The organism is Rhodococcus sp. P3_B8, from assembly GCF_056402775.1.
Genome location: NZ_JBFUGT010000017.1, coordinates 1 through 56,954, shown reverse-complemented (window position 1 = coordinate 56,954; position 56,954 = coordinate 1). Strand labels below are relative to the sequence as shown.

The 56,954-nt window shown below is 68.9% G+C and carries 50 protein-coding genes (1 of these 50 running past the window's edge); 20 read left to right on the top strand and 30 right to left on the bottom strand.

Annotated elements, in window-relative coordinates; translation table 11 throughout:
- A protein-coding gene (locus tag AC1D1G_RS09805) for an SDR family NAD(P)-dependent oxidoreductase (protein WP_477951872.1) crosses the window boundary here: on the bottom strand, positions 1-7,090 show its 5' portion. 3,491 nt of this gene lie to the left of the window's left edge; only the first 7,090 of its 10,581 coding nucleotides appear in the window; its start codon is at positions 7,088-7,090; its stop codon lies off the left edge, out of view.
- Between the two features lie 349 nt (positions 7,091-7,439).
- Between AC1D1G_RS09805 and AC1D1G_RS09800 the strand changes: the two genes are divergently transcribed.
- On the top strand, positions 7,440-8,228 hold the full coding sequence (locus AC1D1G_RS09800; RefSeq protein WP_280782984.1) for a putative protein N(5)-glutamine methyltransferase: 789 nt from the start codon (positions 7,440-7,442) through the stop codon (positions 8,226-8,228).
- 28 nt (positions 8,229-8,256) lie between these two features.
- Here AC1D1G_RS09800 and AC1D1G_RS09795 read toward each other — a convergent pair whose 3' ends face one another.
- Positions 8,257-8,943, bottom strand: coding sequence for a helix-turn-helix transcriptional regulator (locus tag AC1D1G_RS09795; protein WP_280782983.1), 687 nt, complete (start codon positions 8,941-8,943; stop codon positions 8,257-8,259).
- 85 nt (positions 8,944-9,028) lie between these two features.
- Between AC1D1G_RS09795 and AC1D1G_RS09790 the strand changes: the two genes are divergently transcribed.
- The 3 genes from AC1D1G_RS09790 (at position 9,029) to ggt (ending at position 13,164) form a co-directional block, all read left to right on the top strand.
- On the top strand, positions 9,029-9,466 hold the full coding sequence (locus tag AC1D1G_RS09790; protein WP_477951870.1) for a hypothetical protein: 438 nt from the start codon (positions 9,029-9,031) through the stop codon (positions 9,464-9,466).
- Positions 9,467-9,590: 124 nt separating this feature from the next.
- Complete coding sequence (locus tag AC1D1G_RS09785) at positions 9,591-11,156, top strand: FUSC family protein (protein ID WP_477951868.1); 1,566 nt, start codon at positions 9,591-9,593, stop codon at positions 11,154-11,156.
- Positions 11,157-11,193: 37 nt separating this feature from the next.
- Positions 11,194-13,164, top strand: a complete 1,971-nt coding sequence (gene ggt, locus AC1D1G_RS09780; protein WP_477951867.1) for a gamma-glutamyltransferase — start codon at positions 11,194-11,196, stop codon at positions 13,162-13,164.
- Positions 13,165-13,183: 19 nt separating this feature from the next.
- Here the strand turns inward: ggt and AC1D1G_RS09775 are convergent, their stop codons facing one another.
- Positions 13,184-14,194 carry an LLM class flavin-dependent oxidoreductase gene (locus tag AC1D1G_RS09775; protein WP_283332760.1) on the bottom strand — a complete coding sequence of 337 codons (1,011 nt, stop codon included), beginning with the start codon at positions 14,192-14,194 and terminating at the stop codon, positions 13,184-13,186.
- A gap of 111 nt (positions 14,195-14,305) precedes the next feature.
- Between AC1D1G_RS09775 and AC1D1G_RS09770 the strand changes: the two genes are divergently transcribed.
- Both AC1D1G_RS09770 and AC1D1G_RS09765 read left to right on the top strand, forming a co-directional pair.
- Positions 14,306-14,497 (top strand): hypothetical protein, encoded by a 192-nt coding sequence (locus AC1D1G_RS09770; RefSeq protein ID WP_009477291.1) that lies wholly within the window; start codon positions 14,306-14,308, stop codon positions 14,495-14,497.
- A 15-nt stretch (positions 14,498-14,512) separates the two neighbouring features.
- Positions 14,513-16,897 carry a glutamate--cysteine ligase gene (locus AC1D1G_RS09765; RefSeq protein WP_477951865.1) on the top strand — a complete coding sequence of 795 codons (2,385 nt, stop codon included), beginning with the start codon at positions 14,513-14,515 and terminating at the stop codon, positions 16,895-16,897.
- An 8-nt stretch (positions 16,898-16,905) separates the two neighbouring features.
- Here the strand turns inward: AC1D1G_RS09765 and AC1D1G_RS09760 are convergent, their stop codons facing one another.
- A complete protein-coding gene (locus AC1D1G_RS09760) occupies positions 16,906-17,922 on the bottom strand; it encodes an iron-siderophore ABC transporter substrate-binding protein (RefSeq protein ID WP_477951864.1) in 1,017 nt (338 codons plus the stop codon).
- 458 nt (positions 17,923-18,380) lie between these two features.
- Here AC1D1G_RS09760 and AC1D1G_RS09755 point away from each other — a divergent pair, with 458 nt between their 5' ends.
- Positions 18,381-18,680 carry a DUF4193 domain-containing protein gene (locus AC1D1G_RS09755; protein WP_280782976.1) on the top strand — a complete coding sequence of 100 codons (300 nt, stop codon included), beginning with the start codon at positions 18,381-18,383 and terminating at the stop codon, positions 18,678-18,680.
- A gap of 9 nt (positions 18,681-18,689) precedes the next feature.
- Positions 18,690-19,124 carry an SRPBCC family protein gene (locus AC1D1G_RS09750; protein WP_283332765.1) on the top strand — a complete coding sequence of 145 codons (435 nt, stop codon included), beginning with the start codon at positions 18,690-18,692 and terminating at the stop codon, positions 19,122-19,124.
- A 65-nt stretch (positions 19,125-19,189) separates the two neighbouring features.
- On the opposite strand, the gene AC1D1G_RS09745 is transcribed toward AC1D1G_RS09750, so the two are convergent.
- Complete coding sequence (locus tag AC1D1G_RS09745; protein ID WP_477951862.1) at positions 19,190-21,013, bottom strand: NAD(P)-binding domain-containing protein; 1,824 nt, start codon at positions 21,011-21,013, stop codon at positions 19,190-19,192.
- Positions 21,014-21,236: 223 nt separating this feature from the next.
- Here AC1D1G_RS09745 and AC1D1G_RS09740 point away from each other — a divergent pair, with 223 nt between their 5' ends.
- The 4 genes from AC1D1G_RS09740 to AC1D1G_RS09725 are packed head-to-tail and all read left to right on the top strand — an operon-like array spanning position 21,237 to position 24,018.
- Complete coding sequence (locus tag AC1D1G_RS09740; protein WP_280782971.1) at positions 21,237-21,677, top strand: YciI family protein; 441 nt, start codon at positions 21,237-21,239, stop codon at positions 21,675-21,677.
- 5 nt (positions 21,678-21,682) lie between these two features.
- The gene (locus AC1D1G_RS09735) at positions 21,683-22,942 is read left to right on the top strand and encodes an RNA polymerase sigma factor (protein ID WP_477951861.1); all 1,260 of its coding nucleotides are present in this window, start codon (positions 21,683-21,685) and stop codon (positions 22,940-22,942) included.
- Between the two features lie 57 nt (positions 22,943-22,999).
- A complete protein-coding gene (locus tag AC1D1G_RS09730) occupies positions 23,000-23,329 on the top strand; it encodes an ArsR/SmtB family transcription factor (protein ID WP_005248604.1) in 330 nt (109 codons plus the stop codon).
- Positions 23,329-24,018 carry a cation diffusion facilitator family transporter gene (locus AC1D1G_RS09725; RefSeq protein ID WP_477951860.1) on the top strand — a complete coding sequence of 230 codons (690 nt, stop codon included), beginning with the start codon at positions 23,329-23,331 and terminating at the stop codon, positions 24,016-24,018. The genes AC1D1G_RS09730 and AC1D1G_RS09725 overlap by 1 nt, the downstream gene beginning before the upstream one ends.
- Here AC1D1G_RS09725 and AC1D1G_RS09720 read toward each other — a convergent pair.
- The 3 genes from AC1D1G_RS09720 to AC1D1G_RS09710 are packed head-to-tail and all read right to left on the bottom strand — an operon-like array spanning position 23,985 to position 27,258.
- Positions 23,985-25,016: a crotonase/enoyl-CoA hydratase family protein gene (locus AC1D1G_RS09720; RefSeq protein WP_280782968.1), complete on the bottom strand. Its 1,032-nt coding sequence runs from the start codon at positions 25,014-25,016 to the stop codon at positions 23,985-23,987. The two genes, AC1D1G_RS09725 and AC1D1G_RS09720, sit on opposite strands and share 34 nt — an antisense overlap.
- Positions 25,013-26,650, bottom strand: coding sequence for an acyl-CoA dehydrogenase family protein (locus AC1D1G_RS09715; RefSeq protein ID WP_418341066.1), 1,638 nt, complete (start codon positions 26,648-26,650; stop codon positions 25,013-25,015). Before AC1D1G_RS09715 ends, AC1D1G_RS09720 begins: the two co-directional genes overlap by 4 nt.
- Positions 26,647-27,258: a TetR/AcrR family transcriptional regulator gene (locus AC1D1G_RS09710; protein ID WP_009477303.1), complete on the bottom strand. Its 612-nt coding sequence runs from the start codon at positions 27,256-27,258 to the stop codon at positions 26,647-26,649. The genes AC1D1G_RS09715 and AC1D1G_RS09710 overlap by 4 nt, the downstream gene beginning before the upstream one ends.
- Positions 27,259-27,337: 79 nt before the next feature.
- Between AC1D1G_RS09710 and AC1D1G_RS09705 the strand changes: the two genes are divergently transcribed.
- Both AC1D1G_RS09705 and AC1D1G_RS09700 read left to right on the top strand, forming a co-directional pair.
- Positions 27,338-28,123 (top strand): crotonase/enoyl-CoA hydratase family protein, encoded by a 786-nt coding sequence (locus AC1D1G_RS09705; protein WP_477951858.1) that lies wholly within the window; start codon positions 27,338-27,340, stop codon positions 28,121-28,123.
- A 52-nt stretch (positions 28,124-28,175) separates the two neighbouring features.
- On the top strand, positions 28,176-29,075 hold the full coding sequence (locus tag AC1D1G_RS09700) for a phosphatase PAP2 family protein (RefSeq protein ID WP_477951856.1): 900 nt from the start codon (positions 28,176-28,178) through the stop codon (positions 29,073-29,075).
- Here AC1D1G_RS09700 and AC1D1G_RS09695 read toward each other — a convergent pair.
- Genes AC1D1G_RS09695 through AC1D1G_RS09680 form a run of 4 tightly spaced genes read right to left on the bottom strand, consistent with a single transcriptional unit; the run spans position 29,044 to position 33,198 of the window.
- On the bottom strand, positions 29,044-30,201 hold the full coding sequence (locus AC1D1G_RS09695) for an alpha/beta fold hydrolase (RefSeq protein WP_477951855.1): 1,158 nt from the start codon (positions 30,199-30,201) through the stop codon (positions 29,044-29,046). The genes AC1D1G_RS09700 and AC1D1G_RS09695 overlap by 32 nt on opposite strands.
- A gap of 49 nt (positions 30,202-30,250) precedes the next feature.
- Positions 30,251-31,201 carry an oxidoreductase gene (locus tag AC1D1G_RS09690; RefSeq protein ID WP_477951853.1) on the bottom strand — a complete coding sequence of 317 codons (951 nt, stop codon included), beginning with the start codon at positions 31,199-31,201 and terminating at the stop codon, positions 30,251-30,253.
- Between the two features lie 27 nt (positions 31,202-31,228).
- A complete protein-coding gene (locus AC1D1G_RS09685) occupies positions 31,229-32,296 on the bottom strand; it encodes a PDR/VanB family oxidoreductase (RefSeq protein WP_477951852.1) in 1,068 nt (355 codons plus the stop codon).
- Complete coding sequence (locus AC1D1G_RS09680) at positions 32,296-33,198, bottom strand: metal-dependent hydrolase (protein WP_283332777.1); 903 nt, start codon at positions 33,196-33,198, stop codon at positions 32,296-32,298. The genes AC1D1G_RS09685 and AC1D1G_RS09680 overlap by 1 nt, the downstream gene beginning before the upstream one ends.
- Before the next feature lie 219 nt (positions 33,199-33,417).
- Here AC1D1G_RS09680 and AC1D1G_RS09675 point away from each other — a divergent pair, with 219 nt between their 5' ends.
- Positions 33,418-34,107, top strand: a complete 690-nt coding sequence (locus AC1D1G_RS09675) for a TetR/AcrR family transcriptional regulator (protein ID WP_280782959.1) — start codon at positions 33,418-33,420, stop codon at positions 34,105-34,107.
- A 7-nt stretch (positions 34,108-34,114) separates the two neighbouring features.
- On the opposite strand, the gene AC1D1G_RS09670 is transcribed toward AC1D1G_RS09675, so the two are convergent.
- From AC1D1G_RS09670 to AC1D1G_RS09655, 4 genes are read right to left on the bottom strand one after another with little or no spacing between them, the layout of a single operon-like run.
- Positions 34,115-34,789, bottom strand: a complete 675-nt coding sequence (locus AC1D1G_RS09670; protein ID WP_477951851.1) for a TIGR04282 family arsenosugar biosynthesis glycosyltransferase — start codon at positions 34,787-34,789, stop codon at positions 34,115-34,117.
- The gene (locus tag AC1D1G_RS09665) at positions 34,786-35,442 is read right to left on the bottom strand and encodes a glycosyltransferase family 2 protein (RefSeq protein ID WP_477951876.1); all 657 of its coding nucleotides are present in this window, start codon (positions 35,440-35,442) and stop codon (positions 34,786-34,788) included. Before AC1D1G_RS09665 ends, AC1D1G_RS09670 begins: the two co-directional genes overlap by 4 nt.
- A gap of 10 nt (positions 35,443-35,452) precedes the next feature.
- On the bottom strand, positions 35,453-36,520 hold the full coding sequence (locus tag AC1D1G_RS09660) for an NAD-dependent epimerase/dehydratase family protein (RefSeq protein ID WP_477951849.1): 1,068 nt from the start codon (positions 36,518-36,520) through the stop codon (positions 35,453-35,455).
- Positions 36,517-37,323, bottom strand: coding sequence for an S-methyl-5'-thioadenosine phosphorylase (locus AC1D1G_RS09655; protein ID WP_477951848.1), 807 nt, complete (start codon positions 37,321-37,323; stop codon positions 36,517-36,519). Before AC1D1G_RS09655 ends, AC1D1G_RS09660 begins: the two co-directional genes overlap by 4 nt.
- 20 nt (positions 37,324-37,343) lie before the next feature.
- Between AC1D1G_RS09655 and AC1D1G_RS09650 the strand changes: the two genes are divergently transcribed.
- Positions 37,344-38,756, top strand: a complete 1,413-nt coding sequence (locus AC1D1G_RS09650) for a hypothetical protein (protein WP_477951847.1) — start codon at positions 37,344-37,346, stop codon at positions 38,754-38,756.
- A gap of 38 nt (positions 38,757-38,794) precedes the next feature.
- Here AC1D1G_RS09650 and AC1D1G_RS09645 read toward each other — a convergent pair whose 3' ends face one another.
- The 6 genes from AC1D1G_RS09645 to AC1D1G_RS09620 all read right to left on the bottom strand — a co-directional run bounded on the left by AC1D1G_RS09645 (position 38,795) and on the right by AC1D1G_RS09620 (position 44,981).
- On the bottom strand, positions 38,795-39,463 hold the full coding sequence (locus AC1D1G_RS09645) for a hypothetical protein (protein ID WP_477951846.1): 669 nt from the start codon (positions 39,461-39,463) through the stop codon (positions 38,795-38,797).
- Between the two features lie 86 nt (positions 39,464-39,549).
- The gene (locus AC1D1G_RS09640) at positions 39,550-40,209 is read right to left on the bottom strand and encodes a methyltransferase domain-containing protein (RefSeq protein WP_477951845.1); all 660 of its coding nucleotides are present in this window, start codon (positions 40,207-40,209) and stop codon (positions 39,550-39,552) included.
- Complete coding sequence (locus AC1D1G_RS09635; protein WP_477951844.1) at positions 40,206-40,718, bottom strand: hypothetical protein; 513 nt, start codon at positions 40,716-40,718, stop codon at positions 40,206-40,208. The genes AC1D1G_RS09640 and AC1D1G_RS09635 overlap by 4 nt, the downstream gene beginning before the upstream one ends.
- Position 40,719: 1 nt before the next feature.
- A complete protein-coding gene (locus AC1D1G_RS09630; protein WP_477951843.1) occupies positions 40,720-41,970 on the bottom strand; it encodes a molybdopterin-dependent oxidoreductase in 1,251 nt (416 codons plus the stop codon).
- Positions 41,971-42,086: 116 nt separating this feature from the next.
- Positions 42,087-43,295, bottom strand: a complete 1,209-nt coding sequence (locus tag AC1D1G_RS09625) for a low temperature requirement protein A (protein WP_477951842.1) — start codon at positions 43,293-43,295, stop codon at positions 42,087-42,089.
- A gap of 39 nt (positions 43,296-43,334) precedes the next feature.
- Complete coding sequence (locus tag AC1D1G_RS09620) at positions 43,335-44,981, bottom strand: MFS transporter (RefSeq protein ID WP_477951841.1); 1,647 nt, start codon at positions 44,979-44,981, stop codon at positions 43,335-43,337.
- A gap of 264 nt (positions 44,982-45,245) precedes the next feature.
- Between AC1D1G_RS09620 and AC1D1G_RS09615 the strand changes: the two genes are divergently transcribed.
- Both AC1D1G_RS09615 and AC1D1G_RS09610 read left to right on the top strand, forming a co-directional pair.
- Positions 45,246-45,695 carry a DUF6325 family protein gene (locus AC1D1G_RS09615; protein WP_283332789.1) on the top strand — a complete coding sequence of 150 codons (450 nt, stop codon included), beginning with the start codon at positions 45,246-45,248 and terminating at the stop codon, positions 45,693-45,695.
- A gap of 16 nt (positions 45,696-45,711) precedes the next feature.
- Positions 45,712-46,041, top strand: a complete 330-nt coding sequence (locus AC1D1G_RS09610; RefSeq protein ID WP_317570831.1) for an SHOCT domain-containing protein — start codon at positions 45,712-45,714, stop codon at positions 46,039-46,041.
- Positions 46,042-46,059: 18 nt separating this feature from the next.
- On the opposite strand, the gene AC1D1G_RS09605 is transcribed toward AC1D1G_RS09610, so the two are convergent.
- The 3 genes from AC1D1G_RS09605 to AC1D1G_RS09595 are packed head-to-tail and all read right to left on the bottom strand — an operon-like array spanning position 46,060 to position 49,273.
- Positions 46,060-46,890, bottom strand: coding sequence for an SDR family NAD(P)-dependent oxidoreductase (locus AC1D1G_RS09605; protein ID WP_283332791.1), 831 nt, complete (start codon positions 46,888-46,890; stop codon positions 46,060-46,062).
- Positions 46,887-47,816, bottom strand: coding sequence for an alpha/beta hydrolase (locus AC1D1G_RS09600; RefSeq protein ID WP_283353933.1), 930 nt, complete (start codon positions 47,814-47,816; stop codon positions 46,887-46,889). The genes AC1D1G_RS09605 and AC1D1G_RS09600 overlap by 4 nt, the downstream gene beginning before the upstream one ends.
- Positions 47,813-49,273 (bottom strand): flavin-containing monooxygenase, encoded by a 1,461-nt coding sequence (locus tag AC1D1G_RS09595; protein WP_283332795.1) that lies wholly within the window; start codon positions 49,271-49,273, stop codon positions 47,813-47,815. Before AC1D1G_RS09595 ends, AC1D1G_RS09600 begins: the two co-directional genes overlap by 4 nt.
- 192 nt (positions 49,274-49,465) lie before the next feature.
- Here AC1D1G_RS09595 and AC1D1G_RS09590 point away from each other — a divergent pair, with 192 nt between their 5' ends.
- Entirely contained in the window at positions 49,466-50,422 is a 957-nt protein-coding gene (locus tag AC1D1G_RS09590; protein ID WP_283332855.1) for an AraC family transcriptional regulator, read from the top strand.
- A gap of 56 nt (positions 50,423-50,478) precedes the next feature.
- Here the strand turns inward: AC1D1G_RS09590 and AC1D1G_RS09585 are convergent, their stop codons facing one another.
- From AC1D1G_RS09585 to AC1D1G_RS09570, 4 genes are read right to left on the bottom strand one after another with little or no spacing between them, the layout of a single operon-like run.
- Entirely contained in the window at positions 50,479-51,366 is an 888-nt protein-coding gene (locus AC1D1G_RS09585) for a carbohydrate ABC transporter permease (protein WP_005562109.1), read from the bottom strand.
- Positions 51,367-51,369: 3 nt separating this feature from the next.
- On the bottom strand, positions 51,370-52,407 hold the full coding sequence (locus tag AC1D1G_RS09580; RefSeq protein WP_477951839.1) for a carbohydrate ABC transporter permease: 1,038 nt from the start codon (positions 52,405-52,407) through the stop codon (positions 51,370-51,372).
- A 12-nt stretch (positions 52,408-52,419) separates the two neighbouring features.
- Entirely contained in the window at positions 52,420-53,685 is a 1,266-nt protein-coding gene (locus AC1D1G_RS09575; protein ID WP_477951837.1) for an ABC transporter substrate-binding protein, read from the bottom strand.
- Entirely contained in the window at positions 53,682-55,367 is a 1,686-nt protein-coding gene (locus tag AC1D1G_RS09570; protein WP_477951836.1) for a glycoside hydrolase family 13 protein, read from the bottom strand. The genes AC1D1G_RS09575 and AC1D1G_RS09570 overlap by 4 nt, the downstream gene beginning before the upstream one ends.
- A 183-nt stretch (positions 55,368-55,550) precedes the next feature.
- Between AC1D1G_RS09570 and AC1D1G_RS09565 the strand changes: the two genes are divergently transcribed.
- A complete protein-coding gene (locus AC1D1G_RS09565) occupies positions 55,551-56,567 on the top strand; it encodes a LacI family DNA-binding transcriptional regulator (RefSeq protein WP_477951834.1) in 1,017 nt (338 codons plus the stop codon).
- A 2-nt stretch (positions 56,568-56,569) separates the two neighbouring features.
- Here the strand turns inward: AC1D1G_RS09565 and AC1D1G_RS09560 are convergent.
- A partial coding sequence (locus tag AC1D1G_RS09560; protein ID WP_477951832.1) for a TOBE domain-containing protein occupies positions 56,570-56,954 on the bottom strand: 385 nt, incomplete at its 5' end.

Genomic DNA, 56,954 nt, shown 5'->3' with positions numbered 1-56,954 from the left:
CCTCGACGGCGAACAGTGCCGGCTGGGTGTACTCGGTGCTGTCGAGCTTCGCACCGCCACCGTCGGAATCGTCCCAGATGACTTGCCGTACCGGGGTTTCCACGTGTTCGTCGAGTGCGGAGCAGACCTCGTCCAGTGCCCGCGCGAACACCGGGTAGGCCTCGTAGAGGCCGCGGCCCATCCCGATGCGTTGCGCACCCTGGCCGGTGAACATGAAGGCTGTCTTGCCGCGGGCGCTCGTGCCGGTGACGACGTTGCCGCYGGGGCGCCCCGTGACGATGCGGGCGAGGCCGTCGCGGAGGTCGGCGAATGTTTCGCCGATCACCGCGGCGCGGTGGGTGAAACCGGATCGGGTGGTGGCCAGTGAGTAGGCGAGGTCGGCCGGATCCGGGAGTTCGGACTCGTCCGTGTCGAGGAACTCCGCCAGCCGGGTGGCCTGCGCCCGCAGCGCGTCCCCGGTCTTTCCGGAGATCACCCAGACCAGCGGCGACGTCGACGGAGAGACCTCCGGCGCCGTGTCCTCGGGCGGCTGTTCGAGGATCATGTGCGAGTTGGTGCCGCTGATACCGAACGACGAGACGGCCGCCCGCCGGGGCCGTCCGGTCTCCGGCCAGGCAACCGATTCGGCGAGCAGCGAGACCTCGCCCGCGGTCCAGTCGACGTGCCGGGTGGGGACGTCGCCGTGCAGGCTCGGGGGCAGGATCCCGTGCCGCATCGCCATCACCATCTTGATCACGCCTGCGACGCCCGCCGCCGCCTGGGAGTGGCCGATGTTCGACTTGACGGAACCGAGCCACAGCGGCCGGCCCTCCCGGCCCTGCCCGTACGCGGCGAGCAGCGCCTGCGCCTCGATCGGGTCGCCGAGCGTGGTGCCGGTGCCGTGCGCCTCCACGGCGTCGATGTCTGTGGGGCCGAGCGAGGCGTCGGCCAGCGCCTGGCGGATGACCCGTTCCTGGGACGGCCCGTTCGGGGCGGTCAATCCGTTGGAGGCCCCGTCCTGGTTGACCGCCGATCCGCGGATGATCGCCAGCACCCGGTGGCCGTTGCGCCGGGCGTCGCTGAGCCGCTCCAGCACCACCATTCCCGCGCCCTCGCTGAGCCCGGTGCCGTCGGCGCGGTCGGAGAACGGCTTGCAGCGTCCGTCCGAGGCGAGCCCGCGCTGGCGGCTGAACTCGATCAGCACACCGGGTGTGGCCATCACCGTCGCCCCGCCGGCCAGCGCCAGCGCGCATTCCCCGTCGCGGAGTGCCCGCGCCGCCAGATGCATGGCCACCAGCGACGACGAGCAGGCCGTGTCCACGGTGACCGCGGGACCGGTGAAGCCGAGGGAGTAGGAGATCCGGCCGGACGCGACGCTGTTGCTCGTCCCGGTCATCAGATAGCCCTCGGCGTCGACGTTGCGCTGAGTCATCAGATGGAAGCCGTAGTCGCCGCCCATCAGCCCGACGTACACGCCGGTGTCGGTGAGGCCGGGCGCGGTCGGCCGGATTCCGGCCTGTTCCAAGGCTTCCCAGGCGCTCTCGAGGAGCAGTCGGTGCTGCGGGTCCATCGCGATCGCCTCGCGCGGGCTGATCCCGAAGAACGCGGCGTCGAATTCGTCTGCGTCGTAGAGGAACCCGCCCTCCTTCATGTACGTGGTGCCGGCCCGGTTCGGGTCGGGGTCGTACACCTCGTCGAGATTCCAGCCCCGGTTGTGGGGGTACGCGCCCACGGCGTTGCGGCCGTCGTGGACGAGCCGCCACAGGTCCTCCGGGCAGTACACCTTGCCCGGGTAACGGCAGGCCATTCCCACGATCACGATCGGGTCGTCGTCCCTGCGGGCACGTGTCGGCCCGGCCGGCTGCGGAGCCGCATCGTCCCCGAGCAGGCGCGCCACCAGTTCCTGGGTCAGCGCGTCCGCGGTGGGGTGGTCGAACACCACCGTCGCGGCCAGTCGCACACCGGTGGCGGTCGCCAGTTGATTGCGCAGTTGCACGGCAGTCAGCGAGTCGAAACCGAGTTGTTTGAAGGCACGTTCCGGGTCGATCGCCTCCTTGCCTTCGTGACCCAGCACAGCCGCCACGTGGGTGGTGACGATGTCGAGCACCCGGTTGTGCCGCTCCCCGGGGTCCAGCGCCCGCAACTCCTCGGCCAGGCCGGTCGGGGAATCGGCCGCCGCGGCACGGCGACGACGGACGCCGAGCACCCGGCGCAGGATCGGCGGCAGCGACTCGCCCTCGGATCGAGAGGCCCTCGTCGAGAGCCGTATCGGCACGATCAACGGACGGTTCACGGCGAGGGCAGCGTCGAACAGGGCCAGACCCGATTCCGGGCTGATGGTGTCGATGCCGCTGCGCTGCAACCGGTCGAGGTCGGCCGCATTCAGATGGGACGTCATGCCGCTGGGCCGGTCCCACAGTCCCCAAGCCATCGACGTCGCGGGCAGCCCGCGGGCACGGCGGTGCTGCGCGAGTGCGTCGAGGAAGACATTCGCCGCCGCATAGTTCGCCTGGCCTGCGCCGCCGAGCACACCCGCCGCGGAGGAGAACAGCACGAACGCCGACACGTCGCGGTCCCGGGTGAGTTCGTGCAGATGCCAGGCACCGTCCACCTTGGGACGAAGGACGGCGTGCAACTGGTCCTCGGTCAGGGTGGCGGCGGTGGCGTCCTCGAGCACCCCGGCGGCGTGGATCACGCCGGACAGGTCGGGAATGCCGGCAAGGAGAGCGGCCACCGCGGCGCGGTCGGCCACGTCGCAGGCGACAGCGCTGACCTCCGCCTCCGACTCGGCGAACTCGGCACGCAGTTCGGCCGCACTCTCGGTATCGAGTGCGTGCCGGCCGGTCAGCACCAGACGGCGCACCCCGTGCCGCGCGACGAGGTGGCGGGCGATCAGTCTGCCGATAGTTCCCGTGCCGCCGGTGATCAGGACCGTGCCGTCCGGGCCGAAGCGTGCGGGTCCCGGTTCGGGTGCCGACGCGGCGGGCGTCACCGCGGCGAGCATGGGCGCCAGCAGTACACCGTCCCGGATGGCCAGCTGAGGCTCGTTGCAGGCCAGGGCCATGGCGATCAGCGAAGGGTCACCGGCGTGTACGTCCAGGTCCACCAGCGTGATGCGGTCCGGGTGCTCGTTCTGCACCGCGCCGATCAGTCCCCACGCGGGGGCGGCTGACACGTCGTCGACCGGATCGTCGTCGCGGACCGCCACCGCGAGCCTCGTCGTGACCAGCAACCGGGTCTCGGCCAGGCGATCCTCGCGGAGCCAGGACTGGACCGCCCGCAACGTCGCCTCCGCGGCGGTGTGTGCTCGAGTCGGCGTGTCCGGTTCGTCGCCCGGTTCGCGGTCGAGCCACAGCACGCGACCTTCCGGATCGCCGCCGGCAAGCGCCTCCTCGAGCGGCATCAGGTCTGCCGGAGCCGTGCTGGACGCACCCACCGGCATCCATTCCACGCGGTAGAGGCTGTCTCGGACCCCGGCGGCGGGCACACCCGACTCCCCGAGCGGCCGCAGTGCCAGCGATTCGGCGGTCAGCACCGGTCCGCCTGCCGCGTCGTACGCGGAGACCCGGTAGCGCTCGGGTCCGGTCGTGGTGACGTGCACGCGCAGGGCGGTGGCGCCCACGGCGTGCAGCTGCACCTTGTCCCAGGCGAACGGCAGCCGGACACCGGTGTCCGCGGCCCCGAGCGCAATCACGTGCAGCGCCGCGTCGAGCACCGCCGGGTGGATTCCGTATCCCGCGACCGCAGCAGCAGGGTCCTCTCCGCTCAGCCGCACCTCGCCGAACAGGTCGTCGCCTCGCCGCCACGCCGCGCGGAGGCCGCGGAAGGCCGGGCCGTATTCGTAGCCGGCCTCGTCGAGCACGTCGTACAGACCCCGGACGTCGATCGGCGTGGCATCGGCGGGCGGCCATTGCTGTTCGGGGGAATCGGCGGTGTCGACGGCGGCCGTGAGCGTTCCGGTGGCGTGCCGGGTCCACGGGGTGTCCTGCGCGGCATCGGCAGGCCGGGAGTGCACCGACACCGTGGATCGGCCCGATTCACCGTCGGCGAGCACGCTCACCTGCAATGCCGCCTCACCCTCGGCGGGAATCACCAGGGGTGCTTCGATGGCGAGTTCTTCGAGCCTGCCGCACCCCACGCGGTTCCCCGCGTGCAGGGCGAGCTCCACGAAAGCCGTGCCCGGCAGAATGACGGTGCCGCTGACACCGTGGTCGCTCAGCCACGGAAGGCGTTGTGGCGACAGCAGACCCGTGAATACCGCGCCCCGGCCGTCACCGAGCTCGACCGACGCGGCGAGCATCGGATGCCCCCCGGTTTCCATACCGGTCGACGCGAAATCTCCCTGCGGAACCGGACTTTCCAGCCAGTAGCGGCGGTGCTGGAAAGCGTACGTGGGTAGGTCCACCCACTGCTGCCGATCGTCGTGCCGCGCCCAGCTCACCTGATCCCACTCGACGTGCAGTCCGTACACCTGTGCCTCGGCGAGTGCGGCGGTGAACTGGCGCAGGCCCGCGCGGTCGCGCCGGATGGTCCCGATGGCGCGGCCGGCGACGCCCGCCGCGTCGAGGGTTTCCTGCAAGGGCACGGTGAGGACGGGGTGGCTGCACGACTCGACGAACAGTCGATACCCGTCCGCGGCCAGCGATCTCGTCGCCTGCTCGAAGCGGACCGTCCGTCGCAGGTTCCGGTACCAGTAGTCCGCGTCCAGTGCGGTGCCGTCCAGCACACCACCGGTCACCGACGAGTAGAACGGAATTCGCGACCGGCGGGGAGTGATGGACGCGAGGACATCGAGAATGGGTTCCCGCAGGACGGAGACGTCCGCGCAATGCGACGCGTATTCCACGGCGATCCGCCTGGCCTGGACGCCGTCGCCCTGCAACTGGCCGACCAGGAGGTCGAGGGCGTCGACGGGTCCGGAGATCACCGTCGCGGACGGCCCGTTCATCGCCGCGACCTCGACGGCGCCGGCCCAGGGCTGAATCTTCTCCCGCACGATGTCCGCCGGCAGTGCCACCGAGGCCATCCCGCCGCCACGCCGGGCCGACGCGCCGATCACCCTGCTGCGCGCGGCCACGACGAGCGCCGCATCCGAAAGACTCAGCGCGCCCGCGACATACGCGGCCGCGATCTCGCCCTGCGAATGTCCGACGACGGCCGCCGGTTCGACACCGTGGGAACGCCACAATGCCGCGAGACCGACCATCATCGCGAACAGCGCCGGTTGCACCACGTCGACCCGGTCCAGAGCCACGGGATCACGGTCGCGCAGCACGTCCAGCAACGAGAAGTTGGTGTACGGGGCCAGCGCGTCGGCGCACTCCCGCACGGCGTCGGCGAACACCGGCGACGTGTCCAGGAGTTCGGTGGCCATGCCCACCCACTGCGAACCCTGGCCGGGGAAGACGAACACCGGCCGGTCGCCGGCTTCCAACGCCACGCCGGTGACGACGTCGGCGCTGGGCGCGCCTCGGCTGAGCGCGTCGAGGCCGTTCAGCAGGCCCTGCGGCCGCGCGCCGATCACGGCGGCGCGGTGGTCGAACGTGGCACGCGAACCCAGCAGTGCGCCTGCCACGGCGGCGGGCGTCAGGCCCGGGTGCTCGGTGACGTAGTCGCGCAACCGCTCGGCCTGGGCGCGCAGCGCGAGCTCGGTGTGGCCCGAGACGAACCAGGCCACGACTTCGTCCGGGGGAGAGACTGATTCAGACGCCGTGGGCTCGACCGGTGGGGATTCCTCCAGGACGACATGCGCGTTGGTGCCGCTGATGCCGAACGACGAGACCGCCGCCCGCCGGGGCCGATCGGACGCCGGCCACTCCCGGTTCTCGGTGAGCAACGACACCGAACCGGCGGACCAGTCGACGTGCGGGGTCGGCCGGTCGACGTGCAGAGTCTGCGGCAGGACGCCGTGCCGCATCGCCATGATCATCTTGATCACCCCGGCGACGCCGGCGGCCGCCTGGGTGTGCCCGAGGTTCGACTTCACCGAGCCGAGCCACAGCGGCCGGTCGGCGGGGCGGTCGCGTCCGTAACCGGCCAGCAGGGCGGACGCCTCGATCGGATCGCCCAGCTTCGTGCCGGTGCCGTGCGCCTCGACCACGTCGACGTCGCCCGGGCCGAGTCCCGCATTGGCCAGCGCCTGCGCGATCACCCGCTCCTGAGCCTGCCGGTTGGGGGCGGTCAGGCCGTTGCTGGCGCCGTCCTGGTTCACGGCGCTGCCGCGGATGACGGCCAGTATCCGGCGACCCTTGCGCTCTGCGTCGGACAGGCGTTCCAACGCGACCATCCCCGCGCCCTCGCCCCACGCCGTGCCGTCCGCGGCGGCAGAGAATGCCTTGCACCGGCCGTCCCGGGCCAGCCCACGCTGGCGGCTGAACTCCACGAACACCGCGGGGGTCGCCATCACGGTCGCCCCACCCGCCAGCGCCAACTCGCACTCGCCGCTGCGCAGCGCCTGCATGGCGAGGTGAATGGACACCAGCGACGACGAACACGCGGTGTCCACCGTGATCGCGGGCCCGTTCAGGCCGAAGCTGTAGGCCACGCGGCCGGACGCGACGCTCATGGCGTTGCCGGTGATGAAGTACCCCTCGAGGTCTTCGGGCGGCATGCCGCCCGCCCGTGCCGCGTAGTCGATGCCGGACAGCCCCGTGAAGACGCCGACCTGGTGGCCGTGCATCGACCGCGGATCGATGCCGGCATGCTCGAACGTCTCCCAGCTCGTCTCCAGCAGAAGCCGCTGCTGCGGGTCCATCGCCAGCGCCTCGCGCGGCGAGATGCCGAAGACCTCGGGGTCGAACCCCGCCGGATCGTCGAGGAAGCTGCCCTGCACCGTGTATGTCTTGCCGGCCTGCTCGGCCGTCGGATCGTAGAGGTCCGCCAGGCCCCAGCCCCGGTCCTCAGGGAACCCGGCGACGGTGTCGGTGCCGGACTCCACCAACTGCCACAGGTCCTGCGGCGATCGCACCCCGCCGGGGAACCGGCAGCCCATCCCGATGACGGCGATCGGTTCGCGGCTCACACCCTCGACCTCGCGCAGCTTTTCCCGCGCTTGGTAGAGCTCCGCGGTCACTCGCTTCAGATAGTCGAGGAGCTTCGCCTGATCGGCCATATCGGGGTCCTATCCGAGATCCGCCATACATAGCGCGGAAACCTCGATTGTATCCGCCACCACCATGCGGAGGCAGCGGTCCGAGCATCACCATCGATCGATCTACCTGGTCAATTCGGGCAGGTCACATGGGATACCCGCCGCTGCTCCGGTCCACACCACTTCCGGTTATTCGGATGCCCGGCGACCGCGGATGAAGGTAGTGTGGCGACTCCGAGCAGGATCCGTATCGAGGAGGTGAGACCTGTGTCCGTTCGTTCAGGTCGGGTGCTCTCACTCCGCGACCGCGCGGTCGTACCGACATAAGGTGACCGGGAGAGCGCCCATCGGCATTCCGGAAGGCTCTCCCATGTCAGTGTCTCTCTCACCGTCCCTCGAATTCGTTCTCGTCACGAGGCTTCGCGCCGCCGGCTGTGTGTTCGCCGAGGACGAGGCCCGTTTGATCGTCTCCGCGGCCCGGACGTCCGACGAACTCGCGTCGATGCTGGACCGCCGCGTCGCAGGCGTCCCTCTCGAACACGTCCTCGGCTGGGCCGAGTTCTGCGGGCTCCGGATCGCGGTCGATCCGCGGGTGTTCGTGCCGCGTCGTCGCACCGCGTTCCTCGTCGAGCAGGCCGCCGCCCTCGCGGGCGCGCACGCTGTCGTGGTCGACCTGTGCTGCGGTTCGGGCGCGGTGGGTGCGGCGCTCGCCGAGACGGGCGACGGCATCGAGTTGTACGCGGTGGACATCGACGCCGCCGCCGTCCGCTGCGCGCGACGCAACGTCCCGGACCCCGGCCGGGTGTTCGAGGGCGACCTGTACGAGCCGTTGCCCACCACGCTGCGGGGAGGCATCGACGTCCTGGTGGCCAACGCCCCGTACGTGCCCACCGACGCGATCCGGTTGATGCCGCCGGAGGCCCGGTTCCACGAGCCGCGGGTCTCGCTCGACGGCGGCGCGGACGGACTCGACATCCAGCGGCGGGTGACCCTCGGGGCGCGCGACTGGCTCGCGCCGGGCGGTCATCTATTGATCGAGACCAGTGCGGGTCAGGCCCCGCTCACCGCGGAGGCGTTCGCGGACGCCGGGTTGATCACCCGGATCGAGACATCGGAGGAGATGGACGCCACCGTCGTCGTCGGCGCCAACCCCAGGTGAGTGCCGAAGCGTCCCGGGGCACGCTTTGTCACTCACGTGCGGGGGGCTGCTCACTTTCGATCCGGACGCAGCAGTACCCCTCGGCGGGTGCCAGTATGGCGCGCCGATCCTCGCATCCCGCGCCGTCGAGCAGTCCGGAGAGCAGTGCGAGGTTCATTCCGCACACCATGTCGGTGTGCTGCCGGGCGAGCGTGTGGAACGGGCAGTTGACCAGGACGAGGGTGCCGTCGCTGCGGCGCGGTTCGTAACCGCACGTCGCGAGCGCCGCGAGCAGATCGTCGTCCGTGCAGCCCGTGTCGGCGCCGAGGCCGCGCCCGAAGTCGTGGGCACGCGCGGAGAGGGCCGCCCGCGGTGATGCGCCGGTGGAATCCGCGTCCTCGATCGCCCGGGCGAGCAACTCGCCGGCGAGCGCGTACGCCCGCTCGGGCAGGTGTACCGAGAACTCACGGTCGGATCGTCGGTAGAGCTTGGCGGGCCGCCCCGCGCCCGGACCCGCCCGCCCCCCGCGCCGCGCGAACTCGACGGCCAGCAGCCCCTCGTCGGCCAGCTTCTCGAGATGGAACGCGGACGTCGAGCGGGCGAGTCCCAGCGCCTCGGCGACGTCGTCGCGGCTGACCGGGGTCGTCTGCGTGCGCACGTGGTCGTACACCCGCCTGCGCACCGGCTCGTCGAGCGAGGAGACGGCCGAGACGTCCGAGCGTGGAGTGTCGTCCATGGACCCATTGTAAAACCGAGAATCGTTGACTTAATTGCGCCGCGAATTCTATAGTCAAGATACATAGTTTTTAGAAGGAGTCGTCATGGCTACCAACACACCCCACGAGGTCAGCCACGGTTCGCACACCCTGGCCGACCCCGGCTATCAGGCCTTTCTCGTGCTGCGCACGGTCTTCACCGTGGCGCCCATCCTGTTCGGGCTGGACAAGTTCACGAACTGGCTCACCGACTGGCCGGCCTACCTCGCGCCATGGATCGACGGCATCCTGCCGGGGACCGCGCAGCAGGGCATGTACGCCGTCGGCGTGATCGAAGTGATCGCAGGAATCCTCGTCGCCGTGGCGCCGCGGATCGGCGCTTGGGTCGTCGCGGCCTGGCTGGCCGGAATCATCGTCAACCTGGTCACGCTGTCCGGGTACTACGACGTCGCACTGCGCGACTTCGGGTTGCTCGCCGGTGCCGTCGCTCTCGGCCTGCTCGCCGCGGAGTACGGGCGCCGCCTCCACCGCCCCCACGCCTGATCGGCACCGCGCAACCACGTGAGATGCACCTCATCGACTGTTTCGAGTGACTCGACCGCTCGTAGTCTGTGTGGTCGTGTCGGTAGGAGCGCAGGATCAGGGAACCGGGTCTCGGGATCACGGTGTGCCGATCCCTGCGCCGGCCCCGGCACGGTCGTTGCTTCTGGGGGTGCCCAAGCAGGGTCGGCGCTGGCCGGGCGTGGTCCGCGCCGGGGTGGCGGTGTGTCTGCCCGCGCTGGCGGGGGTCGCGCTCGGACACTCTGCGGTCGCCGCGACGGCGACTTTGGGAGCTTTCGCCGTCGTCTACGGCGAGGGCAGGGCGTACCGGGTGCGGTGGCGGGTGGTCTCGATCGCCGCCGCCGTGATGGTGCTGCTGGCCGGTGTCGGCGCCGCGGTCGGCGCGTTCGTTCACGACGCGACCGCGGCGGGCGGTTCCGCGCTGTGGGGGATGGCGCTCGTCCTCGCGATGACCGTCGTGGTGGCCGTCTGCGCCTTCGTCGTCGACGGGCTGCGGCTCGGAGCGCCCGGTGCCTTTCTTCCGCTGCTCACGGTGGAGATCTCGTCCGCGCTGCCCGCCCTCGGTGTCTCCGTGGCGGAGGTGACGTCCTGGGCGGCGGCCGGTGCGGTGTCGGCGTTGCTCGTGTCGATGTCGGGGCTGCTCGCGCGTCCACGCACCCCCGAGCGGGCCGCGGTCGCGACCGCGGTCGCCGCGGTCGACGCCGCACTCTCCGGCACGCCCGCACCGAATGCCCGCCGGGACGCGGTGCGGGCGCTGCACGCCGCCTGGCAGTGCCTCCACGACGCCGCCCTCGTCGGCCGTGATCATCCACTGACCCGCACGTTGCGTGCGGCTCACCTGCGGTGCGCGGCCACGGTGCATGGCCTCGACGCGGACCACGCCTCCGACGAAGACGACCTGCGGCCGCAGGTACCGCTGCCCCGGCCGTCGATCCGCTACCGGCTCGCGCGGGCGGCCCATCTCCGGGGCCGGTCCTGGACGATCGTCGCACGACTGCTGGTCGCGTGCCCCGCGGCCGGTCTCCTGGCGCTGGGTCTCGGTGTCGCCCGTCCCGACTGGGCCGTGATCACCGCGGCGATGATCCTGCACCAGGGTCCCGACCGGGTGCTGGGGACGTACCGCGGGCTGCACCGGTTCTTCGGAACGGTGCTCGGACTCGCTCTGCTCGCCGCGCTCGCGACCCTCGACCTGTCGGCGGCCGCTCTGGTCCTCGTCGTCGCGCTCCTGATGGCGGGGACGGAAGCCTTCCTCGTCCGCAACTACGGCCTGGCGATGGTGTTCATCACCCCGCTCGCGTTGGTTCTCGGCGGTCTCGGAACGCACGTGGACCTCGTCGCGGTCACCCGGGACCGGCTTCTCGAGACCGTTCTCGGCGTGGCGGTGGCGCTCCTTGTGCTGTGGACCGTGCTTCCGGGCTCGTACCGGCGGATCCTGCGCGACGCGGACGACCAGGTGGCCGGGACGATCGGGCGGCTCGGCGATGCGCGGGAACCGGATGCCGTCGCGGAACTCTGCCGGGATCTCGAGTTCGATCTGCATGCGTCCACCACCGCCGCGATCACCGCCGCCCACACCGACCCGGCGTGGACCCGCGACCGGTGGCCCGAGCACCACCACCTCCATGAGCTCGGCTACCGAATTCTCACCCGGCACTTCGGACCTCGTCTTTAGCCGGTCGGCACCGGATCCCCGCTGTTAGGGTTCGGTGATGGGTCCTGTGACGGGAATCGGAACGGCAATTCGGGCCTCGTTGGCCGCGGCTCTCTGCGTCGGCATGCTGGCCGCGTGCGCGTCGGACGAGGAACCGCAGAGCGATCCGGCGGCCACGTGTGCGGACGTTCCCAACGGCACCCCGATCGCCAAGGCGCCGCCGCCCCCGGGCCCGGCGCCGACCACCCAGAACCTCGCGACCAACCCCGAGATCGCCACGGTGTACCGCTCCGGGATGGTGCCGGTGAACACCGCGTCGTACGCGGTCTCCACCGCCAATCCCGTGTCGACGCAGGCCGCCTGCGAGGTGTTGCGGGACGGGGGCACGGCCGCCGACGCGCTGATCGTGGCCCAGACCGTTCTCGGGCTCGTCGAACCGCAGTCCTCCGGAATCGGGGGCGGGGCGTTCCTGCTCTATTACGACGCCGGGCAGAAGAGCGTCGAGGCGTACGACGGGCGTGAGGTCGCGCCGATGGCGGCGACGGAGAATTACCTCCGCTGGATCAGCGACACCGACCGCACCGAACCCAAACCCGATGCCCGGGCGAGCGGGCGGTCCATCGGTGTTCCCGGGGTGGTGCGGATGCTCGAGCTGGCGCACCGCGAACACGGCCGGGACGAGTGGCGGGAACTGTTCGACCCGGCCATCTCGCTCGCGGACCAGGGACTCGAGATCAGCCCCCGGATGGCCGGGCAGATCGCCGAGTCCGCACCCGATCTGGCGCTCGACGAGCCGTCGAAGGCATACTTCCTCAACCCGGACGGCAGCCCCAAACCGGCGGGCACGAAGCTGACGAACCCGGCCATGGCCAAGACGCTCGGTGCGATCGCGGCGGGCGGTGCCGACGCCTTCTACACCGGGGCCATCGCCCAGGGCATCGTCGATGCGACGGCGACGGCGTCGGGCGGGCGCACCCCCGGACAGATGACTCTCGACGACCTCGCGAACTACCAGTCGAAGAAACGGACGGCGCTGTGCACGCCGTATCGGGACCACGAGATCTGCGGCATGCCCAACCCGTCGTCCGGCGGCACCGCGGTCGCGGCGTCGCTCGGCATCCTGGAGAACTTCGACCTGTCGGAGTACGGGCCCACGAACCTCGACGACAACGGCGGAAAGCCGACGGCGGAGGCCGTGCATCTCATCTCCGAGGCGGAGCGACTGGCGTACGCCGACCGGGACAAGTACGTCGCGGACTCCGATTTCGTTCCGCTGCCGGGCAATTCCCTCGACACACTGCTGAACGAGGACTACCTGAAGCAGCGGGCCGGCCTCATCGACCCCGGCAAGAGCATGGGCACCGCGCAACCCGGAGACTTCGGTCCGGTCCCGCTCGGTGTGCAGCCGCAGGACAAGGAACACGGCACCAGCCACATCTCGATCGCCGACCGGTACGGCAACGTCGCGTCGATGACGACGACGGTGGAATCGGCATTCGGCTCGTTCCACATGACGGACGGCTTCGTGCTCAACAATCAGCTCACCGACTTCTCGGCCCAGCCCGTCGGACCGGACGGGACGCCGCTCGCCAACCGCGTCGAACCGGGTAAACGACCCCGCAGTTCGATGGCGCCGACGCTCGTCTTCGACCGCGGCAGCGACGGTTCGCTGGGGGACGTCCAGTACGTGACGGGGTCGCCGGGCGGTTCGGTGATCATCCAGTTCGTCGTGAAAACGCTGGTGGGAATGCTGGATTGGGGTCTGAACCCGCAGCAGGCGGTGTCGGCGGTCGACTTCGGGGCCGCCAACACCCCGGTCACCGGCGTCGGTGGGGAGCATCCGAACATCAATGCGGCCAACGACGGCGCCGACGACCCGTTGATCGTGCAGTTGCGGGCGATGGGTCACCAGGTGTCGGTCGCGCCGCAGTCCAGTGGGCTCAGTGCGCTGCAGCGCCAGGACTCGGGGTGGGTCGGCGGCGCGGACCCACGACGGGAGGGCGCGGTGATGGGTGACGGTACGGGTTAACGCACCGCCACCGCAGGAATCACGCCTGCTCGACGAGCGGGGCCACCTTGGTGCCGAGCAGTTCGATCGCGCGCATCACCTTGTCGTGGGGCAGCGGCCCGACGCTGGGGTGCAGCATGAACCGTTCGATGCCCAGGGTGTCGCGCATGCCGACGATCTTCTCGGCCACCTGCTCGGGGTTGCCGAGCACGAGCGAACCGCCGGGTCCGCGCAGACCGTCGAATGCCTGCGGGTTCATCGGTGCCCACCCGCGTTCGCGTCCGAGGCCGGTCATGGCCGCGGCGTACGACGGGTAGAACTCCGACACCGCCCGGTCCTCGGTGTCCGCGACGTAACCGTGCGCGTGGACGGCGATGGGCTGCGGTTCGTGCCCACCCTCCGACACCGCACGGCGGTGCAGGTCGGCCAGCGGTGCGAATCGGGCGGGTTGTCCGCCGATGATCGCGAGCGCCATCGGCAGGCCGAGCAGTCCGGCGCGGGCCACCGACTCGGGATTGCCACCCACCCCGACCCAGATGGGAAGGGGACGTTCGGGCCGTGGGTAGACGGACTGGTCCGTCAGCGCCGCCCGGTGCCGTCCCGACCAGTTCACGGTCTCCGAGTCGCGAAGGGCGAGTAGCAGGCCGAGTTTCTCGACGAACAGCTCGTCGTAGTCGGCCAGGTCGTAACCGAAGAGCGGGAACGATTCGGTGAACGAGCCGCGACCGGCCATCACCTCGGCACGCCCGTCGGAGATCAGGTCGAGGGTGGCGAATTCCTCGAACACCCGCACCGGGTCGTCGGAGCTCAGGACGGTGACCGCGCTGGTCAATGCGATGCGGGACGTCCGGGCGGCGGCGGCCGACAGCACGACCGCGGGTGCCGACGCGGCGAAGTCCGCGCGGTGGTGCTCACCGACGCCGTACACGTCGAGGCCCACCTGCTCGGCGAGGACGACCTCTTCGAGCAGATCCTTCAGGCGCTGCCTCGGGGACACCGCCCCGGTTCCGCCGGAACCGACCTCGGCGAACGTCGTCAACCCGAGTTCCATGCCACCACTCCTCGCGATAGTTGAACCATCAATTAGATGATGTAACTGCGCGGGCGGACGGGATATTCCGTCCGATGATTCAGACCGGGGCGGGCGGGGAACCCGACGACCATGGCGAAATACCGAGTGATCGATCCCCAGGGCAGTGTCGTCGAGACGAAGGAGATCCCGAGCGCCGGTGACGCGCACGCATGGTTCGTCGACGTTCGCGCAGACAATTCCGAACTCGGATGGCGGATGGAAGTCGACGAGGACGGCACCTGGGCGTTCTTCGACGACACCGAGGGTGCCACAGAGAAATAGAAATCGAGGCACATCGTGCTCGCCAGCGACCCACGGAAAGTGGGCGTCGAAGAGGAATTCCACCTCATCGATCGCAAGACCCGGCGCCTGACCACCCGCGCGCCGGAGTTGCTGGCACGACTTCCCGACGGGGTGTTCGTCGACGAACTCCAGCAGTGCGTCGTCGAGGTCAACAGTGGCGTGTACGCCGACCTCGCCGGCCTGCGGAACGACCTGGAGCGGCACCGGAGAGTGCTGATCGACGCGGCCGAGGGGCTCGGCATCGGCGTGGCGGCCGCGGGCTCGATGCCGCTGGCGCTGCCCGCCGAGATGCACGTGACGGGGACGCAGCGTTACCGGCGCATGCTCGCGGACTACCAGGTGCTCGCCCGCGAGCAGCTGATCTGCGGCACGCAGGTTCACGTCGACCTGCCCGACCGCGACGAGGCCGTGCAGGTCGCGCACCGCGTCGCTCCGCACATGCCAGTCCTCCTGGCGCTCAGCGCGAGTTCCCCGTTCCGGTCCGACGGTGCGGACACCGGCTATGCCAGTGCGCGGACCCTGCTGTGGTTGCGCTGGCCGAGCACCGGTCCGGCCGCGCCCGTCTCCTCCGCCGCCGAATACGGCACCCTGATCGACGACCTGGTCGCCAGTGGGGTGATCAGTGACCCCGGTATGGCGTATTTCGACGTCCGGCCGTCGGTGAAACTTCCGACCCTGGAGTTGCGGGTATGCGACAGCTGCCCGCGACTGGACACGGTCGTGCTCGTCACCGCACTGTTCCGTGCGCTCGTGGAACGCGAGGTGGAGGGTTTGCGCGCCGGGACGAAGGGAGTCGAGGTCGTCCCCACCCTGACCAGGGCGGCACTGTGGCGGGCGGCGCGGTCGGGGTTGGAGGAGGACCTCGTCGACGTGACGGTTCCGCAGGCCCGTCCTGCGGCGGAACTCGTCGGCGACTTCGTGAATTCGCTGCGGCCGCAGCTCGAGGAGACCGGCGACTGGGACACCGTGGTGGAGCTGTCCGCCGAGGCCACCGCCCACGGCAGCTCCGCCGCCCGGCAACGTCAGGCGCTCGGTCGCCGTGGCCGGCTCACCGACGTGGTTGATCTGCTGCTCGCGGAGACGGCGGGCCGCTCCGAGCACCTTCCCGAAGTGGAGGCGCCACCCGCGCCGCGCGAGCTCGGCCCGAGGTCGACCGGTGCCGGCCGAACCCGGCGATATTGGAGCGCGCGGTTCTGGGACCGCGGCGACACCGCCGACATGAACTGGACGGAGTCGACGGAGCTCGACGAGAAGAAGCTGATCGAGTGGCGCCGGGATCTGCACGCGCACCCGGAACTGTCGTTCGAGGAACGCAGGACCACCGGCGTCGTGCGCGCCCACCTCGTCGGTCTGGGGCTCGCACCCGTCCTGTTGCCCGGCGGAACCGGCCTGTGGTGCGACGTCGGTCCGGACACGGGCGAATGCATTGCGCTGCGCGCCGACCTCGACGCGCTGCCGATCGCCGAGACGACCGGTCTCCCGTTCGAGTCGCGGGTGCCCGGGGTGTCACACGCGTGCGGCCACGACGCCCACACCACCATGTTGATGGGGGCGGCATCCGTCCTGGCGAAATACCCGCCGCCGTCCCGGGTCCGGCTCGTCTTCCAGCCCGGGGAGGAGACGACCCCCGGCGGCTCGGTCGACACGATCGCCGCGGGCGCACTCGACGGGGTGTCGAAAATCTTTGCACTGCACTGCGATCCGAATCTCGAGGTCGGCAAACTGGCCACCCGGACCGGGCCGATCACGTCGTCCAACGACTCTGTCACGGTGCGGTTGTGGTCGGCGGGGGGACATACGGCGCGACCCCATCTGACCGGCGATCTGATCCACGCTGCGGCCGTCCTGGTGACCGGTCTGTCGTCCGTGCTCGACCGCCGGATCGACGCCCGCACCGCGACCGTCCTCACCTGGGGGAAGGTGGCCGCCGGGCAGGTCGCGAACTCCGTTCCCGAGTCGGGTGAACTGGTCGGCACCCTGCGCAGCGCGTCCCGCGAGACGTGGGCCTCGCTCGAACCGCTGGTCACGGACACGATCGGTCACCTGCTCGCGCCGTACAACGTGCGGTACGAACTCTCCTATCTGCAGGGCGTCCCGCCCGTCGTCAACGATCCCGACTGCACCGCCGACCTACGGGAGGCGATCGAATCGGTCGTCGGCTTCGACCACCTGGCCGAGGCCCATCAGTCCAGCGGCGGCGAGGATTTCGCGTGGTACCTGGAGAAGGTTCCGGGCGCGATGGCCAGACTCGGCGTGTGGGACGGGACCGGCACCCGGCAGGAACTTCACCAGCCGGGTTTCAACCTCGACGAGCGCGCCATGATTCACGGGGTCCGAACGCTGGTGGCGCTCACCCGGCTCGAAGACCAGTCCGGGTGAGCGCGGCGTCAGGCCGGTTTGGCGGCGGCCTCCGCCAGTTTCGGCACGAGTGCCTCGACGGCGTACGGGAGGCTGAGGACGGTGCCCCAGGTGAGCGCGCCGGAGACGGTGGGGTCGTCGACGAACACGGCCCGCCCCGCCTTCGCCACCGGTAGCGACTGATAGACGGGGTCGGCGGTGATCTTCGCTTCGGCGCCGGGACTGCTGCCCACGTTCCAGACGAGGACGTCGACGTCGACGATGTCGAACTGCTCCTTGCTGATGGTGAACGCATCCTGATCGCCTGCGAGTTGCGCGATCCGCTCCGGGACGACGAACCCGAGCGACGTCATCAGGCGTGAACGCGGGTCGTTCGGGGAGCGGACGTAGAACGTGCCGGAGTCGCCCAGTTCGGCGACCGCGACCGTCTTGCCCTCGAACTCGGGGTGGGCGGCGCGTTGCTGCGCCACCAGGTCGTCCACGCCGGCGACGAGGTGGTTCGCCTTCTCGTCCTCGCCGAGGGCGGTGCCGACGATCCGGACGGCGTCCTGCCACGGCATGCCGAAATCGGGGTAGTCCGGCGACGTCGTCACGGTGGGCGCGATGGCCGAGAGTCGTTGATACGCGTCGTCGTCGACGTCGATGTACAGCGCGAGGATCAGGTCGGGATCGAGTTTCGCGATGGCCTCGTACGCGAAATTGGCCTCACCGGTGAACTGTCCGCGGTTGAAGACCTCGGGGTGCGTCCCGCTCAGCGCGTCCTGGGCCCAGGGCCAGGTGGCGTCCGGGTAGTCGCCGTACCAGTCGGTGACGCCGACCGGCTGACGTCCGAACGCGAGGAGTGTGTCCTGGTCGGAGTAGCCGACCGTGACGATGCGCTGAGGGTTGCCCGGGACTTCGGTCGTTCCCTTCTTGTGCGTCACCGTCCGGGTGCCGCCTTCGGTGTCTGCTGCGGTTCCCGAGGAACACGCTGCGGCGACGACGGCAAGGCCGACCCCGGCGCTCACGCTCAGGAACTTGCGACGGTTGAGCGTTCGCATCCACATACCTCCCTGTAGGTGAGGCTAACCTACAGTGAGTGGTCCCGGCCGTGCATCTGCGGCGGAAACGGCGGAGTCGGCTCGGGAATCGGGGGCTGCGGAGGTCCCGGAGGTTCCGGCGGCCCCGGTTGCGGCCCGGGCTCGGGAGGTGCAGGTTCCGGCCCCGGCTCGGGCGGAAACGGGTGAGGCGGCGACGGCGTCGGTGGGACGGGCGGAGGGCTCGGATCCGGCGGCACCGGCTCCGGATCCGGCACGGGATTGCCGAGCTCGTCGTGGGCACTCGTCATCAACTGACCACCTTCCGATCGGCTGATTGAGTGGTACCCGGAACGGGCATCCCGCAATCACGCGGTGAGCTGTGGCCGCCCGGGAACAAAACGCGGGATCGGTGCGTTGTCTAGCAACCGTGCCCCGCAAGTGTGGAATTTCACGACACGGGGAACATGAGCCAAAGGGAGGAAGTCATGGCAACCGACTACGACGCACCACGGGTTACCGTCGACGACGAACTCGCCGCGGACTCGCTCGAAGAACTGAAGACACGGAGGAACGACTCGCAGTCGTCCGTCGTCGACGTCGAGGAGACCGACACGGCGGAGTCCTTCGAACTGCCCGGCGCCGACCTGTCCGGTGAGGAACTCACTGTCCGCGTCGTTCCGAAGAGGGCCGACGAATTCACTTGCAGTAGTTGCTTCCTGGTCCATCATCGGTCGCGTCTCGCGTCCGAAGAGGGTGGACAGCTGATCTGCCGCGACTGCGTATAGGAGGCCCGAGTGGCCGAGGTCAGTAGAACGTTCACCGTCGCCGCACCGCTCGAGAAAGTCGTCGCGTACCTGCGCGACTTCGCGAACACCGAGGCCTGGGATCCCGGGACCGACACGTGCGAGCAGACCACCCCCGGTCCGGTGGCGGTGGGCACGGAATGGCACAACGTGTCGTCGTTCTTCGGCCGCACCACCGAACTCACCTACCGCATGACCCGCGACGACCCCGATCACGTCGTCTTCGAGGGTCGCAACGGCACCGCAGCCACGTCGGACGATCTGGCGTTCGAGAAGGTGGACGACGCCTCCACGTCGATCACCTACCGCGCCCACCTCGAATTCACCGGCCTGGCGCGATTCGCCGACCCCGTCGCCCGCCTCGCATTCGAGGTGCTCGCGGCCAAAACCGTCAAGCAGATGACCGGGGTCCTCGAAGCGAGGTAAGCGTATTCACGATTCAACAGCGCCCTCACTCGACGAGTGAGGGCGCCGCTGCATATCAGGGCCGATCAGCTGAGGTGATGCACCTCCTGCAGCCCGTACACCGGTGTCGGGATCTCCTCGTGCCGGGCCTTGAGCTGCAGAGCGAGGTACAGCGAGTAATGCCGCGACTGGTGCAGGTTGCCGCCGTGGAACCACAGCGCTTCCTGCTGCGTCGGCTTCCACATGTTGCGCTGCTCGCCCTCCCATGGTCCGGGGTCCTTGGTGGTGTCCGAGCCGAGGCCCCAGCACTTTCCGACCTTGTCGGCCACTTCCTGACCCATGAGGTCGGCGGCCCACCCGTTCATGGACCCGTAGCCGGTGGCGTAGACGACGAGGTCGGCAGGCAATTCCGTCCCGTCGGTGAGAACCACGGCGTCCTCGGTGAGGTGGTCGACCTGCCCGGACACGAGGTGGATGCTGCCGTCTGCGACGAGTTCGGACKCGCCGACGTCGATGTAGTAGCCGGATCCGCGGCGCAGGTACTTCATGAACAGACCGGAGCCGTCGTCACCGAAATCGAGCTTGAATCCGGCCTTTTCCAGGCGGTCGTAGAAGTCCCTGTCCCGTTCGGCGACCTTCTGATAGATCGGGATCTGGAACTCGTGCATGATCTTGTACGGCAGCGACGCGAACGTGAGGTCGGCCTTCTCCGTCGTCATGCCCGCCGCAACCGCGCGCTCCGAGTAGAGGTCGCCGAGGCCGAGGTCCATCAGCGAGTCCGACTTCACGATGTGGGTGGACGACCGCTGCAGCATCGTCACGTCGGCGCCGTTCTCGAACAGCGCCTTGCAGATGTCGTGAGCCGAGTTGTTGGCACCCACGACGACGACGCGCTTGCCCACGTAGGCATCCGGACCGGGGTGCCGGCTCGAATGGTGCTGCTCGCCCCGGAAGACGTCCTGGCCCGGGAACGACGGAACATTCGGCTTGCCCGACATGCCGGTCGCGAGCACCAGCTGCTTCGGGTGGAGCACCACGTCCTCGCCGTCGCGGTCGAGGACGACGGTCCACTCCTTGGTCTCCTCGTCGAACGTCGCGGACGTGCAGGTGGTGGACGACCAGTACGGAATCTCCATCACCTTGGTGTACATCTCCAGCCAGTCGCCGATCTTGTCCTTCGGCGCGAAGACCGGCCAGTTGTCCGGGAACGGCATGTAGGGCAGGTGGTCGTACCAGACCGGGTCATGCAGGCACAGCGACTTGTACCGGTTGCGCCACTGGTCGCCGGGGCGTTCGTTCTTGTCCACGACGATGGCCGGGACACCGAGTTGGCGCAGCCGCGCGCCGAGCGCGATGCCGCCCTGGCCGCCGCCGATCACCAGAACGTACGGCTGGCGGGTGTAGCCGAGTTCCCGCTCCTCGATTTCCCGCTTCTCCGCCCAGCTCAGGGTGTCGCCGCCGGAGCCGTGGACAGCACCCTTGACGCGGTTCCGTCCACGGCGTTCCTCGTGGCCCTTCAACTCCTGCATGGTGGTGAGGAAGGTCCACGCCTCGTCGCCCTTCAGGCGCAGGTGTCCCTTGCCCCGGCCCGTCGCGGTCTCGAACTCGATCCATGCCGAGGTGACGCCGTCGGCCTCGTCCGGTGTCTCGGTGGTGCGGAAGTTGACGGGGTCGGTGTCGTCCAGGCGTGCGTGGAGCATCGCGGCGACGGCGTCGCGTCCCTCGACCGTCTTGAGGTTCCAGGTGAACGCCACCAGGTCGCGCCAGAAGCTGTCGACTGCGAACATGCCCGCGGCGCGGTCGACGTCACGCGCGGCGAGAGCGGATTCGAAGCTCGCCAACCACAGGTCGACTCGTTCCTGAGGTGTCAGGGACGTCTGCACCGCAGTCGGCTGAACCGTCTGTGTCATGTACCTCTCCTTCGCTTGGTATGTGACATACAGCACACTCCGGAGTGGGGCGAGCGGCAAGCGTTGCATCGTGTTGCAGTCCCCGCCCGTGAGTACTTGTTAACCGCGGGCGGTTGATAAGTACTCACGGGGCGCGAATGTCGAAATTGGGGGTAGCCCGTTCGACGTACTGTGTGAGTCCACGGCACGAAGGCCGGGACCGACCACAATCGAGGAGGAAATCATGCGAGTCATGGTGATGATCGAGGGTGCAGGTGCCGACGAAGACAAGATCGCCCCGACCGAGGAAATGCTGGCGGCGATGGGTGCGTACAACGAGGAATTGGTGAACGCGGGCATCATGCTCGACGGTCAGGGTCTGAAGCCGACCAGCGCCGGCGCGCGGGTGGTGTTCGAGGGCGGCACGACGTCGGTGGTCGACGGCCCGTTCACCGAGTCGAAGGAGATCATCGCGGGCTACTGGATCTGGGAGGTGCGATCCCTCGAGGAGGCGATCGAGTGGGTCAAGAAGTGCCCCGCCGACCCCGGCACCGGACTGCGCCAGCTGATCGAGGTGCGGCCGATCTTCGAGTCGGAGGATTTCGGTGACGAGTTCACGCCGGAACTGCGGGAGAAGGAAGCCGCACTGGCGGAGCGGATCCGTGAGCAGCACCCGAACGGCTGAGTTCGGTGGACGTCCAGCGCACGGTCGAGGCGGTGTGGCGCATGGAGTCGCCACGCCTCATCGCGTCGCTCACCCGCCTCGTCCGTGACGTCGGGATCGCCGAGGAGATCGCTCAGGATGCGTTCGTGCTCGCGCTCGAACAGTGGCCGGAGCAGGGCGTTCCCGACAAACCGGGTGCGTGGCTGACGGCCACGGCCAAGCACAAGGCGATCGACCGCATTCGCCGTGAACGGTCGCGGCAGTCGAAGTACACGGAGATCGCCGTCGACCCGTCCGCGCAACCGCCGAGCGCCATGCCGGCGCCGGACGCCGTCGACGGCGTGGAGGATGACCTGCTGGCTCTGGTCTTCGTCGCGTGTCATCCCGTGCTTCCCCGGGAATCGCGGGTGGCGTTGACCCTTCGCCTGGTCGGGGGTCTGCGCACCGACGAGATCGCGCGGGCGTTCCTCGTCCCCTCGGCGACGATGGGGCAGCGGATCAGCAGGGCCAAGCGGACGCTGTCGGAGGCGAAGGTGCCGTTCGAAGTGCCTGCACGCGAGGAACTTCCGGCACGGTTGGCGGCGGTGCTCGAGGTGGTCTATCTGGTGTTCAACGAGGGGTACTCCGCCACGTCGGGCGAGGACTGGATTCGGCGTGACCTCGCGTCGGAGGCGATGCGGCTCGCCCGTGTCCTCGCCGGCCTGCTGCCGCGGGAACCGGAGGTGCACGGACTGGTGGCGCTCACCGAGTTGCAGGCTTCACGGTTCGCCGCCCGGGTGGGCGTCGACGGTGAGCCAGTCCTGCTGCAGGATCAGGACCGGTCGCGGTGGGACCGAACCCTTCTGACGCACGGCAATGCCGCGCTGGAGCGGGCTGTCGGGCTCGGCCGCCCGCTGGGCCCCTATTCGTTGCAGGCCGCGATCGCCGGGTGTCATGCCAGGGCGCCACGTTTCGAGGACACCGATTGGGAGGCGATCGTCGCCCTGTACGACGCGCTGGCGCAGGTGGCGCCGTCGCCGGTGGTGGAACTCAATCGTGCGGTGGCGTTGCTGCATTCGGACGGGCCCGAGGCCGCGCTCGCTGCGCTCGATGCCGTGCGGGACGACCCTCGGCTGGCGCGCCTGCACCTCTACGGCGCCGTGCGGGGCGAAGTCCTCGAACGCCTCGGCCGCTACGGCGAGGCGGCCCGGACCCTCGAGGACGCCGCGGCGACCGCACCGACGCGCCGTGAACGGAACCTCCTCATGGCCCGCGCCGCCGCCGCGTCGGAGCAGGCCGAACCGTGAGTCTCCACCATTGATTCACGATTTCCTGAATACAGAAATCGCTGTACAGTAAGAATTATGGAGACGCTGGTCCACCGGGACGCCCTCGCGCGTTTCGGATACGCGCTGTCGGACACCACCCGCACGCAGATTCTGCTGAGCCTGCGGTCCGGGCCCGGGTATCCATCGGAGTTGGCCGAGAAGATCGGGGTATCCCGGCAGATCCTGTCGAATCATCTGTCGTGCCTGCGTGGGTGCGGTCTGGTCGTCGCGGTGCCGGAGGGTCGGCGGAGCCGGTACGAACTCGCCGACCCGCGGATCGCACGTGCCCTCGACGACCTGCTCGGCCTGGTGCTCGCGGTCGATCCGTCCTGCTGCCCGGACGCGGAGACCGAAGGCTGCTGCTGATGGCGTCCGAACTCGGCATGCCCACCAGACCGTCCGGCGAACGCAGGCAGGTCCTGTCCCGCCGGATCCGGTTCTTCGTGGCCGCGACGATCTCCTACAACGTGATCGAAGCGATCGTGGCACTCACCGAGGGCGCACGGGTGTCGTCGACGGCGTTGATCGGGTTCGGCCTGGATTCGGTGATCGAGGTGTCGTCGGCGGCCGCGGTCGCCTGGCAGTTCGCGGGACGCGATCCCGAGTCGCGGGAGAAGGTCGCGCTCCGAGTCATCGCGTTCTCGTTCTTCGGGCTCGCCGCGTACGTGAGCGTCGACGCGGTGCGGTCACTGCTGGGAGTCGGCGAAGCGCAGCACTCGACGGTCGGAATCGTACTGGCCGCAGCAAGTCTGGCCGTGATGCCGGTCCTGTCCTGGGCGCAGCGCCGGGCCGGTCGTGAACTCGGTTCCCTGTCGGCGGTCGCCGATTCCAAACAGACGCTGCTGTGCACGTACCTGTCCGCGGTGCTGCTCGTCGGGTTGCTGCTCAACAGCACCCTCGGCTGGTCGTGGGCCGATCCGATCGCCGCCCTGGTGATTGCGGTCATCGCCGTCAAGGAAGGCGTCGACGCGTGGAAGGGCGACACCTGCTGCCCTGCGCCGGTCGGTGGTCGCGCGGTCGATCAGGATCCAGGTTGCGACTGCTGCGACTTGTGATCGCCGAACGGCTCGTCGCGTTCGCGGACGGCCTCACGGAATCCGGCGGTGGCCGAGCGTAATTGGAACGCGTACCCCTCGCGGGTGTGCCGGGACATGCCGTCGAAGACGGTGCTCACCATCGTCGAGTTGGCGACGCCCTGCGCCAGTAGCGCGCTGTTCAGTGCGAGTTTCACCATCATCAGCTGATTGACGGGCATCCTCGCGATCCGCTCGACGAGGTCCTCGGTGCGGCGGTCGAGTTCCTCCGCGGGCGCCGACTCCACCGCCAGACCCCACTCCGCCGCCTGCCGCCCCGTGATGCAGTCGCCGGTGAGGAGGAGTCGCTTCGCCCGCTGGTCGCCGAGGCGGTGCGCCCACATTCCCGCAGCAGGCACACCCCATACCCGGGTCGGCGGATAGCCGATCTTCGTGTCGTCCGCGGCGACGATCTGGTCGCAATACAGCGCGATGTCGGTGCCGCCGGCCACGCAGAATCCGTGGATCTTCGCGACCGTCGGCTTGTTCGCGTGGAGCAGGCTCGCGAAACCGCGGTTGAACCGGCTCATCATCGCGTAGTCGGCCATCGGATCCCAGTTGCCGAACGGATTGTGGTTGCGCGCCTGAACGATCGGATCGAGCACGGTGCCCGTCGTGCGGTCCGGTTCCTCGTCGGTGTGGCCGCCGTTCTCGGCGAAGATGCCCAGGTCGTATCCGCCGCAGAATCCCTTCCCGCGCCCCGACAGCAGGATCACGTGGACGCGGGGATCGAGGTCGGCGCGTTCCACGGTGGCGGCGAGTTCGACAGGAGTGTCGGCGGTGATCGCGTTGCCGTGGTCGGGACGGTTGAACGTGATCCGGGCAATCCGCCCGGTCACCTCGTAGGTGAGGGTTCGATACTCCGCCGCGTCGTCCGCCCGGTCCGGTTCACGACCCGCGAACAGGGAGTCGCCGCCCTCGTCCCAGCCGTCGCGCCAGGCCGCCGGACGGGTGCCGGCGTGGTCGTCGCGGCCGGTCACGACCCCACCTTGGGAGTGGCGCGGTCGATGATGGCGGCGGTGTCGACGCCGGCCGGCAGCGTCCCGAACACGGTGCCCCAGTCGCCGGACAGCCGGCTGACGCAGAACGCGTCGGCCACCGCCGGGTGTCCGTGGCGGATCAGCAGCGACCCCTGGAGGGCGAGCGCCATGTCGCCGACGATGCGCCTGGCCCGGTGCTCGAGCGTGTCGAGATCGCCGAAACTCGCCTTCAGATCCGCGACGGCGGTGTCGAGTCGCGTGTCGGCTCCCGCGGTGGAATCGAGTTCGTCGAAGAAGACCTGAAGCGTCTCCGGCTGTTTCGCCATCGCACGCAGAGTGTCGAGGGCGGCGACGTTGCCGGATCCCTCCCACACCGACAGCAGGGGAGCCTCCCGGTACAACCGCGGCATGCGCGATTCCTCCACATACCCGTTGCCGCCCAGGCATTCCAGGGCCTCGGCGGCGTGGATCGGGCCGCGCTTGCAGACGAAGTACTTGCTGACCGCCAGCGAGATGCGACGCAGGGTGTTCGCGTGCTCGTCGCCGGCGGTCGCCCGGTCGGTGAGCGCGGCCAGCCACAGGGCGACGGTCGTGGCCGCCTCCGACTCGACGGCGAGGTCGGCGAGCACGTTCCGCATCAGCGGCTGATCCACCAGGTGGGCGCCGAATGCGCTGCGGTGCACGGCGTGGTGCGCGGCCTGCGCGGTGCCGACACGCATGCCGGTGGCGGTGCCGATGGTGCAGTCGAGCCGGGTCATGTTGACCATCTCGATGATCGTCGGAACGCCGCGGCCTTCCTCGCCGACCAGCCAGGCCACCGCCTCGTCGTACTCGACCTCGCTGCTGGCGTTGGAATGGTTGCCGAGCTTGTCCTTGAGGCGCTGCAGGTGCATCCGGTTGCGGGTGCCGTCCGGCAGCACCCGGGGGAGGAAGAAACACGACAGTCCGCCGGGGGCCTGCGCCAGCACGAGGAACACGTCGGACATCGGCGCTGACGTGAACCACTTGTGGCCGGTCAGGAGGTAACTGCCGTCGGACTGCGGCACCGCGCGGGTGGTGCCCGCGCGGACGTCGGAGCCGCCCTGCTTCTCCGTCATCGACATCCCGGCGATCAGTCCGGCTTTGGTCAGCGGTGGGTGCAGCGCCGGATCGTAGACCCGGGCGGTGAGCAGCGGTTCGTACTGTTCCGCCAGCTCACGGTGGTGGCGCAGGGCGGGGACGACGGCGTACGTCATGGAGATCGGGCAACCGTGTCCGGCGTCGACCTGGCCCCAGACGGCCATCTTCGCGGCCCGGACCAGGTGGGCGCGCGGGTGCGGGTCGGCCCACGGTGCGCCGTGCAGGCCCATCTCGACGGCGGTGGTCATCAGCTGGTGGTACGCGGGGTCGTACTCCACCTCGTCGATGCGGTTGCCGTAGCGGTCGTGGGTGCGCAGGACGGGAGGGTGCGCCTCGGCGAGATCACCCCAGCGCTGGGCATCCTCGCTTCCGGCGAGGCGTCCGACGTCGTGCAGTTCCTCGAGCGCGTCGTGGGCGCCTTCGCGTTGCAGCGCTTCGAGGATCGGTGGGTAATCGGCCGCGTCGAAATCGACCAGTGGCGGCGCCTGGTTGACGACCTCGTGTGTGGCACTCATGTCGGGCTCCCGAGGGATCGAAGGGTGAAGGTGAGCAGGGCGGGGATGATCGCGCCGTCGGCGGCACCGCGGGCGAGGGGCAGAATCAGCGCTTCGCCGATGGCGCCGACGATGCAGGCTGCGGTCACCGACGCGTCCTGTTCCGGGATCTCCCCGGCCTCGACGGCGGCGGCGATCGCGACCGCGAGGGCGTCGCGGAAGGACTCGCGGAACAGGAGGCGTTCGGTGTCGACCTGCGGGTCGACAGGTTCGACGAGTAGCGCGTACGCCAGGGTGGGTGCGCGCAGCGCGCGTTCGGCGAACGTGCCGACGGAGGCGGATACCGCAGCGACGCAGCGACCCTCGGCGCCGCGGGCGGCGTTGCCGGATTCGACGGCGGCGCTCACCTCGCGGCTGCAGACGATGCGGAAGACTTCCGCGAACAGTTCGCCCTTGTTCGCGAAGTGCCGGTAGACGGTGCCGGTGCCGACCCCCGCCTCGGCCGCGACCGCGGAGATCGAGCACCCGGCGTATCCGTGGCGGGCGATCAGCCCGATCGCGGAATCGATGAGGGTGGTGCGGAGAGCGTCCAGACGTTCCTGGACGGCGGGTGTGCGCCGGTAGGCCATATCCAAGGAGTGAACACCCGTTCCGTTCTTCCGTCAAGGGTGCTAGCGTCGGCTACACCAGCGAGGAAAGGCGCACTCGATGACTTCCGACGTGGTACTCGTTCGCAAGGACGGCCCGGTCACGACGATCAGCCTGAACCGGCCCGAAGTCCGCAATGCCGTCGACCGGCCCACCGCCGAGGCGCTCGCCGACGCCTTCCGTGCATTCGACGCCGACGAGGACGCGTCGGTGGCGGTACTCCACGGCGAAGGCGGAACATTCTGCGCCGGAGCAGATCTCAAGGCGATCAGTTCCGGGACCGGGAACCGGGTGGCGCCCGACGGCGAGGCACCGATGGGCATCTCCCGGATGCGGTTGTCCAAACCGGTGATCGCCGCGATCGACGGGCACGCGGTGGCAGGCGGACTCGAACTGGCGCTGTGGGCCGATCTGCGGGTAGCCGGTGCGGACGCCGTCCTCGGAGTGTTCTGCCGACGCTGGGGCGTGCCGCTCATCGACGGCGGCACTGTCCGCCTGCCGCGGCTCATCGGGGAAAGTCGCGCGATGGATCTCGTCCTCACCGGGCGGCCCGTCGACGCCGACGAAGCCCTGAGTATCGGGCTGGTCAACCGGAAGGTCGCGGCGGGGGAGGCCCTCACCGCGGCCCGCCGGCTGGCCGCCGAGATCGCCGGCCTGCCCCAGGTGTGCCTGCGGCAGGACCGGTTGTCGCTGCTCGAGCAGTCGGGACTCACCGAGGATCAGGCCCTGCTGAACGAATTCCGGCACGGCGCAATCTCTCTGGCCAACGGGACGGTGGAGGGTGCCGCACGCTTCGCCGCCGGGGCAGGCAGGCATGGGGATGCTGCGCCCGTGAGTACTTATTAACGGCGGGCGGTTAATAAGTACTCACGGGCGGCGGCAGCACCTCCGGTGGGCGGTGTGGTGTGCGTACCTGCTCGCGCTGGCCGCCACGATCTACACGCTGGGGCTCCCCACCGACCGCATCTACCAGGCGACGTGGATCGTCGCCGGCCTCGTCGCCTTCACGATCGATCGGCCGTGGCAGGACCATCTGCGCGTGGTGCGGGACTGGTTGCCGCTCATCGCCGCTCTCGTCGTGTACGACCTCAGCCGGGGCGTCGCCCACGAACTCGGGATGCCGGTGCGGGCGGAGGAACTGGTGACCGTGGAGAGCTGGCTCTTCGGCGGCKCGATCCCCACGGTCTGGTTGCAGGACACCCTCCTACCCCCGACGGGCGAGCTGCCGTGGTGGACTCTGCTCACGGGAATCGTCTACACCAGCCACTTCATCGTTCCGTGGGTGGTCGCGGCCGTCTTCTACGTGTACTCGCGCGACCTGTGGTCGGGGTACATGCGGCGGGTGCTGCTGCTGTCGTATCTCGGTCTGGTCACCTACATTCTCCTTCCGTCCGTCCCGCCGTGGCTGGCCGCCGAGGGGGACGTGATCTCCGGCAGCGTGGGCCGCGTCGCCGGTTTCGGTTTCGGTGTGGTCCCCACGGATGTCGGTACGCGGTGGCTGGAGGCGCAGAGCAACCCCGTCGCCGCGCTGCCGTCCCTGCATGCGGCGTTCGCCCTGCTCGTGGCCGTCGCTCTCTGGCCGTTCGCGAGGAACGTGTGGTCGCGGGCGCTGCTGGTCGCGTACCCGCTCGCCATGGCGTTCGTGTTGGTCTACGGCGGTGAGCACTACGTCGTGGACGTGCTGGCGGGATGGGCGTATGTGGGACTGGCGGTCCTGCTGGCACGGGGGTGGGAGTCGCGCACGACGGCGTGGCCGGGCCGGGCCGTCACCGCCGGCCGCCCGCGACGTCGCTGGTGACCGACACCTCGTCGAGAATGGGCTGGAGGAAGGGCAGGATGCGGCCGACGATCGCCTCGTTGTACGCGACCGGTTGCTGGTTCGGATTCGCGTGACCGGTCCCGTCGAGCTTCGCCACCAGCAGCCTGCCGTCGGTCCCGCCGGACTGTTCGACGAGGATCTTCTGCGTGTAGTCGACGTCGACCACCGCGTCCTTCCACCCCGCGCGGGGACGCACGAAGACGATCCCGGGCCGCGGCTTGTCGTCCGTCTCCACCGCCAGCGACTTCAGGTTGTCGATCGCACCGGACGCGACGATGGTCTTGAACTGCGATTCGATCAGCCCGTTGCTCGCCACGTCCTCCGACAGGACCTTCTCGGTGAGGACCTCGTCGACGACGTCGCGGAACTCGTCGACGTCGACGTGCGGATACCAGTCCGACTTCGTGTCGAGGAACCTGCTCTGCCGGGCCGCGGTCTCCACGAGCAGGCGCATCGTCCGGCTCTCCCGCGCGCCGGGGAGCCAGCCGATCCACCTCAGCATGTCCTCGCCGCTGTCGCGGCTCCCGGCCCGGACGGCGTGCAGGTCCACGGGGGTGCAGTCGAGCACCACTCCGATGAGGTTGGCGTCCGTGTCCTCGTAGATGTGCTGCGCGACCTCCAGCGCGACGACGCCGCCCATGCTGTGCCCGGACAGGACGATGTTGTCGATGCCCTCGTCGGCCGCGCGGGTGGCGATCAGTTCGCTGATCACCTTGGTGTCGATACCGCCGTTGTCGTACTGGACCGCCCATACCCGCCCGATCCGGTCGTACGAGGACAGGGTGCGGGCGGTGTCGGTGGCATCCTTGTTGCCCAGTCCGACCAGGTCGACGACGGCGGTGTCGTGGTCGGCGGCCGACTGCGCGTCGTATACCTCGTGGATCTGTGGCTGGGTCAGCGCGAGTCGCTCGCGTTCGGGTTGCACGTCGTGCACCCAGTACTGTCCGCCGGCCAGGAGCAGGGGGACGGTCCCGAGCGCGACCGCGGCGAGGAAGCGCCGGGTGCGACCGAATTTCTGCCATTGGTGACCGAGCCGTGTCGCGTGCAGACGCGCCTTGCGGCGATCGTTGCTCCAGTCGGCCACGGTGGACGGATGGCGTGTCATTCTCTCCGACATCCACTCCGATGGTACGCGCGGAGGCAGAGTGGCCCTGCTACGCGCGAACGAGCTGGGAGTACTCCACCCCGGTCAGCTCGACGGACCTCTCCCACAGGGCCGCCGCGAGTTTCGTGTTCCGTGCCCCACCGGTGCGCGGCGAGCGCGCCACCGGTCCCCGAACCCCGAACAGTTGGTTCGGACCCAGGTAGTCGTCCGTGTGGACGTCGGGCATCGTCGCCGCGTACAGCTGTCCGAGCGCACCGTCCTTCTCGTCGTTGCCCACCACCCGCAATCCGAGGTGGGTCACGGCGAGAGCCCCCGGGATCGGCGGAACCATCGAGTCGAAGAGATTGGTGGCGGCGATGCCGGGGTGTGTCGCCACCGAGAGAAGTGGAAGACCCGCGGCTGCACTGCGCCTGGCCAATTCGCCACTGAACAGAAGGTTGGCGAGCTTCGACTGGTTGTACGCACCCATCCGGGTGTACTTGCGGCGGTCGAAGTTCAGGTCGTCGAGCACGATCCGGCCGCGGCGGTGCGCGATGCTCGCGAGCGTCACGACACGCGGTGCGGGAGCACCGAGGAGCGCCGGGAGGAGCTGTCCGGTGAGCGCGAAATGCCCGAAATGGTTTGTGCCGATCTGCAGTTCGAAACCATCGGTCGTGCGGCCGAAGGGAACGGCCATCAGTCCCGCGTTGTTGATCAGCACGTCGATCCGCGGTGCGACGCCACAGGCGTGCTGCGCCGCGTCGCGGACCGAGGTCAGGTCGGTGAGGTCCAGGGGAATCAGGTGGTGCTCGGCGTCGCTGCCCGCCTTGCGGATCCGGGTGAGCGCGGCGGCGCCGGTCTGCGGATTGCGGCACGCGAGCAGGACCGTCGCGCCCGCACCGGCGAGCGCCGTCGCGGCGTGGAGCCCGAGTCCGTTGTTCGCGCCGGTGACGAGGATCGTCCTGCCCCACTGGTCGGGGATGTCGCCGAACCCGAAGTGCCTGTTGTCGAGTGGTGTCATGAAGGAACCGTCTCCTCGGGAGGGTTGTCAGATATCCAGGACGACGCGCTCGCCCTGCGTGCGTTCGACGCAGAGCAGCATCTGGCCGGAGGTCCGGCCCTCGTGCTCCACGCGGACGGCACAGGTGCCGCAGAACCCCTGCCGACAAGAGAAGGCGAGCCCGGGACGCACGTCGGAGATCGCGTCGAGCGCCGTCCGGTCGGCGGGAACGACGACCACCTCGCCGGTGCGGGCGAGTTCGGCCTCGAACGGCCGTCCGTCGACGATCGGTGGGGGCGAGAACCGCTCGTAGTGGAATTCGGCACCAGGCGGCAGGGCGTCGTCGATCGCCTCGATCATCGGGATCGGTCCGCAGCAGTACACCGCGGACGTATCGGTCACCGCGCCGAGAAGCTCTGCTGCGGTAGGTATTCCGTCTCCGTCGTCGGTGCGCACCGTCACCCGGTCGCCGAACTCCGCGAGCTGGTCCAGGAAGGGCAGCGACTCCCGGTTACGGCCGGTGTAGACCATCGACCAGTCGAGGCCGAGGCGATGGGCAAGGCGCACCATCGGGAGGATGGGGGTGATCCCGATTCCGCCGGCGACGAAGTGGAGGCCGTCGGCGGTCGATCCGTGTCCGGGCAATGCCAGGGGGAACGCGTTGTACGGGCCGCGGACCTTCACCGAGGCTCCGGGGTGCAGGAGGTCGTGGACCTCGAGTGAGCCTCCGCCGCCGTCGGGAATGCGCCGCACCGCAATGGTGTACGCGCGACTGTCTGCAGGGTCACCGCACAGGGAATACTGACGCCGCCGCCCGGACGGCAGCTCGAGGTCGAGATGCGCGCCCGGCCGCCACCGGTCGAGTTCGCCGCCGGTGGGGGCGGTCAGCGTGAGGCTCACGACGTTCTCGTCGTGCGCCACCATTCTGCGCTCACGCACCAGCATTCGCCGGCTCCCGTCGCTGACCGGTGGGGTGAGGTCGGTGCGGTAGAGGAAGCGCAGCGACCGCATGTACGCGGTGGTGACACCGGCGACGGCACGCAGCAGCGGGTCGCGTTGCCGCCTCCCCCACAGATCACCCGGTACGGAGGTCGGTGCCGGATACGTCGGAGTCACTACGCCGCCCTCGCGGCCGGCGACTTGGCCAGGTAGGCGATCGCCTGCGCCGTGTCACCCTCGGCCTGCGGCGAGTACCGGGGGTTGAGGTATCGGAGCGCGCCCCGGAACAGGCTCGACAGTCCGGGCAGGGAACCGCGGCGCATCGCCGCGAACAACCCCATCCACAGCGAGAAGTAGCCGCGGTCGCGCATGGTCGGGTCGGCGTGCACGATGAACTTCAGCCCGCGCGTCATCACCACCAGAAACGCGAGATACGACACCAGCATCGCGAGGTTGCGGCGGAAGTACCCCACCCCGAAGTACATGGCGACGTCGTGAGCGACGTTGCGATGCTCGACCTCCTCCGCGCCGTGCCAGCGGTAGAGGTCGGTCATGCTCGGGTCGGCGTCGAAGTCCTCGAGGCGCGCGTTGAGGATCCAGTCGCCCAGGAACGCCGTCATGTGCTCGATCGCACCGATGAACGCGAGCCGTTCGACGAGTTGCTGACGCTGCGCGCGGGCGCTGCCCATCTCCCTGCGGCCCAGCACCTTCCGCATGAGGAATTCCGACTGCAGCACGAACGGCCGCGGATCCACGTCGTGTGCGTCCAGGAACTCGTACAGCACCACGTTGTGGGTCTCGGCGTGCATCGCTTCCTGCCCGATGAACCCGCGGACGTCGGCGCGGAGCCGGTCGTCGTTGATCAGGGGGAGCGCCTCGGTGAATGTCGCGCAGAACCACCGCTCCCCCTCGGGGAGGATCAGGTTGATCGCGCTGAGCGTGTGGGAGGCGATCGGTTCGCCGGGAATCCAGTGTAGCGGGGTCCGGGACCAGTCGAACTTCACGTTGCGTGCCTGCAGGGTCACGTCACCGGGGTCGACGTCGATCGCGTCGACCTTCTTTCCGTTCCGCAGTGCCATCAGTGATCTCCTCGAAGTCGGCTTCGGGCGAGGGGCGCCGTTCGGCCGCGTGGCCGCTGGTACCGCGAGTCACGATGAGCGTTACCCGCGGTTACGTTTTGTGCGAGTCGAGTGTCACACCGGCGAACTTCGGTGTCAACCACTACTGCCGTTGTCGGAACACGGTCCCGTACCCTGGGTATCGGCACAGGTCCAACGAGTATTCGGAGTCCAGGCGAAGTGGCAGAAACAGACACCCCGCGGTCGTGGGACCGGCGGGCACGCGCCCGTGAAGAGTTCATCGACGCCGCCTACCGGGTGATCGACACGCACGGCCCACGCCCGAGCATGAACGACATCGCCAAGGAGGCGGGGGCCACGAAGCCCCGGCTGTACCGGCACTTCGCCGACAAGGCCGACCTCTACAAGGCCATCGCCGACCGCACCACCCACGACGTCTACAAGCTGGTGGCGCCCAAGTTCAACTTCCTGCTCACCACACCGCACGAGGCGCTGAACCATGCCATCACCGGCTACGCCGAGGTGGTCGCCGAGCACCCGAACGTCTTCCGCTTCCTGGCGGACGGCGAGCTGAAACAGGACGGCGCGGGATCCGCCCTGTCCCTCGACGTCGAGCGCGACCTCACCGAGCGGCTGGCAGGCGTCGCGTCGACGATCTTCGAGTCCGTGTCCGCCGAAGTCTCCGACGTCCGGTTCACCGCCCGCGCGGCGGTCGGGATCATGGTCTCGACCACCGACCTGTGGCTCGAGTCGTCGAAGGGTTCCGCGAAACCGGACACCGAGTACTTCGTCGGCCAGGTGGCGCCCCTCGTGTGGGGCGTGCTCGACGCGTTCCTCCGTCGCAACGGGATCGAACTCGACCCCACCGAGCCGCTCTATCTCGCGCTCGCCCGCATCAACGCCCCGTGAGTACTTGTCAACCTCCCGTGGTTGATAAGTACTCACGGCGGAAGTGGCTGGACTCCGGGCAGAGGGCGGCGACCGGTGCGACGTCGGTCGCGTAGTCGACGTCGCGGAGCGTCGGCAGCGACAGCACCTCGGCGCCCGCCGCGAGGAGGGCCTCCCGGGTGAGGCGTCCGGTGTCCGGACTCGACGTGGGAACCGATCCGATCGCCTCCGTCGCCACGGCGTCGGGCACTCCGAGGATCCACCACCCGCCGTCCTCCGCGAGTCCGAGGACGCACCGGCCTCTCCGTTCGGTGAGCAGGTCCGCCGATTCGGCGAGCAGTACCGCCGTCACCTGCGGTGTGTCCATGCCGATCTGGAGTATCGGCAGGCCGAACGCGTCGAACGTGTCGGCGTGGGCGTTCACCAATCGCGCCGCGAAATTCTCACCCCGCTGCGGCAGCACCGTGAAACAGTCCAGCGCCGAGGCGATGTCGGTGCCCCGGACCGCCCGGCCGAGGTCGCCGGTCATCGCCACCACCCGCTGCGCGACACCCGCACCGGTGACGGCGTCCAGGGTGTCCAGCAGCGAGGCGGCGGCGAGGTCGGCGGCCCGGGCGTCGCCGACGTCCCGCGCGAGCCGGGTCTTCGCGAACCCGGGCACCGGCGCCTTCGCGACCACGAGTACTGCGACGTCGAGGCTCACCCGATCACCTTCCAGAAGTCGTGGACGGCGACGACGGTGCCCTTCAGCGAACCCGACACCTTCGACGCGCCGGCGGTGCGCGGCCGGTACGTGATGTCGTGTTCCACGACCCGCCAGTGGGCGCGGCCGGCGAGCACGAGAAGCTGCAGCGGATAGCCCGACCTGCGGTCGTCGACACCCAAGTCGAGGAGGTCCTGTCTGCGCACGGCTCTCATCGCCCCGAGGTCGTGGATCGGCAGCCCGTACCGGCGCCGGAGTCGTGCGGCGAGGACGGCGTTGCCGATCCTGCTGTGCAACGGCCACGTCCCACGCCGATCGGCCCGACGCCGTCCCACAGCGAGGTCGGCTCCCGAGCCCAGCGCGACGACCAGTCGCGGGAGTTCACCCGCGTCCATCGAGCCGTCGCCGTCCAGCACGCAGACCACCGGTGTCTGCGCCGCCAGCACCCCGGCGTGCACGGCCGAACCGTAGCCCGGGACGTGCTCCCGCACCACCGACGCACCGTGCGCCCAAGCGACCGCGGCGGTGTCGTCGGTGGAGTTGTTGTCCACCACCACCGTCCGGTAGTCGCGGGGCACCGCCGCCAGCACTCCGGGCAGGGATCCGGCCTCGTTCATGCACGGGATCACGACGGTGACGTCCCGCGCAGAGATCGGCTCGCGCTCAGACACGGGGAGGTCCCGCCGGCGCCGCGTCCCTCAGGGGTGCGTGCGCGAACGCCGCGATTCCCTCGGCGGGCATGATCTGCGCCCGGAATCCCAGCCGCTCCCGGGCCAGCCGGGGGTCGGCGACGATGTGCCGCACGTCGCCGGGACGGTACTCGCCGGTCACGACGGGTTCGGGCCCGCCGTACGAACGCGCGAGCGTCGCGGCCACCTCCCCGATCGTGATCGGTTGCCCCGAGCACACATTGAACGCCGAGAATCCCGGCAGCGCAGACTCGACCGCGGCCACGTTCGCCGCCGCGACGTCGTGGACGTGCACGAAATCCCGCGTCTGCCTGCCGTCCTCGAACACGTGCGGAGGGTCGCCGTTCTCGAGGGCGGAACGGAACATCGCGGCCACCCCGGAGTACGGGGTGTTTCGCGGCATGCGATCGCCGTACACGTTGTGATAGCGCAGAGCCGTCACGGAACCACCGGTGGCCAGTGCCCAGGCGAGCGCGTAGTTCTCCTGGGCGACCTTGCCTGCGGCGTAGAGACTCCGCGGCCGCAGCGGCGAGTGCTCCTCCACGAGTGCCCACTCGAGGGGCTCTCCCGTGTCTGGATCCGTCTCGTCGAAGATCCCCGCCGCCAGGTCCTCGGCCCGGCGGGCGGCCGGTTCCACGAACTCGCCCCGCCCGTTGTGGTACCGGCCTTCTCCGTAGACGACCATCGACGACGCGAGTATCAGCGTCTCGCAACCCGATTCGTGCATCGCGGCGAGCAGCGTCGCCGTACCGAGATCGTTGTGGCTGGCGTAGGCCGGGGCATCACGCACATCCACACCGGCGCCGACGACGGCGGCCTGATGACACACGACGTCCACACCCCTCAGCAGTTCGATCAGAGCGGGACGGTCGCGGACGTCGGCCCGTCGCACACCGTCCGGTGGTTCGACGTCGGCACCGTGCGCGGACGGGAGCAGAGCGTCCACGGCCACGACGTCGTGACCGGCTTCGATCAGCGCGACGTGGACGTGACCGCCGATGAATCCTGCTGCACCCGTGAGCAGTACGCGTGTTCCCGTCATGGTAACTCGATCGGCAGTGTCACACCCTCGTGGACGCGACAGGCTTCGCAGGGGCCCTCGGGGGCGGCGGCGATCGCGGACCGCACCAGCGTCTTCAGGGACCCGAGATTGCGCTGGAACTCGGCGAACACGTCCACTGCGCGTACCCCGGCGCCGGCCTCGATTCCCGCATCGAGGTCGGTGACCAAAGCGATGGTGGCGTAGCACATCTCGAGTTCCCGGGCGAGGACCGCCTCGGGGTGGCCCGTCATGTTGACGAGGGTCCAGCCCTGCCGGGCGAACCACACGCTTTCCGCCCTGGTCGAGAAGCGCGGGCCCTCGACCACCACCAGCACACCGCCCTCCACGGTGCCCGGCCGGGCGGCGGCCTTGCGCAGGTCCGAGCAGTACGGGTCGGCGAACTGGATGTGCACGCCGCCTCCGTCGAAGAAGGTCTGCGTGCGGCCGCTGGTGCGATCGACCAACTGGTCCGGCACGACCATCGAGCCCGGTCCGAGGTCCGGGGTGAGGCTCCCGGCGGCGCAGGGTGCGAACACCTGCCGCGCGCCCAGTGTGCGCAGCGCCCACAGGTTCGCGCGGTACGGGATGGTGTGGGGCGCGAATTCGTGCCGGGCGCCGTGGCGGGGGAGGAACGCCACCCGCCTGCCCTCCACGTCGCCGACCGTGATCGGGGCGCTGGGGTTGCCGTACGGAGTGTCGATCGTGACTTCCGCGGCGTCCTCGTCGAAGAACGAGTAGAAGCCGCTCCCGCCGATCACGGCGACGTCCGCGCGGGCCGGTTCGCGTGCACTCATTGCGGTCATGCAGTCAATCCTCCGTCGTTATGCTGGGCGCGAGTGCGACTTTCGCCGAAGGAGATGACGTCATCGGATCCCCGCAGCGCGCCGAGGAGCGGAATTTCCGGTACCACGACGTCGTGGGCGCCGCACTCGCCCTGATCCTGGTGGTGGTCGCGTTCGTCGTCCCGCGGCTGGGAAACGAGACGATCACCCCCATCGTCCACCGCACCGCGGAGAGTGTGCGGGACTTCGCGGACGCCGCGCCGCTGTTCGGGTTCCGCGACGTGCACGTCGGGTGGGGGACGCCGGTCGCCGTCGCCGTCGCGGCGGCGGTCGTGTTGTGGGGGCCGGGTCTGGCGCAGACGTTGGCGTGGCGTCGTCTCACGGTGGGAGTGGGGCTCGTGTCCGCCCTGTGGGCGATGGCGCTCGCGCTGGTCGACGGCTGGCAGCGTGGGTTCGCCGGGCGCCTGACCTCGACCGACGAGTATCTCCACGAGGTTCCTGGTGTCACGGACATCCCGGCGACGCTGCGTGGTTTCGCAGACAGAATCCTGGACCTGCAGCCCGATTCGTGGACCACCCACGTGTCCGGGCATCCGCCCGGTGCGCTCCTGACGTTCGTCTGGCTCGACCGGATCGGACTCGACGGCGGCGCCTGGGCGTCCGCGCTGTGCGTCGCGGTCGGATCCAGCGCCGGCGCCGCGGTGATCGTCGCCGTCCGTGCGCTCGGTGACGAGGCCATGGCTCGTCGCGCGGCCCCGTTCCTCGTCCTCGCACCCACCGCGATCTGGGTGGCGGTGTCGGCGGACGCACTGTTCGCCGGCGTGGTCGCGTGGGGCATCGCCCTGCTGGCCCTCTCGGCGACTCGTACAGTCCCGGTCCCCGCGCTCGTCGCGGTGGCGGCGGGTGTGTTGCTCGGCTTCGGTGTCTACCTCAGCTACGGGCTCACGCTGATGGCGATCCCGGCGGTCGCCGTTCTGATCATCGCGCGCACGGCCCGCCCGCTGGTCGGCGCCCTGGCCGGTGCGCTCGCGGTGGCGGCCGTGTTCACGCTGTACGGATTCTGGTGGTTCGACGGCTACCAGCTGGTGCAGGACCGGTACTACCAGGGCATCGCGTCGGATCGTCCCTTCGCCTATTGGGGCTGGGCCAACTTCGCGTCGCTCGTCTGCGCGGTGGGGTTGGCGGTGCCCGCCGCACTGCCCCGGGCGTTCGCCTGGTCGCGGGTGCGGGCGCTGTCGCCGGTTCCCGTCCTCGTGCTCTCCGCGCTGGCGGCGGTGGTGATCGCCGATCTGAGCGCGTTGAGCAAGGCGGAGACCGAGCGGATCTGGTTGCCGTTCGAAGTGTGGCTTCTCGCCGCCCCCGCACTCCTGCCGCGCGGAAGTCATCGGTTCTGGCTCGCGGTGCAGGCCGCCGGTGCGCTGGCCGTCAACCATCTGCTGTTCACGAACTGGTGACGGCCGGCGCATCCGAGGTGCCGTTCGGGGGCAGACGGTCACTTGGTCGCGATCGTGATGGTGGCGATTCCGACCAGCAACCCCGGCTTCACGGCGTCGGTCTTGAACGTCTCGTTCAGCAGTCCGGCCGCGTCCTCCGAGATCTTGACCTCGGTACCCTGCAGGATCGCGGTGTCGTTCGGGCCTGTCTGCAGCGGCTTCAACGTGCGGCCGTTGAGATCGAACAACACCGCATCGGTGGCCGCGGACGCACCGTTGACGCTCACGTCGCCGGTGAGAAGCGACGTGCCCGGGTCGATCGCGAAATCGGTGAGTTCGACGACGGTGCCGGGCGCCGCCAGCGACAATCCGCTCCCGTCGTGCATGATCTCGCCCTGTACGTAGGGGTCGACCGTGCCCGGCTCCCAGTACTTCACGTTGCCGCCGGTGATCGGGAAGCTGACCGATCCGTCGGCGAGGGCCGCCGTACCCACCACTCCGGGTGTGAGGCCGAGCGTCGTCAGGGCACCGGTGAAGCCGGAATCCAGTGCGACGGCGGTACTCACCCCGGTCAGGTCGTCGACCTGGGCGACGGGTGCGGGTTGCGTGGATGCTGCTGTGCTCACATTCGACGACGCATTCGAGTCGTTGCTCGAACACGCCGCGAGCGGGGTCAGGGCCAGGGTGCCGATGGCCGCCGCTACGAGTGCTTTTCGATAGTTCGACATGATGATCAAACAGCCTTTCCGGAGGAAGGGGGTGGGTGAATGTTCACTAGGTATTCGGTGCGACCTCGCCGGCGGATGGGAGCTCTTTACGCCCATTCCATCCGCACGAAGTACCGATTCGCGTGCTGCAGAACATCGATCACGCTCAGTCCGGCGGCGCGGGCGACCCCGGACACCGCCGCGACACCCACACTCGCCCAGGCGAACCATTCTCCGGCGAGATGCTCCGTCTCCCAGCGCAGTAGTTCGTGACGAACTCCTGTCGTGGTCGGCGGATCCACCTCGGCGATGACAATTCCGTTTGGTTGCAACAGTTCTCGCGCGCGGCTCAGTATCCGCACCGGCTCTCCGCCGATGCCGATGTTGCCGTCGGCGAGCAGCACCCGGTCCCAATGTCCGGACCGCGGAAGCGGTGCGAAGAGGTCGCGGTGCAGAGCGAGGCCGCCGCGGCGGATCGTGAGTTGGACTGCTGTGAAAGACGAGTCGACCCCCAGCGCCGTGACACCGGCCGAGACGAGTGCCGCGGTGAGGCGACCCGGTCCGCATCCGAGGTCCACGGTGGCGCCGTGACACCCGGTGAGCATCACGCGGTCCGCGATCCGATCGGAGAGGGTGGATGCGTCCCCGCCCATCCACCGGCCCACCGGCAGGGGTCGACGCGTCCCCCGGGCGTCGCGCACCCAGCACGGGAGACCCGCGGACGCGCGCCGCATCAGGAGGTCCGTGGAGACGTCGGTTCTCCTCATGGGTCGCTCACCGTGTCACCAGTCGTGCGGGACAAGGCGAGTCGCATGGCGTAGGCGACGGCGGACACCGCGAAGAACGCGGCGGTGAGCAGCAGCCAGCGTTCGAGGAAGGGTTCCTGCGTCAGCCCCGTCGCAGCGAGATACGCGTCGGCGCCCTGCTCGATGATCCCCGGCAGGAACAGCAGCAGCGTCAGACCGGACGCGAGCGCCGGCACGCGAATGTAGTTGAGTGCCGAAACCGACCGCGGTCGTGGAGTTCTCCTGCCCCGCATCGCGTTCAGCCCGGACGTCAGGGACCGGTCCGCGAGTGCGTACAGTGGAAACAGCACGAGGTCGTGCGCGATCACCGCGCCGAGGAACCACACGGCGATCGACTTCCACCACACGTCCTGATCCCACAGATTCTGCGGACCGACCACCGCCACCGCATATCCGGCGAGGGCGAACGTGAACAGCACGGCCAGCAGATGTAGCGGGTTGGCGCCGTAGAAGCGGGCGAATCGGCGCATCTCACGCCTCCCGGAATTCGATGGCCTGCACCCATTTGGTGTTGTGGACGCCGGGCAGGGCGGGAACGATGATCCGGGCGGGGTAGCCGTGGTCGAGGGACAGGTCCGCGCCGTTGACCTCGAGGGCGAGCAGGGCGGCGGCGTCGAGCACCTGATCGGATGTGAGCACCGCCTGGTTGAACGCCCCGGATCGTTCCAGCGACGTCACCTTCGCCGACGCGAACGCGGTCACCCCGGCGGCGTCCGCGAGGTCACGCAGTCGCACACCCGTCCACGTCTCGGTGGTGGACCATCCCTCGACGCACGCGATCGGAAGAGTCGCGGTGTGCGACGGCATGGCGCGCAGCTGACTTCGGCTCAGCTGCACGGTTTCCGCGCCACCCGTCACCGAGAGCCGCCAGGTGTCGCCGGTCTGCTCCGGGGTGATCTGCGCGGCTGCGGCGGTGCGGTTGATCTGAAAGTCGTTGGGACCGTCGCCGTACGAGCGGCCGCGGGGGAGAAGCAGCGCGGCATTGCGCAGGAACCCGCCGGTGGTCTGCCCGACCGACAGGACGGCGACAAGTGCGGCGCCGCCACCGACCAGGGCGAGGGCGCCGCGGCGGCTGATCGTGGGCGAGGTGGGGTCTTCGGCCACGAGGCCGTTCTCGTCCGGCGGTTCGGGGCGCGTGTCCGCGCGGGAGGTGCGCAGCACTTCACGCAACGACCGGGAACGCAGCGACCTCACCATCGGCGGCACCTTCAGGATCGTGTGCGTCACGAACCCGGCGATGAAGACCCACGCGCCCCAGTAGTGCGCCGTGTAGAAGTCGAAGCCGAAGATGTAGTCGTACTGGATGTTCAGCACCCCGGTGATGATTTCGAACAGCGCACCGCCGACCAGGGCGATCAGCGACAGACGTTCGAGCGCCTGCGCCGGCGACCGCACCGGCGGAAACACGAACAGTGTCGGGATCACCGACCACAGCTTGGCGARCACGATCGGCACCAGGATCAGTCCGAGCCCGACATGCAGCCCCTGCGTGAGCCGGTACAACCACGACGGCCGGGTGGGCCACGCGAAGTACGGAAGGTGCAGCCACCCGACGTCGCCGGGACGGGCCTGCCCGAACTGCGGACCGTACGCGATGTACGAGAGCAACCCCGTGACGATGACGACCGGAAGTCCGATCAGCAGGACGAGGCCGAACACGGAGGTCAGCCACGGTCCGCGCAGTGGACTGCGTAATCGTGGGCCGCGAGAGTGGTCGGTCATGGTGTATCAATCCCTCCGGCTCGATCATCTCGAGCCTCAGAGGTAATTCGGTGCCGCCGCCGTGCAGGACTGCTTCCCCCGTGAGTACTTATTAACCGCGGGAGGTTAATAAGTACTCACGGGTGCGCGCCGTGCCGGATCTCGTCGCGGGGCTGGTCGTACCGGACCATTTCGTATCCGATCATCGCGAGCAGGACCGCGGTGAGCACGCCGAGGGTGGCGAGGGCCGGGATGTGCCAGACGACGGGGAGGAGCGCGATCAGGACGACCGCCGTCACGACGCGCGGCACGGTGACCGACCTCGTCGCGTAGGCCTTGAACGCGACCAGCGCGAGGAGGTACAGTGCCGCCCCACCGAACAGTGCGATCAGCGGCCAGCCGTACAGCGGGTCGGTGAGCCGGTGATGGTTGCCGTCGCCGACGTACGACAGGATCTTCTTCAGACCGAGCGACAGCATCACGATCCCGATCACCATCGGCAGGTGCAGGAAGCTGTAGCAGTTGCGGGCGATCTTGATCTGACGCGCACCGGTTGCCTCCTCGAAGGCGTGCTCGACGGCCAGTGACGTGACGTCGAAGTACGACCACCACAGCAGCCCCGACACCGCGAGTCCCAGCAGCGAGGCGACGATGATCGCCCAGGAGATCGGCAGGCTCGCGACGCCGATGCCGAACGACACGATCGACTCACCGAGCGCGACGATAATGATGAGGCCGTGTCGTTCGGCGAAGTGGCTGATCGACCGCAACCGCCAGTCGGTGCCGCCGATCAGTGTGCCGATGTAGTCGCCGGCGAGGGCGAGGATCCACATCACGGTCTGCGCCGTGCCGGTGAGCTGCGATGCGATGAGCAGGAACACGGTGCCGGTGACCATGCTCGGCGCGAACCGCAGCACCTGACCGCGCAGTTGGGGGTCGGTGCGGCTGATCACCCAGAACATCACCAGGTGCAGCAGGCGGACGACGAAGTAACCGAGGGCGAAGATGACGGGGCCGTCGAGTCCGCCGGTCAGATCGTCGAACGCCTCGGGGATCGTCAGGGCGGTGATGAACATGGCGCCCATCGCGCCGAACATCACCACCCGCACGATGCCCTCGTCGGCGCGTACGAGGTTGCAGAGCCAGGCGTACCCCACCCAGCTCCACCACAGGACGGCCATCACCAGTGCGCCGCGCAGCAGGTTCACCCCGGTGGGGTCCTCGGCCATCAGATCGGTGACACGGGTGAGAGCGAACACGAAGACGAGGTCGAAGAACAGTTCGAGCGGCGACACCGACGCTCGTTCTTCGACGAGGCGGGGACGCAAACGATGGGCAAAGGTCACGGGGAGAATGCTGCCACCGGAACGCGACGCGGCAAAGTCCTACGAACTGCGGCGGTCAGTGGGGTCGGGCGCAGCCTTTCGTTCGGGGGAGCCGACGGGGGTGCGGGGGATCCGCCCGGTGAAGAACAACGCCGCGATGGCGAGCAGTGCGGTGACGGCGTACGCCACCTGGAGTGCCTCGAGTCGCGCGTCGGAATTGATGTCGAGGATGTCCTGGGCGGTGGCGTCGGGGACCGACGCCTCCTCCAGGGCCGCCGCCAGTTGAGTGTCGGAGAGGAACGGGACACCGCTCGCCAGTTCGGTGGTCGCCCGCTCTTGGACCGACTGCGGAACGTCGGGATCGGCTTGGATCCCCGCGACGATCGAGGTGCTCAGGGTCGCGATGAGCACCGATCCGATGAGCGCCGTCCCCAGGGACGCGCCGAGGTTGGTGGCGGTGTTCTGCAGCCCGCCGACCTCGGCGCTCTGCGAGTCGGAGACGGCCGAGACCGTGACGGCGCCGAGTTGGGAGGCCAGAGCACCGAGTCCGAGCCCCATCAGCAGCATCGGAACGGCCACGACGCCGGCGTTGGCCCCGGGGTCCATCCCGGCCACGAGGAACAGGATGCCTACGATCATGGACGCCAGACCGAACCGGACCACCCTGCGCGGGTTGGCCTCGGGCCGGAGTTTGGGGATCCCGGCAGCGGCCAGCAGCAGTGCCACGGACAGCGGGATGAGCCGGATCCCGGTTTGGAGCGCGTCGAGTTCGAGCACGACGGACAGGAAAAGGGGGACGGTGAAGAACACGCCCGCTTGGACGGTGAACTGGGCGAAGAACATGCTGAGCCCGCCGGCGAGTTGACGGTTCCGCAGCAGCCGGGGGTCGATCAGCGGCTCGCCGCCGGTGTCGGCGAGATGGGCTTCCCACCGCAGGAACCCGTAGAGCACCAGGAGACCACCCAGCACCAGCCACACGACCGGCGACAGTCCCGCGATCGCGGTTCCGCCGGGCTTGGCCTGCACCCAGCCCCACTCGCTCGAGCGGAGGACGCCGAACACGATCATCCCGAGGCTCACCACCGACAGCGCCGATCCGACCAGGTCGAGGCGCACCTTCGCCGGTGGAACGTCGTTGATGCGTCGGAGCACCAGCAGGATGAGGAGGACGATCACCACCTCGCCGGCGAAGACATACCGCCACGACGCGAACGTGGTCACCGCACCGCCGATGAGGGGTCCGGCGGCAACTGCCATCGCACCCGCCGCGGCCACCAGACCGTAGGCGGCGGGACGCCTTTCGGCCGCGAAGTTCGCCGCGACGAGGGCGACGATCGCGGGCATGATCAGCGCGGCGCCGATCCCTTCCAGCAGGGACCATCCGATCAGCAGCACCGCCAGGTTGGGGGACAGCGCCGTGGTGAGCGAGCCCGCGCCGTAGACGATCAGGCCGAGTGCGAACGCCTTGCGCCGACCGATGATGGTGCCGATCTTGCCGCCGGTGATCATCAGCGTCGCCATGACGAGCGTGTACAACGTGATGGCCGTCTGGATGCCGGTGATCGTGGTCCCGAGATCCGACGCGACTGTCGCCATGGACACGTTCATCACGGAGCTGTCCAATGTCATCAGAAACTGGCTGGACGCCAGCACCGTGAGCACCAGACCGGACCCGGCGACCGCGACCGACTCTTTGCCTGAACTCACGACGGCCTTTCCTGGGACATCTCGAGGCTCGCTTCGGTGAACACTTCCGTGAGCTGCCGCTGGGGAAGGTCGGTCTCAGCGTCGCATGGAGGCACGCCCCGAAAATCATCCGAACAGGGTGAAAGCTCGTGAGACGGTCTCGAACCGGATTATGCTCGGAGAATGGCCGGAATTCTCGTGGGGGATCCCGGATTATTGTGACCGAGCCCTGATCCGGGGTGCCATCCGCGGATCCCCTCGGCATGTACGAAGAGAGGTTTTCCGGTGAACGATATCGACCCGGAGGATAGCGGGCCCATCGATTATCTCGTGGTGGAGTTCCCTGCCGACCGAAGACCGGACGGATCAGCGCTGGCGATCCTCCGCGAACTCGTCGAGCAGGGCACCGTGCGAGTGCTCGACCTGGTCTTCCTTCGCAAGGAAACGGACGGCTCCGTCGTGGCGATCGACGTCGTCGACGTCGGACTCGTGGGCGATATAGATGTGTCGCTCTTCGCCGAGGCCTCGACCGGCCTGCTCGACCTGACGGACATCGCCGACGCCGGATCCGTACTCGAGCCAGGTGCTTCGGCTGCGGTACTGGTCTACGAGAACACTTGGGCCGCACCGCTCGCAACCGCCCTGCGTCGCAGCGGAGCGCAACTCGTGGCGTCGGGCCGCATCCCTGTACAGGGCATCCTGGCGTCACTCGACGCTCTCGAAGCCAGAAGCTGAAACCGAGGACAACACCATGCCTGGACTTCTCCGCGGGATCGCCCGCACCGCCGTCATCGCCGGAACCGCGACGTCCGTGTCGAATCGAGTGTCTCGACGTCAGGGCCAGCGGTGGGCGGCGAAAGAGCAACCACAGCAGCAACCGCAGCAGCAACCGCAAGCCCCGCAGAACGAGGCCCCGGCCTACTCCCAGGCACCCCCGCCGCAGGCCGCCCCCACCCCCTCCTCGGGCGGAGGCAGCGTCGACCGGATCGCCGCGCTGAAGGATCTCGGAGAACTCAGAGCCCAAGGTGTGCTCACCGAAGCCGAATTCAGCGCCGAGAAGGCGAAGATCCTGGCGTCCTAGGACGACCCCGGCAGTCGCCTACTTCATCCACGGCATGAAGGTCGCGAAGCCGGTGGCGACCACCCGCTGATACGACGACCCGATGACGCGGGCCAGCACGTCGAGGGCCTTCGCCTCCCAGCCGATGATCACCCGGGCTTTCCCCTTGCGGACTCCGTCGAGGATCGACTTCGCGGCCATCTCCGGCGAGTGCAGGGCCAGCCGCTTGTCGAAAAAGTCCGCGAAGGTCTGTGCGTCCTCGTCCTCGGCGACAGTGGCGTTGCGGGCCACGGCGGTCTTGATGCCTCCGGGATGCACGCAGGTCACCTCGACGGGGTGCTTGGCGATCAGCATCTCCTGCCGCAGCGACTCGGTGAAGCCGCGCACGGCGAATTTCGCGGCGTTGTAGGCGCTCTGGCCCGGCACGGCGATCAGCCCGAACAGGCTCGAGATGTTGACGACGTGCCCGTCGCCGGACGCGATCAGATGTGGCAGAAAGGCTTTGGTCCCGTTGACGACGCCCCAGAAGTCGACGTCGATGATCCGCTCGATGTCCTTGAACTTGGACTTCTCGACGTTGCCGTTGTAGCCGATGCCGGCGTTGTTGTAGACCTGGTGGACCGTGCCGAACGTTGCGACGACGGAGTCTGCGTATTCCAGCATCTCTTCCCGTTCGGCGACGTCGATTCGGTCGGACCTGACCTCCGCGCCCAGCGCCTTGGCCTGGCGGACGGTGTCGGCGAGTCCGACGGTATCGACGTCGGAGAGGGCGAGCCTTGCGCCCCTCTTCGCGAGATCGAGGGCGAGGGCCCGGCCGATGCCGGATCCTGCTCCGGTGACGACGGCGACTTTTCCTTCGAACGTGCTCATGTGGATGCAACCTTTGCTGTGTCGGGGTGAATTTCCTGGATGTGACGGCGCAGTGCCGCGCCGAGGTCGGTGACCGCCTCGCGTGCCTCGGCGAGGAGGCTGACCTGGAGGTGGAAGTCGTGCCACAGGTCGTCGAACCGGCGATGGTGGAGGACGCCCGCCGCAGCGGCGACGGCTGCTTCGATCTTCTCCGCGTCGACGGAGATCGGATCGTCGCCGGCCGTGTGCATGACGATCGGCGGCAGACCTGTCATGTCGCCGTACACCGGGGAGATGCCGGGCGATCTCGGATCGTGCTGTCCGGCATAGCGCGGGGCCCATTCGGCCGTCATGGACGGCAGGATCAGGGGATCGCGCAGCACCGGTCGCGACCGGTCGACGTCGATCGCGAGGTCGGCCCACGGGCAGATCAGGCCGAGTGCGGCCGGGGCGGGGAGGCCGCGGTCACGCAGTGCCGTCGCGAGCGCCAGCGTCAGTCCGCCGCCGGCGGAATCCCCCGCGACGACGGTGGTGTCCGCGTCGAGGCCGTCGTCGAGTAGCCGGGAGTAGACCGCGACCATTTCCTCGAGGGCAATCGGGTAGCGGGATTCCGGCGAGCGTGAGTAGTCGGGGATCACCGCCGTCGTCCCGGCGGCTGCGGCGAGGTGCGCGACCAGGCCGCGGTACCCCTTCGCGCTTCCGAGGGCGTATCCGCCACCGTGGAGGTAGATCAGCGTCCCCCCGGTGGTGTGCGCCGGCCGCACCCGCACGACGGGGACGCCGGCGACCGTGTCGCGCTCGAACCGGGTGCCACGAGGCGGGCGGGCGGCGGCCGTCACCATTTCGACCATGAGGCGCTTCGCCCCGACGGGCACGCGGTGGGATGCGAACAGGGGGCGTGCGCTGCGCAGGCAGGCCCGGATGGCACCTCGGCTGACGTTCCTCATGCCGGCGCGCCGAACTGCAGAATTCCGTCGTGAACAGGGTCGTCGAGGAGCATCGTGGAGTCCTTCTCGTAGTGCATGAGAACCTTCCACGGCTCCGCGGACCCCTGGCGGGGCATGACGTCCTTACCGCGCTGCACGTACCCGGACTGCAACTGATCGAGCATGCCGATGTCCATCGCGGAGTTCTCGACGTCGCGGGGCGTCGCGACGGTGTGACCGACCTCGTCCATGTACCGGAGGAGCCGGCACAGGTAGGCGCCCGCGATATCGGACTTCAGGGTCCACGGCGCGTTGGTGTAGCCGAAAACCCATGCCAGGTTGGGGATTCCCTCGACGAGCACGCCCTTGTAGGTCATCTGACCGTGCAGCGGACGGGGCTGCCCGTCCACGGAGAGTTCCATTCCGCCGAGCATCTGGATCTTCAGGCCGGTGGCGGTGACGACGACGTCCGCCTCCAATTCCAGGCCCGACTTCAGCAGGATGCCCTTCTCGGTGAACGTGTCGATGTGATCGGTGACGATCGACGCGTCTCCCGACGACAGCGCGGTGAAGAGGTCCGCGTCCGGCACCGCGCAGAGGCGCTCGTCCCACGGCATGTAGTTCGGCGTGAAGTGGCTCATGTCGAATCCGGGGCCGAGGCGTCGTCGCACCTGCCAGAGCAGGAATCGGCGCATTTGCCGCGGCCACCGTCGGCACGCCAGGTACAGCCCGCGCTGGAGGGCGATGTTGCGCTTGCGGCCGAACGAATACACCCACTCGGCGGGCAGGAATCGGCCCAGCACCTCGGAGATCTTGTCGAGGGCGGGGATCGAGAAGACGTACGACGGCGAGCGTTGCAGCATGGTCACGTGCTCTGCATCGCCGGCCATCGACGGGACCAGCGTGACGGCGGTGGCGCCGCTGCCGATCACGACGACCTTCTTACCGGTGTAGTCGAGGTCCTCCGGCCACTGCTGTGGGTGGACGCACCGGCCCCGGAATCGGTCCGTGCCCGGGAAGTCCGGCAGGTGGCCGGCGTCGTAGTCGTAGTAGCCGGTGCAGCTGACCAGGTACCCGCAGGTGTAGGTGCGGATGTCGCCGGTCGCCTCGTGCAGGGCGGTCACCGTCCAGCGTTCCTCGGCTGTCGACCAGTCCGCCCCGACGATCTTCAGGCCGTAGCGGATCTTGTCCTCGATGCCGAACTCCCGCGCGGTGTCCGCGATGTACCGGCGGATCGACGCACCGTCCGCGAGCACCTTCGAGTCACGCCACGGCCGGAACTTGTAGCCGAACGTGAACATGTCGGAGTCGGAACGAATACCGGGGTAGCGGAACAGGTCCCACGTACCGCCCAGCCGCTCGCGGCGCTCCAGCACCGCGATGCTCTTGTGGGGGAACTCGGCCGTCACCTGGCAGGCCGTTCCGATGCCGGACAGTCCGGCACCGATGATCAGAACGTCGAAATGTGTCGTGCTCATGGCTTCCTCGCGCTTCTGCCTGCTGGATTCGCAGGATGGGGTACAAACAGAATGACTGTGTGCCACGTCACAGGTCTTGACACTTTCGGACATGCTTTTAGCATTTCCCGACATCGTTTCCGGCGAGAGGAGAGAGTTGACCCCGTGGGAAGTCTGATCCGGGCCACGAACCTCTGGGGGTACGGCGACCTGATGCGGGAGCTGGGCGCCGACCCGGAGTCGTCCCTCGCGCGCTTCCACATTCCACCGGGAGTCGAGCACGAGGAGGACGCGTTCGTGTCGTTCGAGGCGGTCGTGCACGTGCTGGAGGCCGGCGCCGCCGACCTGGGCTGCCCGGACTTCGGGCTCCGGCTCTCGCACTGGCAGGGCCTGGACATCCTCGGGCCCGTCGCCGTGATCGCGCGGAACGCCCAGACCGTGCACGGCGCATTCGAGGCGATCGCCCGCTACTTCTACGTGCACTCGCCCGCCCTGAAGCTGACCGTCGAGCCGCGCACCGCAGGCGACGTCCGGTTCGTCTACGAGATGACGGAACCGTCGCTGCCCTATCTGCCTCAGGGATACGAGCTGGCGATGGCCAACGGCGTCCGCATCCTTCGGCTACTCGGCGGCCCGGACGCGCGTCCCTCGCTGATCTCGTTCGTGCACGACCAACTCGGGTCGGACGCCGCCTACCGCGGCGCGCTGGACTGCCCCGTCCTGTTCGGTCAGACGTGGTGCGGGTTCGAACTGCCCCGAGTCCTGGCGGACCGGCGGATCGACAGCGCAGATCCGGAGACCCGGCGCATCGCCACGAAATACCTGGAAACGCATTACCTGCCGAGCACCGCGGCGCTGTCCGAACGCGTGGCCGAGTTGGCCCGGCGTCTGCTGCCCACCGGCCACTGCAGCGCTGAGGCCATCTCCGACCAACTGTCGATGCATCCGCGCACGCTGCAACGGCGGCTGGCCGAGGAGGGTGTGCGATGCCAGGACCTCATCGAACGGGAACGTCGCGCCCAGGCGGCGAGATACCTCGCCGAACCGGGATTTCATCTCGGCCAGATCGCGGGACTGCTCGGCTATACCGAACAGAGCACCCTCAACCGTTCCTGCAGGCGGTGGTTCGGGAAGACGCCGAGGCAGTACCGGGCCGACCTGCACCCGTGAGTACTTATTAACCGCGGGCGGTTAATAAGTACTCACGGGCGGCGGAGCCGCACGGGCTACTTGACGCCGCCGGCGGTCAGGCCGGACACGATGCGCCGCTGCAACAGCAGCACGATGATGACGAGCGGGATGGTCACGACCGTTCCCGCTGCCATCACGGACGTGAACGGCTCCTCGTGCGGCTTGCTGCCCGCGAATTGTGCGATGGCAACGGTGGCCGGCTGGGTCACGTCGTTGGACAGCTGGCTGGAGATCAGGTATTCGTTCCACGACGCGATGAACGCGAGGATCGCGGTGGTGAACAGTCCCGGCGCGGCCAAGGGTAGCAACACCATTCGGAAGGCCTGCCGCCTGCTGGCCCCGTCGATTCGGGCGGCCTCCTCGAGTTCCCACGGCAGTTCCTTGAAGAACGCGGTGAGGGTGTAGATGGTGAGGGGCAGCACGAACGAGATGTTCGGGATGATCAGCGCCTGGTAGGTGCCGAACCAGCCCATCGACGTGAACAGCTGGAACAGCGGTGTCAGGACGGCGACACCCGGGAACATCGACGCCGCCAGGATGATTCCGAGAACGACGTGCTTTCCCCGGAACTGCAGTCGCGCCAGCGCGTACGCGGTGCCGACTCCGACGACCAGACCGATCGCGGTGGTGACGGCGCCGATGATCGTGCTGTTGACGAGTGCCCTGGCGAAGTGGTTGCCCGCCTCCGTCGAGAACACGCTCGCGAAATTCTCCAGCGTGACGTGGGTGGGCCACGGGGTGGTGTCGAACGTGTAGTCGGAGTGGCGGAAGGCGGTGACCACCATCCAGTAGACCGGGGCCAGACCCCAGACGACGATCACCGCCAGGCCCAGGTAGGTGCGGATGGAGGCGAGCGACGGTGCCCGGCGCCGGCGTGCCACCGCGGCACGGGGGATCCCCGGTGTGACGACTGCTGTGGACATGGATCAGGCCTTTCGCTGCTGCTCTTGGGTGTCGATCACGTTGACGCCCATCACCTTCACCAGTACGTAGGCGACGGCGAAGATGAACAGGAACGTGATCGTGGAGAGGGCGGACGCGCTGTTGAATCCCTGGCGCATCTGGTCGATCACCAGGATCGACAGCGTGGTGGTGGCGGTGCCGTCGCCGCCACCGCCGCCGGTGAGGATCGCCGGGAGGTCGTAGATCCGCAGGACGTCGAGCACCCGGAAGAGGACCGCCACCAGGATGGCCGGCTTGATGAGGGGCAATGTGATCGACCGGAATCGTTGCCACGCATTGGCGCCGTCCATCCGCGCCGCCTCGTACACCTCGGCGGGCACACACTGCAGTCCGGCGAGGATCAGCAACGCCACGAACGGTGTGGTCTTCCAGGCGTCGGCGATCACGACGGCGAACCGGGCGGGCCACGTGTCACCGGTCCACAGGATTTCCGTGCCGAACAGTTTGTTGGCGATGCCGTCGTAGGCGAAGACGAAGTACCACAGCTTCGCGGTGACGGCGGTCGGGATGGCCCACGCCACGAGAATGCTGGTGCGTAGCAGTGCCCGACCGCGGAACGCCCGGTTCATGATGGTGGCGAACCACAGTCCCAGCGCGACCTCGATGGCGACGGTGACGACGGTGAAGAACACGGTGACCCACAACGACTGCCAGAACAGCGACCCCAGCGTGCCGCCGGGACAGGACACCGACGCTCCGGTCGTGTCGGTGCACCGCTGGAACAGCCAGTGCGTGTAATTCGACAGACCCGCGAAGCCCTGGTCGACGAACTTGCCGGTGGCGGGATCGATCGTCGGGTCCTTGAACAGCGACATCACCATGGCACTGACCACCGGGTACAGAACGACGATGCCCAGCAGGATCATGGTCGGCAGGATCAGGAACATCGCCGCCTTGCTGCGGCCCTTCCGCGGTCGCGCGCCCTGCGGTTCGCCGGATCTCGCGCCGTCCCGACGTGGGGGAGCGGGCGTCTTCTCGAGCGAGAGTTCGTGAACGGTCATCGGCTGTCTCCTCTAGGACCCGGCCGCGGCGATCGCGGACTGGATGTCGGCGGCGGCCTGGTCCACCGTCTTCTCGCCTTTGATCGCGGCGTAGGCGTTGTTCTGCACGGCCCGGGTGACCGCGGGATAGAACGGGGTGACCGGCCGGGTCACGGCGTTCTCGATCGACGTCTTCAACGTGGGGAGGTACGGGTACTGCTCGATCAGTTCCGGGTCGTCGTAGACGTCGGTGCGGACGGGGGCGAGCGATCCCTGCGACAGGAAGAACGCCTGTGACTTCTTCTCCAGGAAGAACTTCAGGAAGTCCGAGGCGGTCGCCTTGTGCTCGGAGTACACGTTGATCGCGGCGCTGTGCCCGCCGAGTGTCGAGTGACCGGGTCCGCTCTTCCCGGGCAGCGGCGCCACCGCGAACTTGCCCGACACCGCGGAACTGCCCTGACCGTCCATCAGGCTGTACGCGTACGGCCAGTTGCGCATGAAGAGCAGGTCGCCGCTCTGGAACGCCTGCCGCGCCTGCTCCTCCTGGAAAGTGACGGACTCGCGGGGGATGGCACCCGAACGGTAGGCGTCGACGAGCGATTGGAGGCCCGCCTTGGCTTCCGGGGTGGTCATCGTCGGGGTCACGCCGTCCGGTCCGAGGATCGACCCGCCCGCGGTGTTGATGGCCTCGGACGCGTTGACGGTCAGCCCCTCGTACTTGGCGTACTGCCCGGCGTAGCAGCCGATTCCGGCGTGCTGTGCCGTCCCGCACGCGCCGAGGAGTTCGTCCCAGGTGGCAGGCGGATGATCCACCAGGTCGGTGCGGTAGTAGAGCAGGGCGCCGTCACTGGTCTGCGGGGCCGCGTACAGGACGTCCCCGTACGTGGCCCCCGCGACCGTCGCGGGGAGCAGGCCGGACGTGTCGATCGCCATCGGGCCCTCGAGCGGTTGCAGCCATCCGCGGGCCGCGAATTCGGCGGTCCACACGACGTCGACGACGGCGACGTCGTACCCGGAGTCGCGGGACTGGAAGTGCTGCACCAGGTCCTCGTGCTGCTGGTCTGCCTGGTCGGACTGTTCCTTGAACGTCACCTCCTCCCCGGGATGGGTGGCGTTCCACTCGTCGATCAGCGGCCGGATGACGTTCGAGTTGTCCTTGCCCTGCACGTAGGTGATGGGCCCGCGGCCGTCGAGGTTCTCCTTCTCCGCCTGCGCGGCGGCGTCGAGGCCCTGATCGGCGCAGGACGTCGCCGCGAATAGGACGCCGACGGCCACCGCGCAGGCGGCGACGCGCTTCATCGTGATTCACCCGCGCCCGGTTCCGACAGCCACACCGCGGCGTCGGACGGGAGAACTCCGCCGGTGATGTCGGCGACCGAACCGAGTACGACGGTCAGTCCTTCGGGCAGTGTGATCGGTTCGGCGCCGGTGTTAACCCAGCACTGCACTGTGCCGCGGGTGAACGCGAGCACGTCGCGGGGAGTGTCGAGCCACTCGACGGCATGCGGGGTGTCGAAGAATTCTCGTCGCAGTTCCAGCGCCTCGCGGTACAGCGTGAGGAACGACTCGGGGTGGCCGGCCTGCGCTTCCGCGGTGTGCGGGGCCCAGTGCCCCGGCTGCGGAAGCCACGTGTCCTCCTCCGCGTCGAACGGGGAGAAGCCGTACGGCACTGCGTCGTTCGACCACGGGATCGGAACCCGGCAGCCGTCCCGGCCGCGGTCGGTGAAACCGGTCTGGAACCATGTCGGATCCTGCCGGACCTCGTCGGGAAGGTCCTCGACCTCTTCCAGTCCGAGTTCCTCGCCCTGGTAGATGTATGCGGTGCCCGGCAACGCCAGCTGCAGCAGCGCGGCCGCGCGGGCACGACGCCGACCCAGTTCGTGGTTCGGTTCCTCGAGCGCCCAGCGGGCCCGCTCCCAGTCGGTTTCGACCAGGTGGTCGGGCTGTGAGCGCGAGTAGCGGGTGACGGTGCGGGGAACGTCGTGGTTGGAGAGCACCCACGTGGCGGGTGCGCCGACGGTGGCCGCCTGCTCGAGCGCGTCGTCGATCACGGCGCGGATGCTCACAGAACGCCAAGGGGCGCGCAGGAAGTCGAACTGGAACGCGGTGTGCAGCTCGTCGGGGCGCAGGTACCGGGCCAGGCGGTCGTTGCCGGGCACCCAGGCCTCGGCGACGAAGACGCGGTCGGCGTAGGTGTTGGCGACGGCCCGCCAGCCCCGGTACACCTCGTGGACGGCATCCTGATCCCACGCGGGGTGGGGGTCGGTGTGCTGCGAACCGGGAAGGCGCTCACCGGCATCGGGGAGTGCGGGATCCTTGGCCAGGCCGTGGGCGACGTCGATCCGGAAACCGTCGACGCCCTTGTCGAACCAGAAGCGCAGGATGTCCTCGAACTCCGCCCGGACCTCGGGGTGCTCCCAGTTGAGGTCGGGCTGGGCGGGAGCGAACAGGTGCAGGTACCACTCGCCGGTGTGCAGGCGGCTCCATGCGGGACCGCCGAACGCGCTCTGCCAGTCGTTGGGCGGCTCGTCGCCTGCCGGACCGCGGCCCGGGCGAAATATGTACCGGTCGCGTGCCCCGGGCTCGTCGCGGAGGGCGGCCTCGAACCAGCGGTGCTCGCTGGAGGTGTGGTTGGGCACGATGTCGAGGATCACGCGGATCCCCAGCTCGTGGGCCTCGGCGATGAACGCCTCCCCCTCCGCGAGCGTGCCGTATGACGGCTCGATGTCACGGAAGTCGGCCACGTCGTAGCCGGCGTCCGCCATCGGCGACGGGTACCAGGGATTGATCCACACGGCGTCGACGCCGAGGTCGGCGAGGTAGGGCAGCTTGGAACGCAAGCCGGTGAGATCGCCGATGCCGTCGCCGTTCCCGTCGGCGAAGCTGCGGATGTAGACCTGGTAGACGACGGCCGTCTTCCACCAGGCTTCTGGGTGCCGGCTCGCGACGGTGGTTGCGGTCGACTCCACGGACTGGGTCATCGAATCTCCTCGGTGGGGGGATGGGATGGGGGAATGTGATGCGTAAACGTTTGCGTAAAGAGCGTGAGGCACGTCACAGGGGCCTGTCAACTCGAGCAGTGAGATTTCTTTTGCGCACTTCAGCGCCACGGATTCTGTGAGGATTCAACGCAAATATTTACGTTGCTCGCTTACTGTGGGAACGTGATCCCCAAGCAGTCCGTCAACATGGCCGACGTCGCGCGCCGCACCGGAGTCTCGATCGCCACCGTCTCGCGCGCGTTGCGCGGCGAACGCGGCGTCTCCGAGGCGACCCGATTGCGAATTCAGAGGGCCGCCGACGAGTTGGCGTACGTCATCTCACCCGAGGCGTCGAAGCTGTCGGGTGGCGCGACGGGCCGGGTGGCCGTCGTGGTGCCGTGGATCGACGCCTGGTTCTACTCGCGGATTCTCGCCGGCATCGAACACGAACTCCGCGCCGCGGACCTGGACGTGTTGCTGTACTGCCTCGAGGAGTCGTCCCAGCGCGAATCGTTCTTCGAACGGCTTCCCTTGCGCCGCAAGGTCGATGCCGTCATCGCCGTGGCGTTTCCTCTCACCGGACCGGAGCGGGCGCGGCTCGAGGAGATGGATGTGACCGTGGTCGTCATCGGCGCGCACGCCGGCGAGTTCCCGTCCGTCCGGATCGACGACGAGCTGGCCGCGCGTCAGGCCGTCGGGCACCTGATCAGGATCGGCCACACCCGGATCGGAATGATCCGCACCGTGGACCCGGAGGGTCAGTACTGGGAGGGCGACATCGCCCGGGTGGCGGGGTTCCATGCCGCTCTCGCCGACGCCGGACTCGACGACGACTGCACGGCGACAGTTCCCTGGGGAATCGAGGGCGGTGAGCGCGGCATGGAACTGCTGCTCAGTCGTGCCGAGGTGCCCACCGCAGTGTTCTGCCATTCCGACGAGGTCGCCGTCGGAGCGTTGCGCACGCTGCGACGTGCGGGGGTTCCCGTTCCGGCCGGGATGTCGGTGATCGGGATCGACGATCACCCGACGGCCGAGCTGGCAGACCTGACCACGGTGCGGCAGCCGGTCGGGGAACAGGGCGCGGCGGCCGGCCGGGTGGTCGTGGAACTACTCAGCGGACAGGAACCGGCGGAACGGGCGGTCGTGCTCCCGACCCACCTGGTGGTCCGGGGCTCGACCGCCCGCCCTCCGGAATTCTGACGTCAGCGCACGAGACGCTCGCCCGCCGCGTCGGTGGCGAAGAGGTGCGCGTGTGCCTCGTCGACGCGGACGTGCACGACCTGGCCCTTTTCGGGTGGGTTCCGCCAGTCGACCCGTGCGACCAGGCTCTCGACCCGGCCGTTGACCGTGGTGCGGCCGAACACGAATGCCTCGGAGCCGAGTTCCTCGACGACGTCGATCTCGAGTTTCAGTCCGCCGGAGTCGGCGATCTCGACGTGCTCGGGCCGGATCCCGAAGATCACCTCACGCCCGCCCGCCGCGGTCAGGGCGTCGCGGGGAACGGGAACCAGCTGGTCACCGATCTGCACCCCGCCGTCGGTGACGGGCACGGTGAACAGGTTCATCGACGGTGACCCCATGAATCCC

What these genes read in the sequence shown, in the direction of transcription:
- AC1D1G_RS09800 (WP_280782984.1), top strand. Translation starts at nt 7,440, where the DNA reads ATGTCAGTGTCTCTCTCACCGTCCCTCGAATTCGTTCTCGTCACGAGG.
- AC1D1G_RS09795 (WP_280782983.1), bottom strand. Translation starts at nt 8,943, where the DNA reads ATGGACGACACTCCACGCTCGGACGTCTCGGCCGTCTCCTCGCTCGAC.
- AC1D1G_RS09790 (WP_477951870.1), top strand. Translation starts at nt 9,029, where the DNA reads ATGGCTACCAACACACCCCACGAGGTCAGCCACGGTTCGCACACCCTG.
- ggt (WP_477951867.1), top strand. Translation starts at nt 11,194, where the DNA reads ATGGGTCCTGTGACGGGAATCGGAACGGCAATTCGGGCCTCGTTGGCC.
- AC1D1G_RS09775 (WP_283332760.1), bottom strand. Translation starts at nt 14,194, where the DNA reads ATGGAACTCGGGTTGACGACGTTCGCCGAGGTCGGTTCCGGCGGAACC.
- AC1D1G_RS09770 (WP_009477291.1), top strand. Translation starts at nt 14,306, where the DNA reads ATGGCGAAATACCGAGTGATCGATCCCCAGGGCAGTGTCGTCGAGACG.
- AC1D1G_RS09760 (WP_477951864.1), bottom strand. Translation starts at nt 17,922, where the DNA reads ATGTGGATGCGAACGCTCAACCGTCGCAAGTTCCTGAGCGTGAGCGCC.
- AC1D1G_RS09755 (WP_280782976.1), top strand. Translation starts at nt 18,381, where the DNA reads ATGGCAACCGACTACGACGCACCACGGGTTACCGTCGACGACGAACTC.
- AC1D1G_RS09740 (WP_280782971.1), top strand. Translation starts at nt 21,237, where the DNA reads ATGCGAGTCATGGTGATGATCGAGGGTGCAGGTGCCGACGAAGACAAG.
- AC1D1G_RS09730 (WP_005248604.1), top strand. Translation starts at nt 23,000, where the DNA reads ATGGAGACGCTGGTCCACCGGGACGCCCTCGCGCGTTTCGGATACGCG.
- AC1D1G_RS09725 (WP_477951860.1), top strand. Translation starts at nt 23,329, where the DNA reads ATGGCGTCCGAACTCGGCATGCCCACCAGACCGTCCGGCGAACGCAGG.
- AC1D1G_RS09715 (WP_418341066.1), bottom strand. Translation starts at nt 26,650, where the DNA reads ATGAGTGCCACACACGAGGTCGTCAACCAGGCGCCGCCACTGGTCGAT.
- AC1D1G_RS09710 (WP_009477303.1), bottom strand. Translation starts at nt 27,258, where the DNA reads ATGGCCTACCGGCGCACACCCGCCGTCCAGGAACGTCTGGACGCTCTC.
- AC1D1G_RS09705 (WP_477951858.1), top strand. Translation starts at nt 27,338, where the DNA reads ATGACTTCCGACGTGGTACTCGTTCGCAAGGACGGCCCGGTCACGACG.
- AC1D1G_RS09695 (WP_477951855.1), bottom strand. Translation starts at nt 30,201, where the DNA reads ATGACACGCCATCCGTCCACCGTGGCCGACTGGAGCAACGATCGCCGC.
- AC1D1G_RS09690 (WP_477951853.1), bottom strand. Translation starts at nt 31,201, where the DNA reads ATGACACCACTCGACAACAGGCACTTCGGGTTCGGCGACATCCCCGAC.
- AC1D1G_RS09680 (WP_283332777.1), bottom strand. Translation starts at nt 33,198, where the DNA reads ATGGCACTGCGGAACGGAAAGAAGGTCGACGCGATCGACGTCGACCCC.
- AC1D1G_RS09660 (WP_477951849.1), bottom strand. Translation starts at nt 36,520, where the DNA reads ATGACGGGAACACGCGTACTGCTCACGGGTGCAGCAGGATTCATCGGC.
- AC1D1G_RS09655 (WP_477951848.1), bottom strand. Translation starts at nt 37,323, where the DNA reads ATGACCGCAATGAGTGCACGCGAACCGGCCCGCGCGGACGTCGCCGTG.
- AC1D1G_RS09650 (WP_477951847.1), top strand. Translation starts at nt 37,344, where the DNA reads ATGCTGGGCGCGAGTGCGACTTTCGCCGAAGGAGATGACGTCATCGGA.
- AC1D1G_RS09645 (WP_477951846.1), bottom strand. Translation starts at nt 39,463, where the DNA reads ATGTCGAACTATCGAAAAGCACTCGTAGCGGCGGCCATCGGCACCCTG.
- AC1D1G_RS09640 (WP_477951845.1), bottom strand. Translation starts at nt 40,209, where the DNA reads ATGAGGAGAACCGACGTCTCCACGGACCTCCTGATGCGGCGCGCGTCC.
- AC1D1G_RS09635 (WP_477951844.1), bottom strand. Translation starts at nt 40,718, where the DNA reads ATGCGCCGATTCGCCCGCTTCTACGGCGCCAACCCGCTACATCTGCTG.
- AC1D1G_RS09610 (WP_317570831.1), top strand. Translation starts at nt 45,712, where the DNA reads ATGCCTGGACTTCTCCGCGGGATCGCCCGCACCGCCGTCATCGCCGGA.
- AC1D1G_RS09605 (WP_283332791.1), bottom strand. Translation starts at nt 46,890, where the DNA reads ATGAGCACGTTCGAAGGAAAAGTCGCCGTCGTCACCGGAGCAGGATCC.
- AC1D1G_RS09600 (WP_283353933.1), bottom strand. Translation starts at nt 47,816, where the DNA reads ATGAGGAACGTCAGCCGAGGTGCCATCCGGGCCTGCCTGCGCAGCGCA.
- AC1D1G_RS09595 (WP_283332795.1), bottom strand. Translation starts at nt 49,273, where the DNA reads ATGAGCACGACACATTTCGACGTTCTGATCATCGGTGCCGGACTGTCC.
- AC1D1G_RS09590 (WP_283332855.1), top strand. Translation starts at nt 49,466, where the DNA reads ATGCGGGAGCTGGGCGCCGACCCGGAGTCGTCCCTCGCGCGCTTCCAC.
- AC1D1G_RS09585 (WP_005562109.1), bottom strand. Translation starts at nt 51,366, where the DNA reads ATGTCCACAGCAGTCGTCACACCGGGGATCCCCCGTGCCGCGGTGGCA.
- AC1D1G_RS09580 (WP_477951839.1), bottom strand. Translation starts at nt 52,407, where the DNA reads ATGACCGTTCACGAACTCTCGCTCGAGAAGACGCCCGCTCCCCCACGT.
- AC1D1G_RS09575 (WP_477951837.1), bottom strand. Translation starts at nt 53,685, where the DNA reads ATGAAGCGCGTCGCCGCCTGCGCGGTGGCCGTCGGCGTCCTATTCGCG.
- AC1D1G_RS09570 (WP_477951836.1), bottom strand. Translation starts at nt 55,367, where the DNA reads ATGACCCAGTCCGTGGAGTCGACCGCAACCACCGTCGCGAGCCGGCAC.